The following is a 56,792-nucleotide window of genomic DNA, read 5'->3' on the forward strand; positions in this document are numbered from 1 at the left end:
ACCAGGCCGGCGGCGGTCGCGATGCGCCACAAGCCGTGGGGCGCGGCATGTGGCGCGAGTCCGACGGCGTCGCAGCCGAAGCGGCTCAGCGCGAGCCGGTAACGCGTGCAGAGCGCCGCATCGCCGATCAACGTGGGGGCCAGTCCGGCCAGTGCCGTTGCCGGCACCCTGCCGGGGCGGGCCGCGGCCAGGCCGAGATGGGCGACATCGTTCGCGTCGTTGGCGCGCAGTACCGCCGCCAGGCCGGCCAGTTCATGGCCGATCAGCAGTCCTGACAGATAGTCGGGTTGCTGGTCGGCGCGCAATTCGCCGGTGAGGCCGAGCGTGCGGGAGGTGAATATCGTCGACAGCATGCCGGCGTCGGACTGCTCGCGCGCGACGTCGACGCCGCGCAGGAAGGCCGTGGTATCGGGCACGGCGGGCGTCGTCATCGTGCGGCCGAGAATCGTGTGGGTCGACAGCGCATGAAACACCTCGCCGGTCATGAAGGTCGCGAAATCGTCGATTCGCGCCGCGCGGACCAGCGCCCATTTCGCATGCGTGCCGGGCAGACCGATCAGCCGCACCGTGGCGTCGTCCGGGTGCAGCGCGCCGATGACCTGGGTTTCCTCGCCGCGCATCACATTGGGCAGGGCGCCGCGCCGGATCACGCCCGGCACGATATGCAGGGGTGTGCCCCGGGCCGTCGTCACCCGGCCCAGGCCGGCGGCAAGCTGCGCGGCGCCGGCGGGCCGCTCGACGTAGGGCACTTCGCGCCAGCCCTGCGCGCTGCCGACCATGCCGCAGGCCAGCATCGGCAGCGTGGGCGCCGCATCGCGCCAGTCGCCGCAGGCGAGATCGAGCGCCCGGTCGAAGGCGGTCTTGTCGGCGTCGGTCCTGCTGGCGTCGGTCCTGTCGGCGACGGCGGGTGCACCGCCGTCCGCATCGTCGGCGGTCTGCGCGGTGGACGGCGGCAGGCGCATGATCCCGTAGCCCAGCGCGCGTTCGGCGAGCGTGCGGCCGTGCCGGTCGAAAAGATAGGCGCGCAGCGACGAGGTGCCCCAGTCCAGGCCGATCAGCGCCGCTTCGCCGGCGATGGCGGACGACGCGGAAGGGTTCCCGGCGGGCGTCGAAGGACGCGGCGTGTCGACGCGGCCGCTCATCGCCGGATCGTCCGGTTGCCGGCCGGCGCGCGCCAGCCAAGTTCCTCGGAAATCGCCCGGCCGTGCTGCTGGACGACCGGGATCAGCTGCTCCATGCGTTCCGGCGTCATGTAATGCGCGGTGCTCGCGACGCTGATCGCCGCGACGATCCGGTCCGTGGCGTCCCGCACCGGCGCGGCCACGCAGCAGATCGACGGCTCGTTGTCCTCGATGTCGAGCGCGCAGCCGCGCGCGGCGTACTGGCTCATGCGATGCGCGTAGATACCCGCATCGTGCCGCGCTGCGTCATCTGCGGCGTCCGTGGCGTCCGTTCGGCGGACACGTCCGGCAGCATCGCCCGCAACCCGTTCCGTATCTTCGCCCGCACCCTGGCCGGCATCGGCGATCCCCTGCAGGCGAGCCCATTCCTCCGGCGACAGGTCGAGCATCAGCGCGCGGCCGATGCCGGTGGTCGCCAGCGGCATCCGGTGGCCGATGCGCGAGCGCATCTCCAGGCCGCGCGTGCCGGCGATCTTGTGGATATAGAGCACGTCGTTGCCGTCGCGCACGCCCAGATGCACGGTATCGTGCGTGGCCGCGGCCAGGGACTGCAGATGCGGCAGCGCCACGGTGGTCAGCGGCATCTGCTCGAGCGCGACGGCGCCCAGTTCGATCAGACGGGGCCCGAGGGCGATGCCGTCCGGGCCAAGCCGCAGGTAGCGCGCGTGCACCAGGCTGGAGACCAGCCGGTGCGTGGTGCTGCGCGTGGTGCCAAGCAGCGCGCCGAGGGTCTTGAGATCGTGGGCGCCAGCGGCGCTGGCTTCGAGAATGGCGAGGCCGCGCAGGAGTGTCTGCGTGCCTGACTGCAGGCGAGCGGTGTCGAGCACTGCCGGCGCGCCCGTCGGCATCACGGCATGACCCGGGGAAGAGGACGCCTCGGCGGGGGAGGCGAGCGTGCTTGGCATCGTCAGGAATGTCTCCGATCAGTGTGGCTGCGATTTTAGACACAGCTGCTCGGCATTGACAATATGTGAAAACCCCTCCCATATATTGGGCAGGCGACCGGCGTCTTCTAGGACGGCTGCGGCGGCACCGCGGCAGGTCCAGGCGTTGCCGTCGGCAGGGACCGCGCGTCGGCGGTGCCCGCCAGCACTTCATGCGCCGCCGCCAGCACCGCCTCGGGTGTCGGACATTGCCCGCGGTCGCCGAGCGATATCGCCGAGCCGGGTGCGTCGATGCCAAAGTGGTTGCGCGAGGTTGCCAGAAAGATCATGACCGATGGCCGACGAAACGCATGGGCGAGGTGCGTCAGGCCGGTATCGACACCGATCACCAACGCCGCGCTGGCGATCACGCGCGCGCACTCCGACAGCGTCAGACGCGGCAAAACCGTCGCCTGGGGAATTTCCGCGGCGATCGCCAGCGCGCGCGTATGCTCGGCATCCGAATTCCAGAGCAAGGCAACCGCGATGCCCTGGCGGGCCAGTGCCTGGCCGGTGGCCACCCAGTGCGCGATCGGCCAGTTCTTTTCATCCTTCGACGCGCCATGCAGGAACAACGCGGTCCGCGGCGGCAAGGGCGGCACGGTGTCCGCGGCGGTTGCGGCCGGTACCACGAGGCCGAAGTCGGGGGTGGGTTCGAGGGTGTAGCCCAGTGTGTTCGCGACGCTGGCGCGCATGCCTTCCACCGCACCGATGCCGCTCGGCCGGTGCATCCGGTGACTGTAGGCGAAGCCCGCGCCGCGTTCGCCCAGCGCCTTGCTTTCATAGCCGTAGCGCCGCCTGGCCCGGGCCAGGAAGGCCACGATCGCGCTCTTGTACGCGCCGTGGATGTCGAGCACCGCATCGTAACGGTGCGTGCGCAGCGCTTGCACCGATTGCAGTATCGCCATCGCGCCCGCGCGGTTGCGCAGCCGCTTGAACTGGCGCAGCGGCGCGCGATGCACGCGCGAGACGCCGGGATTCCAGCCGGGGATCTCGGCGAACGCCGCATCGGTCGCCCAGTCGATCACCACGCCAGGGTAGGCCCGGCGCAGATCCGCCACGACGGGCTGAGCGAGAACCACGTCGCCCAGCGAGGTGATCTTGACTATCAATATGCGCTTCATCGGTGCCTGAGTTCGTGGTACGGCCGCGTCGCGGATGCGTCGAAACGCTTCCGGCTACACACTGTAGCGGACGCAACATTTGCGGTCGCAAGCTTAACACCGACTTTATGCGCTGGCACGATCGCAGTAGCACGACTCCCCGGGAATGCACTACCATGGCGGCTCTGTCGCCCCGAGCGCCGGCGTGAGCGCCGGCGACGGCGCTGCCCATGACCGGTTGCCGCGCGGCGGCTTTGCGACGTTTCCGCCAGCGCGCCGCCGGCTTCCCTTTCCACCTGTCTGCAGGACCTGTCGCCCCATGAGGACGCATAGCCCGATTCCGACAGCGAGCACCGGCCCGATCGGGTTACGGAACGTGTCGTTCAGTCATCCCTCCGGCATTCGCGTGGTGGTGTACCCGCCCGCGCGTTCGGCATTCGCGCCGTATTCCGTGCCGTACCCCGCGGCGTGGACCGCGGCGTGGTGGCTGCTGGCGGCGCTGTGCGTACTGGCGCTGCTGGGCGGCTGCACCACCACGCTTTCGCCGGGAAGCGCCACGATCGTCGATGCCGTGGTCATACCGGCGATTCCGCCGCCCGCGCCGCCGCCCGCGGCCTGTCTGCCCGTACCCGACATGCCCCCGCCGCCGGTGGCCCGGCTCTCGGGCGGCATCGTCGCGCGCAAACCGGCGCCGCGGCCCGTGCACCGGGCACGTCCGGCGCGGCGTGTCGAAGACGCCAAGCCGGCGCCCGAAGAGGCGCCCGCGCCGCCCCCGGCGCCGGCGCCCCTGGTGGTCGTGCACGATCTGCCGCACGGGCAGTTCCGCGGTCTGCTCGACGCCGAGGTGCAGCGCGGCACCGGTACCGTCGGCCGGGCGGTCGATGCCGTCGCCGATGCGCGCGGCCGGCCCCGCCAGGTCGTCATCAACCTGGCGGGATTCATGGGGGTGGGCGACCGCAAGGTGAGCCTGCCGTGGGATGCCTTCCGTTTCGATACCACCATCGGGAAGCCGTTGCTGATACTCAAGTCGGCGGCCATCGATCCGGTGGCGAGCGCGCCGGCCTCCGGCGGCAGCCCGGTACCGCCGGCAGGCGGGGTGAATCTGATGGACAGCGCGGTGAACATGCGCGACGGCACCGCCGCGGGCCGGGTGGTCGACGTCCTGGTGGACGCGGAGGGACGCGCGCGCGCCGTGGTACTGGATGTCAGCAACTCGCTGATCCACGAGAAGCTACTGATCGCGGCCGACTGGTCGACGTTGCACGTGGTTGCCAAGGGCGCGACGGCGCACCTCGAAACGGATCTCGATGCGCGTCAGCTCGAAGCCTCGCCACGCTATGAGCCGGGCCAGGCCGCGCATGTCGTGATGCCCGCGAGCGGCGCGGCCGCGCCCGCCGTTCCGGCGTCGGCCGCGCCGGGGCCCGCGCCAGCCGCCGTACCGGCATCGGCGCCAGCGGTTCCCGCCGCGCGCGCTCCGAAATAGCGACCGCATTCATGGCCACTATTCGTAGTATTCGTGCGCTGGACTGGCTCAACTTCTTCATGGCCAATGTCCAGACCGGTTTCGGACCCTTCATCGCGTCCTACCTTGCCTCCGAGAAATGGACGCAGGGCGAGATCGGCATCGCCCTGAGCGTGGGTACCGTCACCGCCATGGTCAGTCAGCTGCCGGCGGGCGCCGTGGTGGATGCGCTGCGCAGCAAGCGCGGCGCAGCCGTCGCGGCGATCGGCGCGGTGACGGTGAGCGCGATCCTGTTCGCCATCAGCACCGCATGGGTCTCGGTGATCTTCGCGGAAATTCTGCATGGTTTCGCCAGCTGCATGCTGGTGCCGGCGATCGCAGCGATCTCGCTCGCGCTCGTGGGACGCAAGAACCTGGGGGACCGGCTCGGGCGCAATGCCCGCTGGGCATCGATCGGGAGCGCCTGCGCGGCATTGATCATGGGGCTGTTCGGCCAATACGTGTCGGTACGGGGCATTTTCTGGTTGACCGCGGCGCTGACGGTGCCCTCCATCATCGCGCTCGGCATGATCGAGCAGGGCGGGGCGCAGCGCGGCCGCGGCGTCCCGGGGCAGGGCGCGGCAGGTGCGGGTGCGGGTGCGGCAGGTGCGGGTGCGGGTGCGGGTGCGGCGGCGGGTGCGGCGGCGGGTGACGCGCATGACGTCCTCGCCGCGCCGCCGCGCGAGTCCCTTGTCACGCTGCTGCGGGACCGGCGCCTGCTGATCTTCGCCGCCTGCATCATTCTGTTCCATCTGTCGAATGCGGCGATGCTGAACCTGGCCGCCGGCGAGGTGACCCTGCGCATGGGAGACCACGTGCAGCTGGTGATCGCCGCCTGCATCATCGTGCCGCAGATCATCGTGGCGGCGATGTCGCCCTGGGTGGGACGTTCCTCGCAGCGCTGGGGCCGGCGGCCGATCCTGATCCTGGGGTTTTCCGCCCTGCCGGTGCGCGCACTGTTGTTCGCGCTCGTCAGCAACGCCAGCAACCCTTACCTGCTGGTGCCGGTGCAGGTATTCGACGGCCTGAGCGCCGCCGTCTTCGGCGTGATGCTGCCGCTGATCGCCGCGGACGTCGCGGGCGGCAAGGGGCGCTACAACCTGTGCATCGGCTTTTTCGGGCTGGCCGCGGGCGTCGGGGCGACCCTCAGCACGTCGGTCGCGGGTTTCGCCGCCGACCGGTTCGGCAGTTCGGCGGCCTTCTTCGGCCTGGCGGCGATGGGCGCGCTGGCGGTGCTGCTCGTCTGGAAAGCGATGCCGGAGACACGCGAGATCGAAGAGGCCACGTCCGGCGCCGCGCCGGATAGGGGTGGCGTGGCGAAGCGCGCCGGCGAAACGCGCTGAGCGGCATGCCCGGGACGGGCGCCGCCATGATGCGTTTTATATTCCGCGCGCCATCTATTTCGTGAAGGTCTGCGGTAAAGTCTGGGTAACCAACCCCACGCGAGCATTGCGATGAGTCTGTCCGAGCGCTGCAAAAGCACCTTGTTTCGCCTGATCTGCGAAGCCCCCCTGCCCGAGACGGTGATCTTCATCCAGGCGGGGGCGCGCGGCGCGGCGGTGCGCAAGGCGGCGCAGGTGCTGGCGACCTTGCGTCAGGTGCCTACCACCGAGGTGGCCATCCGCAGCGTCGAGTCGCATGCGGAACTGATGCTGCAGGGCACTTCGGACGACGAGGATCTGCGCATCTTCGAAACCGGCTGGCGGGAGGCCGACATCGGCCCCTGGGTACGGGATCCGCTGTTTCTCTCGAACGACGAGTCGCTGCTCGCGACGTGGGCCGAACTGATGGCCGAACTTGCATATCGCGAGGCCGAACGCGCGATGAAGAAAGCGCGCTAGACATTTCCCGGGGGGCGCGTCGGCCGTACGGCTTCGCCATACGGCCGTGACTGCCGCGCTACGATACCGCCTTCAGCCAGGCCTCCACCGCCGCGAAGTGCGCTTGCGCCGGCAGATAGCGATCCACCCAGCCAAAACGCCAGCCGGTGATGGCCACGACGGCGACGACGATCGCAACCGCGACCGCGTAGCGGCCCCGGTTGCTTTTCGCGTAAGGGTCGTTCAGCGCCAGGGCGTTCAGCGGAATGCGCGCCGTTTTGGACAGCAGGCCGCCCAGTCGCACATTCACCTTCATCCGGCCATTGATCGCCCAGCCGCTGGCGTCCAGGATCGGCCCGAGGCTGCGCTCGCGCAGCTTCAGCCAGGCCACCACCATGCTCGGGCCGGAGATGGCCATCATGATGCCGAGCAGGGCGACCGGAATCCACCAGCCGAGTTCGATGAATTTGCCGAACAAGCCGACCAGCACCGCGCTGATGCTGCCCAGCGCCACGCCAAGCGCGGCCACCGTGCCCACGTCGATGCGGCGCGGACCGGGAGCCTGGACGGGTGCGGGCGCCGCTGCCGCGGCGTTCGCGGTGCCGGTGGCGGCGATGCCGCTGGCGAGCGAACCCAACCCGTTCTGAACCGTCGTGTCGCTGGCGGCCGCGCGTTTGGCCACCTGTTCCTCGATCGCGCGAATGAATTTCTTGTACGGCGAAAGAAAGGCCTGGCCGACGTTGGTCGGGTTGTCGATCATCTTGATGATCGTCGCATCCCAATCGTCGCCCGAGCGGTCGTAGAAAATGCCGTTGCGGCCGACGAACAGGAAGTCCGTGTCGCCGGCGGTAAACGCCGCAACGATCGTCATCTTCTTGCCCTGACGCCGGCATTCGCAGTAGGCGAGGCAAGCCTTCGCCAGACCGGCGAGCGCGGCATGCTTGGCCATGTCGGACACCTGGATCGTCAGGTCGCAGCTGCGCCCGTCCAGAAACAGCGTGCCGGCCTCGAAGATCGCCCCCTCGCGCCGGTAGAACTCCTTGAACGACACGAAATTGTGCACCAGCCGCAGCAGGTCGCGTTTGAAGCGCAATAGCTTTTCGAGTTCGACGATACGCGCGTTGTGCGGCTCGATCTCCTTGTCTTCATCGATCAGCGCGTTGACGACGTCCCGGGCGTCGCCCTCGGCGATCGCCACGATATCCTCCAGCGCGATCGTATCCAGGCTGGTGGCCGGTCGCGTCGCCAGCCACTGGCGGTACGGTTGCAGCAGCGTCTGCAGCGCGGTCCACTGCGCCTCGCCGAGCATCGCCACGTCCGCGCCGAACAGCGGTGCCGCGCATTTTTGCTGGAAGACGCGCACGGCCTGCGCCCAGGCGGGGTTGACGGACTCGCTGAGCAGCGGCAGGCAGACGTCGGCCGCGACCGGGGCGAGGGGCAGTTCGCTGATCGCCGGCGCGGCGAGCGAGAGCGTCAGCGCGGCGATGTCGCGGTAGCGCTCCGGCGACGGGTTCATCTCGGCCGTCGCGCGCGCGTCGTAGGCGGCCAGACGGCAGCGCGCGAAGAAATCGTCGACCTTCCCGCGCACCGCCTCGAGCGCGGTGACTGCCGCGCCGGTGGCTTCGCCGAACGGCAGCACGGCCGCGTCGCCGCGGATCTTGTGCTGCCAGTCGCGCAGCGCGGCGGCGTGCGTGAAAAAAACGTCGGCGCGGTCCCGGTCGATGCCCATTTCGCCGCCCAGGTCGCGAACGCCGCCCTGCGTGTCGATGATGTGCTGGATGACGGTCTGGATCGCGGCGTCGTCCGACGTCTTCACGGTGACGATGCCGTCGCCGTTGAAGCGCATCGCCGCGATCAGGCGCGACCGGTCGCTGACATCTTCGAGCGTCAGGGTCGTGTCGTCCTTTCTGCCAAGCAGTTCGAGAATGCGGGCCGCTTCCACGCCGAGCGCCGTGCCGGTTTCGGTGGCATCGGCGAACGATGCGAGCGGCAGGGAATCCCCGCCCGCGATCAGATCGTCGGCATCGCGCAGTTGCGCGCACGCCCAGCGGCATGCGGCGATCAGTTCGGGGGGGCGGATCCGGCCGTCCTGATCGGTGTCGATCAGGTCGAGGGTGCGGGCATCGATCTCGACGCCCCGGGTGGGGCAGGCCAGCGCGACCCACAGTTTCTGGTCGAGTTCGTCCAGGTGGGCAAGGTCGGCGCCGTTACGAATTGCCACCTGGTCGACGCCGCCGGCCCGAAAGAATTGCCAGGTATGTTCCATGTATCGTTCTGTTCAGCCCTGGCCCGCCGGGAAGTCCGCGCCCAACGTGGTGCTTTCCCACGTGTCGAAATCGGTCCGCAGGCGTTCGAGTTTCTGGTGCGCCAGATCGAGCGCGGCCTTGCCGAGCACCAGGCGCAACGGCGGCGTGTCGGACAGGGACGCGTCGATGATCGCCTGCGCGGCGCGGACCGGGTCGCCGGGCTGTTTGCCGCTGCGCTCGTTGGTCTGACGGCGGCGCTCGCCCGCGGTCGCGTCGTAGTCGCCGATGCGCACCGCCGACTGCTTGATCGACGGGCCCGCCCAGTTGGTGCGGAACGGGCCGGGTTCGACCAGCATGACGTCGATGCCCAGTGGCTTGACCTCCAGCGCGAGCGACTCTGAAATGCCTTCGACCGCGTATTTGGTGCCGTGGTAATAGCCCGTGGCCGCGAAACTCGTCAGGCCGCCGATCGACGACACGTTCACCACCAGGCCGCTGCGTTGCGCGCGCATGACCGGCAGCACGGCCTTGGTCATGTCGACGAGTCCGAACACATTCGTCTCGAACATCGCCCGCACCGCGTCGTCCTCGCCTTCCTCGATGGCCGCGAGATAGCCGTAACCGGCATTGTTGACCAGCGCGTCGATCTGCCCGAAGCGTTTGGTCGACGCTTCCACCACCTGCGCGATCTGCTTGCGGTCGGTGACGTCGAGTTGCAGCGCCAGCGCGGTTTCGGGGTGCGCGGCGACGAGTTCCTGCAACGTCGACGGGTCGCGCGCGGTGACGACGGCGCGCCAGCCGCGCGCCAGCACCAGTTTAGCCAGCTCGCGGCCGAAGCCCGTCGAACAGCCGGTGATCAACCATACGGGATTGTTGCGATTCATCATGAAAGGCTCCTGTGCAGGGGAAGGGAAGCAGCGCATGCGGCGGACCGGAAAGACGGGCGCGCGCGGCCGATTCCGTGGTCGGTTCGGCGCTCGGGTGCGCGGCGCATGCCGCGGCGCGCACCTGGGTCGACTTTCATACTAGCCGATTCCCGGCGATGATTCCGGCGGGGGGCTTGTCGCAGGCGGAATGAAAAATGCCGGCCCCAGAGGCTGGCCGGCATTCCGGCACGCCCCGATGTCAGGCGTGCGGCATCGTGAAGCGCTCAGGCGGCCGCGTCGATGACCCCGTTCAATGTGGCGCTGGGCCGCATCGCCTGCTTGATCAACGCGTCGTCCGAGCGGTAATAGCCGCCGATATCGACCGGCTTGCCCTGCGCGGCCGCCAGCTCGGCGACGATCTTTTCCTCGTTCTCGCCCAGGGTCTTGGCGACGCCGGCGAATTCCTTCTGCAGCGCCGCGTCCTCGGTCTGCTCGGCGAGCGCCTGCGCCCAGTACAGTGCCAGATAGAAGTGGCTGCCGCGGTTGTCCAGGCCACCGACCTTGCGGGACGGCGACTTGTTCAAATCGAGGAATTTGCCGGTGGCCTGATCGAGCGCCTTCGCCAGCACGTTCGCCTTCGGATTGCCGTATGCATTGCCGAGATGCTCCAGCGAAGCGGCCAGCGCCAGGAATTCGCCCAGCGAATCCCAGCGCAGGAAGCCTTCTTCGAGGAACTGCTGCACATGCTTCGGCGCCGAACCGCCCGCGCCGGTTTCGAACAGGCCGCCGCCGCTCATCAGCGGTACGATCGACAGCATTTTGGCGCTGGTTCCCAGTTCCATGATCGGAAACAGGTCGGTCAGGTAGTCGCGCAGCACATTGCCCGTCACCGAGATCGTGTCCTGGCCCGCGCGGATGCGGTCGAGCGAGAACTGCGTGGCCTCGACGGGCGACATGATGCGGATGTCCAGTCCCGCGGTGTCGTGGTCCTTCAGGTAGGTTTCGACCTTCTTGATCACCTGGGCGTCGTGCGCACGGGCCGGATCGAGCCAGAACACCGCCGGCGTGCCGGTGGCACGGGCGCGGTTGACGGCGAGCTTGACCCAGTCCTGGATCGGCGCGTCCTTGACCTGACACATGCGCCAGATGTCGCCCGTCTCCACGGTCTGTTCGAGCAGGACCTTGCCGGCGTCGTCGGTGACGCGCACCACGCCGTCGGCGGGGATCTGGAAGGTCTTGTCGTGCGAACCGTATTCCTCGGCCTTCTGTGCCATCAGTCCGACATTGGGCACGCTTCCCATCGTCACCGGGTCGAAGGCGCCGTGTTTCTTGCAGTCGGCGATGACGGTCTGGTAGACGCCCGCGTAGCAGCGGTCGGGGATCACGGCTTTCGTGTCGTGCAACTGGCCGTCGGTGCCCCACATCTTGCCGGAATCGCGAATCATCGCGGGCATCGATGCGTCGACGATCACGTCGCTGGGCACGTGCAGGTTCGTGATGCCCTTGTCGGAATTGACCATCGCCAGCTGCGGGCGCCGCGCGTACTCGGCCTGGATGTCCGCTTCGATCTCGGCGCGCTTCTCGGCCGGCAGGTCCTTCAGGTGCGCGTACAGGTCGCCGATGCCGTTGTTGACGTCGACACCGGCCTGTTTCAGGACGTCGGCATGCTTCTCGAGCACGTCCTTGTAGTATTCCGAGACGATCTGGCCGAAGATGATCGGGTCCGAGACCTTCATCATCGTCGCCTTCAGATGCACGGAAAGCAGCACGCCCTTGGCCTTCGCGTCGGCGATTTCCGCGGCGATGAAGCTGCGCAGCGCCTTCTTGCCCAGCACGGACGCATCGATGATCTCGCCCGCCTTGACGCTGGTCTTCGCCTTCAGCACGGTCACCGCGCCGTCCTTGGCGCTCAGTTCGATCTTGACGTTGCCCGCGGTCTCGATCAGCACCGAACGCTCGCTGCCGTAGAAATCCCCTTCCGACATATGCGCGACATGCGAGGCCGAGTCCGCGCTCCAGGCGCCCATCTTGTGCGGGTGCTTGCGCGCGTAGTTCTTCACGGAGAGCGGCGCGCGGCGGTCCGAATTGCCCTCGCGCAGCACCGGGTTCACCGCGCTGCCCTTGACCTTGTCGTAGCGCGCCTTGACGTCTTTTTCCGCATCGGTCCGCGCGTCGTCGGGGTAATCCGGCAGCTTGTAGCCCTGCGCCTGCAATTCCTTGATGGCGGCCTTCAACTGCGGCACCGAGGCGCTGATGTTCGGCAGCTTGATGATGTTCGCCTCGGGCGTGGTCGCCAGCTGACCGAGTTCGCCCAGGTCGTCGGCGATGCGCTGATTGCTTTCGAGGTGTTCGGGAAACAGCGAAATGATGCGACCGGCAAGCGAGATGTCGCGCGTCTCGACCGCGATGCCCGACGACTGCGTGAAGGCCTTGACGATGGGCAGCAGCGAGTAGGTCGCCAGCGCGGGCGCTTCATCGGTGAGGGTGTAAATGATCTTCGACGTTGTGGACATGTTTCTCGTTAACCTCGCTCTATCACGGAAATGGCGGAAATCTCGGGCGGCGCAGTACGGGCGGATCCGGGGGGAAACCGACCACCGGGCGACCACGGGGCATGGGGGGCGGAAAGGATTCGAAAGCCTTGGGAAAGGGGTTCGGAGTGCTTTCCGGTCGCGCTGCGCGTCGCGCCGGCGGGGCGTCCCGTGCGAGGGGGCGCGATGCGGCGGGGCGATCGCATGCCATGGGCCCGGTGTCGGTTCGGGACGCCAACAGCGCCGACGGGCGCCTTCGAGTATAGCAAGAAAATGGGGTCGTCTTCGCGCTAATCCCCGTTGGCGGCGTGCGTGGACGTCGCGCGCCGCCGTTGGCCCGAGGCGCCGGGGGGAGGAGCATCGGGCCTGCCGGATGGCGCGGCAACATGTCGCGAGGCGCGCCGTCCGCCTCCCTCAACCCAGCAGATGCAGGAAATTCGCGACCGTCGCCTCGGCGCCGCCGACGCGGGTGGCGACGGCAAGCCTGGCGCGGGGCGCGTCGCCGATGATATCGAGATAGCGGACGCCGTCGACCTGAACCTTGGCGATCGCCGCCGGGACGATCGAGACGCCGAGGGCCGCCGCCACCAGATTGATGACCGAGGAGATTTGCGGCGCCTCCTGCCCGAGCCGGGGCGTGAAGCCGGCGGCGATGCAGGCCTCCAGCACGGTTTCGCGGATCGACAGGCCGATCTCGCGCGGGAACAGCACGAAGGGTTCGTGTGTCAGTTCGACCAGCGCCGCGCCGGTGCGCCCGGCGAGCGGGTGATCGGACGCGACGACGATCTTCATCGCTTCGTCGGGAAAGCGGTGGAGATCCAGGCCGGCGGTCAGGGCCGCGCCGGGGCGGATGAAAGCGGCGTCGAGACGGTTTTCCTGCAGACTTTGCAGCAGATGGGAGGTCGTGGCTTCCTCCAGCGTCAATTCCACCTTCGGAAAGGCCGTACGAAAACGCCGGATCGAATCGGGCACGACCGCATTGAACGCGGCCGAACCGGTGAAGCCGACGCGCAGGATGCCGGTCTCGCCGCGCCCCGCGCGCTGCGCCGCGCGCATGGCACGCTGCGTGTCGTCGAGCACCCGCTGCGCCTCGGGCTCGAACGCGCGGCCGGCGTCGCTCAGCACTACGCCGTGGGAGGTGCGGCGAAACAGGCGCACGCCGAGTTCCTGTTCGAGCTGCTTGATCTGTTGGCTCAACGGCGGCTGACCCAGCCCGAGACGGGCCGCCGCGCGGGTGAAGCTCGCTTCCTGCGCTACGGCCAGGAAATAGCGCAGATGCCGAAGTTCCATGATAGTGCTTCCAGATATCGCGTTACGCAATACTATATATTGGACAGCAGATCTCGACGGCGGGAAAATACCGCATCGTCCATGAGATTCCCCATGACCTCCCGTTTCAAGCCCGCCGCTCCGGAACCGCTCGCTCCCGTGCCGCCGTTCGCCCCCGCGCCGCCCGTCGCCGGTGCGCCTCCGATCGCCGGTTCGCCACCGGCGGTCATTCAAGGCGATGCCCCGGCCCCGGTCCCGGCGCCCGCTCCCGCAGCGCTCGCCTGGGTGACGCGCGGCTCGCCGGCGTACCGGCGCATCAGCCTTGCGCTGTTTCTATCGGGCTTCGCCACGTTTTCGCTGCTGTACTGCGTGCAGCCCCTGTTGCCGGCGCTGACCGTGGAGTTCGGCATCGGCGCGGCGCAGAGTTCGCTGGCCCTGTCGCTTTCCACCGGTTTTCTCGCGTTCTCGATACTGTGCGCGGGGGCGGTATCCGAACGCGTCGGCCGCCGCGGCCTGATGTTCACGTCGATGGCGCTGGCGGCGGCCTTCAACGTCCTGGCGGCCATCGCGCCCAGCTGGCACCTGATCCTGCTGGCGCGTGCGCTCGAGGGGTTCGTGCTGGGAGGCGTGCCGGCCGTCGCGATGGCCTATCTGGCCGAGGAAATCGACCCGCGCGGCCTGGGACTGTCGATGGGGCTGTATGTCGGCGGTACCGCCTTCGGCGGCATGATGGGGCGCGTGGGCATGAGTTTTCTGACCGATGCGTTTTCCTGGCGTCATGCGATGATGACGCTGGGCGTGATCGATCTGCTGGCAGCCGCGGCCTTCGTCTGGCTGCTGCCCGTTTCCCGGAACTTCACGCCGCGCACCGGGCTGGGGCCGGCGCATCACCTGGCCTTGTGGCGCCGCCATCTGGCGCATCCGCAACTGCCCGCGCTGTTCGGCGTCGGCTGTCTGGTGATGGGGGCGTTCGTGACCGTCTACAACTACGCGGGCTTTCGCTTGCTGGGCGCGCCGTTCAATCTGAGCGCCAGCGAGACCGGGCTGATCTTCAGCGCCTACCTGTTCGGCATGGTCGCGTCGTCGGCGGCGGGCGCGCTGGCGGACCGCTTCGGCCGCGGTCCCGTGATGATCAGCGGCATCGCCGTGGCGGTGCTTGGGCTGTTGCTGACCTTGCCGGCGTCGTTGCCCGCGACGATCGTCGGTCTGGTCGCGATCACCATCGGCTTTTTCATCACCCACGCGGTGGCGAGCGGGTGGGTGGGAGCGCTCGCCAATGGCGCGAAGGGACACGCGGCATCGCTCTATCTGCTCGCGTATTATCTGGGATCGAGCGTGCTCGGCTCTGCGGGCGGCTGGTTCTGGGAGGCGCATCGCTGGGGCGGCGTGGTCTGTTTCGCCTTCGCCCTGCTGGCGGCGTGCCTGGCCCTCGGCCTGCGCGTGTGGCGTGGCCCGGCCCGCCGCGGCGCGGCCTGACGCGGCCCGGCGCGGCCCGGCCTGGCATGGTGCCGTGACGGCGCGGCCCGGCGTGACGATCCCTGTTTTGTCGCGAGGCCGGAGCGGCGGCAAGGTACACTGCGGGCTTTGTCCGGAACCACCCTTCGAAGCGCCGCGTGTCATGGGCGCTCCGAACAACCTGCACGCCCCTTTGCGGCGCCCTGCCATGTCCAAGAAAGCGATGTTTACCTGCCGAAACCAACCCTGCCGCAGCGAGTGGGAGCTGTCCGACGTGGATATCCACGACGAAGGTCAAGGCCTGCTGTTCCGGTGCCCGGTCTGCGGCGCCCGCAACAAGGTCGAGCAAATCGCCGCCGCCGACGGCACCACGCGCTACGAGCAGAGCGGCTCGCCGTCGCCGACGTCGCCCCCGCCGCGTCGCAACTGACCGGCCCGCGCGGGCCGGCGCGGCCCGCCTGCGTGCCCGACGACGCCCGTCTCGCCCCTCCCGAGGCCGGTGCGGCGGGCGAAACGCGGGCGTTTTTGACGAAGGAAAACGGCCAGGCAGGCCGTCATAAATGAGAAACTGCCGGCTTTTGTTGGCTGGCACACCGTCACCCGTGCCGATCGCCCCTATCCTTTGCAACGTTCCCTGTACTGCCGATGGCGCGTCAGTACCTCGCACAACGGCATGCACCGTGTTCAGGCCGAGCGCTCCCGCGAAGGGGACGCGCCGGTCGCACAACGGGAGCGCTCACAAATGGATGGATAGATGACGGCTCAGACTCAACGTAGTACAGCGACTGACCCGGCGCCGGGCATGGTGGCGCTGGTTGACGTGAATTTCCGTTATCTCTATGTTTCTGCCGGTTCGCTCGACCTGTTCGGCCAAGCGCCGCTCGAGCTGCATGGACGCGACGCTTTCGAGTCCGTGCACTGGGACGACCGGTTCGCCCTGGCGCAATTCATCGAATCCGAGGATCTGGTGCTGGGCGGACGCAACGGCGTTGTCTACCGGATGGTGCGCGAGGACGGTTCCTGCATGTGGGTCAAGACGGTGGCCCGCGCGCTCGACGAAGAGGATCCGCGATACGTGGGAGAGCACGTGCTCGTGCACCGGGTCATCAGCGAACAGGACGTGATGCGCGAACAGCGCAAGAGCACGTTCCATCGCGGCCCATGGCAGCCCGGGCAGCCGCGCCGCGTGGCGGCCCGCGGTCTGGGACACTACGGTCCCGGGCATCCCGGCCTGGGACATCGCCTGACCGCGCGTCTGGCGGACGTGGACCCGTTCGATCCGCTGCTGGATCGCGATTGGGCCCGCGTGCTGATCAACGATTCGCCGATGTCGGTGCTGTTGCCGGATATCGACCATTTCGCGCTGCTGCTGGCCCAGGATCAGCCGATCCTGGAGCCGGAGGAGGCCAGCCGGCGTCAGGTGGAACAGGAGGCCGAGCGCGCCGCCTATGATGCCGAGCGTGCCGCGGCCCGCAAGGCGACCCAGGATGCGTTGTGGGCGGTCGAACGCGAGGCGGTGCGGCGTGCGCGGGAGGAAGCGCAACGGGAGGAAGCGCAACGGGAGGAAGCGCAACGGGAGGAAGCGCAGCGGGAGGCGCAGCAAAAAGCGCAGTCGCACCCGCCGGACGACCAGCTGCCTTCCTCGCCGGAACACCCGGGGCGGGAGCAGGAGGGACGCCGCGACCCGGACGATGTCTCGGACGATACCGATGATGCCGATGATGCGAACGAAGGCGACGACCGGCCCGCCGGCCGGTCCGGCGACGGATCGGGTCCAGGGTCCAGGCCGGGATACGGTCCCCTGTCGCCGGCGATGTCGTTGCGGGCCCAGGCCTCGTTCTTCTCGTTCGGGGCGAGCCGCTGGCACTCGCTCGGCAAGCCCGCCGACAAATAGGCTGCCGGAAAGCCGATGGCCGAACGTCAGCGATCGAGAAGCGCGTCGGCCGGCGTGCCCGCCGGTGCATTTTCGCGCTGCCGGCGCGTCGCCAGGAAATACAGATAGCCCAGCGCGAGGAACACCGCGAAGACGCCCGCCATCAGCGCATTGAAATAGATCATCGTGCCCAGGCAGAGCAGCGCCGCGGCGAGCGCGAACCCCGGGAAGAAGGGGAAGCACGGCGCCCTGTAGGGGCGCGGCATGTCGGACGCGGTGCGCCGCAGTTTGAAAAGCGCGAGCATGCTGATCAGATACATGACGATCGCCCCGAAGACCGACAGCGTGACGATGTTCGCGGTGAGGGTCTGACCGCCGAACTGGATCAGATTGTCGCTGAAGATGGCGGCGATGCCGACGACGCCGCCCGCGAGGATCGCGCGATGGGGCGTGCGAAAGCGGGGGTGGACCTGGGCCAGCCACGCCGGCAGATAGCCGGCGCGGGCCAGCGCGAAGATCTGCCGGGAGTAGCCGAGGATGATGCCGTGGAAGGAGGCGACGAGACCGAACAGGCCCAGCCAGACCAGCATGTGCAGCCAGCCGCTATGTTCGCCGACGATGAATTTCATCGCTTGCGGCAGCGGGTCGTTGATGTTGGACAGTTTGGTCCAGTCGCCGGCCGCGCCCGCGAATACCATCACGCCCATCGCCAGCAGGACCAGCGTGAGGATGCCGCAGACATAGGCGATCGGAATCGAGCGGCGCGGATTCTTCGCTTCCTCGGCCGCCATCGCGACCCCTTCGATGGCGAGAAAGAACCAGATCGCGAAGGGAATCGCCGCGAACATGCCGCTGAAGGAACCGAGCGAAAAATGCGAGGCGCCCGACCAGCCGCCCTTCGTGAAATTCGACCAGGCGAAACCGGGCGACACGACCCCCATGAACACCAGCAATTCCAGGATCGCCAGCACGGTGACGCAGAGTTCGAACGTCGCGGCGATCTGCACGCCGACGATGTTCAGCGCCATGAAGACGAGATAGGCGCCCACCGCCGCGGTCTTCGGTTCGAGCCCGGGAAACTGGACATGCAGATAGGCGCCGATCGCCAGCGCGATCGCCGGCGGCGCGAACACGAATTCCACCAGGGTCGCGGCGCCCGCGATATAGCCGCCCACCGGCCCGAAGGCCTGGCGCGCGTAGGCGAAGGGGCCGCCGGCATCGGGAATCGAGGTGGTCAGTTCGGTGAAACTGAAAATGAAGGCGGCGTACATGGCAGCCACGAAGATCGCGGTCGCGACGAAGCCGAGGGTGCCGGCGCTGGCCCAGCCATAACTCCAGCCGAAATATTCGCCGGAGATGACCAGGCCGACGGCGATGCCCCAGAGTTGCCAGGTGCCCAGCGTCTGCTTGAGTTCCGGATGCGTGACGGTGCCTGCGGGTCTATGGTTCATATCGATGCCCCTGGGTCGCGATGTGGGTGGACTTGCCCGGCCCACTGTAACCAGTCAAAATTCCGACCGGTCTAACCGACCCTTTCACGAGACCCGATACGCCCGCTTTCCGGCAGCCCCGTTTGATCGGGCTCCTGACCACTCATGCGCGGGACGACGGCGATCACGCGGCGCCTAAAAAACCACGGCCATGCCGAACATCGCCATGAACTGGTTCGCCGTGGAAGACGGCGTCAGATTTTGCGCGTCGCCGATGACCGGTCCCGCGGCGATCACGTCGCCCGCGCCCGCGGTGCCCAATGTGTCGCCCCGCGCGTGCGCGTAGGTCTGCAACGCATAGAGCGAGGTACGCGGCGACAGGTGGAACACCTCGCGCAGCGAAGCCTGTTCGTAGCGCGCCGCGTTCTCGATGCCGTTCGCCCGGGTCGCCCGTGCATAGGAGAGGCCGCCGGTGACGTCGAGCGCCTTGGAGAAGGCGTAGCGGGCGACAGCGCTATAGATATTGAAGCTTGCGGTATCGGTGAAAACGGATTTCGCACCCGGCAGAAACGCCACATGCGAATAGTCCACGCCCGCGAGCCAGGGCCCGATGGCGTAGGTCGCGGCGACCGAAAACTGCTGCACCGCCCGCGCGGAAACATAACCCTGGTTCGCCACCGACGTGTTGAACGACGCGGTGGACGATGCGTCCCAACCGGTGGTGGTCGATGCATTGTCGAGCCGTACATAGCCGGCGGCGAAGGCGAACGGGCCGCCCGTGTAGCGCAGCGCCGCGCTGATCGCATCGCCGTTGACGACGCTGCCCGCGCCGCCGCCCGGCGCGAACATCGCGCTCGCGGCGAAGCCGTCGATCACCGGGGTTGCATAGCTGATCGAACTATTGACGCGGGTCGTCGTGTCGAGTCCATCGAGATCGCCCGGATGCGCGCCGTTCGCGCCGGTGAGCAGCGAGCTGCCCGTGAGCGGTCCCACGAAGAGATAGTAGGGCGTGTACTGTCGCCCCAGCGTGAGCGTGCCGTAGCGGGTATCGTCCAGACCGACGAAGGCTTCGCGATTGAATTCCAGCCCGGAGGCGGCCGCGGAGCCGGAATTCGTATCGAAGCCGGCCTGCAGGTCGTACAGCGCCCGCGTGGTGGAGCTCAGTTGCTCGGTGCCGCGGAGTCCGAACTTGCTCGCGTACAGATTGCCGCCGCGCAGATAGACGTTGGCGTGGCCGTTCTGATTGTTGACATACGTCACCGCGTCGTCGACCATGCCGTAGAGCACGACGCTGCTCTCTTGCGCGATCGCGCGGCCTGGCGTAAGCGTGGCAAGCAAGGCGAAGGTGGTGCAACCGGCCGCGAGCGCGGGCCGGAAAAAAGGCGTGAGGCGCCGGGTCATGTTGTTATCCGTGCTGAAAGGCAGAAGCCCTGCTGTACTGACGACCGTGACATGCACGGCCTGGAGAAAGGGGGGCAGTATAGCCAAGTCGTCCGGCGACGGCCAGCCGCCTGGCCTGAAAAGACGGTTGCAGGAGTACGGGCAGTGGCCGCTATCGGAAAAAACGGTAATTTCGGGAGAACGGGATCATGCGGGAGGACGGGCGGCAAGTCGCCGGAGAGGCTGGCGCATTGGGCGGGCGGTTGCACGCACTGCGACTGGAGCCTGCCGGCGTGACGCTGGACGTGCGGGCCGGCGAGTCCGTGCTCGAGGCCGCGGCCCGTGCGGCCTGGCACATGCCCAGTTCCTGCCGCAACGGCACGTGCCGGGCCTGCCTGTGCCGGTTATTGACCGGAGAGCTGGTGTATCGGGTCGAGTGGCCGGGGCTGTCCGTGCAGGAGAAGCAGGACGGCTGGATGCTGGCCTGCGTGGCGTTGCCGGTGTCGGACGTGGTCGTCGAACAGGTGGCGGCGAGTCCCGCGCCGGCGAGCGCGGTACGCCGTCCGGCACGGGGTTTTTGAGCGAACCGTACGGTTCGACCGGCACGCGTTACGGCTTGAGCACGACCTTGATACAGCCGTCCTTCTTGTCGCGGAACGTTTCGTACATCCCCGCGCCTTCGGACAGCGGCACCGTGTGCGTGATCACGAAGGATGGATCGATCTGGCCTTCCTGGATGCGATGCAGCAGGTCGTCGGTCCAGCGTTTGACGTGCGTCTGCGCCATGCGCCAGGTGAGTCCCTTGTTCATCGACGCACCGAACGGCAGCTTGTCGATCAAGCCGCCATACACGCCCGCCACGGAGAGAATACCGGCCGGCCGGCAAACGTAGATCATTTCCCGCAGCACGTGGGGACGATCGCTCTCGAGCATCACCGCCTGCTTGGCACGGTCCACGATCGAGTCGATCGAACGCGTGGCGTGCGCCTCCATGCCCACGGCGTCGATGCACTTGTCCGGGCCCTTGCCCTGGGTCAGTTCCTGCAGGCGCTCGACCACGCCTTCGTTATCGAAATTGATCGTGATCGCGCCGCCCGCCGCCGCCATCGCGAGGCGCTCCGGCACATTGTCGATCACCACCACCTGCTTGGCGCCGAGAATGACGGCGCTGCGGATCGCCATTTGTCCCACCGGACCGGCGCCCCAGATCGCCACGGTGTCGGTGGGCTCGATCTCGCATTGCATCGCCGCCTGCCAGCCGGTCGGGAAAATGTCGCCGAGGAACAGCACCTGCTCGTCGCTCAGGCCGTCGGGAATCTTGACATGCGTCTGATCCGCGAACGGCACGCGAACGAATTCCGCCTGTCCGCCGGCATAGCCGCCCGTCAGGTGGCTGTAGCCGAAGAGTCCCGCGGTGCTGTGACCGAAGACCTTGTCCGCGGCTTCCTTGTTGCGGTTGCTGCGCTCGCAGACCGAGAAATTGCCGCGCTTGCACTGGTAGCATTCGCCACAGGTGATCGTGAACGGCACGACGACGCGGTCGCCTACCTTCAACGCCTTGTTCTCGCTGCCGACCTCGACCACCTCGCCCATGAATTCGTGACCGAGCACGTCGCCGGATTCCATGCCCGGCATGAAGCCGTCGAACAGGTGCAGGTCCGAGCCGCAGATGGCGCAGGCGGTCATCTTGATGATGGCGTCGCGCGGGTGCTCGATGATCGGGTCCGGTACCGTATCGTAGCGAACGTCCTTTTTGCCGTGCCAGCACAATGCTTTCATGAGGTTCTCCAGTGGGCGGCGGGCGGCTGCCCGCTACGGGACGCACGCGCTGCGTGGGTCGTTGCCCACTGCCCAGCAATCTGCGTTCCTCGCTCGTGGGCCTTTGCCCGGGTGGAGTGATCCTGTACCCTAGCTGGATGACGCGGCATCGTCTGGATGCCGTGACGACTTCGTCGTTCCACGACGATCGATCTTTTCAAGAGAGAAACACCATGAGCATATTCGATTCCCTGGCCTCTTCGTTCGGACAAACGCCTTCCGGCAATGGCACTGGTACCGACGCCGGTGCGGCTTCGGGCGGAATGATTGGCGAAGCGATGAATTTCATCAACAACCAGCCGGGCGGCGTTAGCGGCCTGATCGACCGCTTTCACCAGCATGGCGCGGGCGACATCGTCGAGTCGTGGATCGGTAACGGCGAGAACAAGTCGATCGAGCCGGAATTGCTGACCAAGGTACTGGGTTCGGAAACGGTCACGAACTTTGCGCAGAAGTTCGGCATGTCCAGCGAGCAATTGAGCGGCATGCTGGCGATGGTGCTGCCGAATATGGTGGACCGCGCCACGCCGGACGGACAGGTTCCGGCGGACGGCAAGCTGGACACGAACTCGGTGCTGGGTTCGCTGGGCGGCCTCGCCGGGCTGTTCGGCAAAAGCGAAAACAAAGACGACCAGAACGGCTGAGCGTCGCGTCCTGCCCGTGCGGTGCCCTCCGTACCGCACGGGTACGATTACAAATCTTTCATGTATCAGGGTATTTTTCTAGATATCGGATGCCATCCGTACGGGACGCAGGACAAGTTCCGATAGTACACTAGCGCCCCTTGCGGGCCAGGCGCGAGGCGGCCCCCCTGCGAGGGTGCGCATGCGATGTCGTCATCGTCATTTCCGCGGCGTCACCGCGCATCCTCGACGCCGCCTTCCGCTTTTTACCATCCCTTTCCGACGCAGACCGTTTCCGTCCCGGCGTTTCTCCGTGCGGAGCCGCGGCGTGTCGACAGGCCGACGTCTCGAAAACCGGGCCTTTTTCCGTTCTGGAAAATCATCAGGAGCATGCATGCAACAAGGAAGTACGAAAAACCGTCACCAAGGCAGCCAGCGCAGTATCGGCCCCTTTGCGTTGATGCTGACGGGGCTGGGATCGATCATCGGTTCGGGGTGGTTGTTCGGCGCCTGGAAAGCGGCGAAGATCGCCGGACCCGCGGCGCTGGTCGCCTGGATCATCGGCGCCGTCGTGATTCTCGCGATCGCGCTCGCCTATGCCGAACTGGGTGCGATGTTTCCGGAATCCGGTGGCATGGTGCGCTACGCGCGCTATTCGCATGGTTCGCTGGTGGGCTTCATCAGCGGCTGGGCCAACTGGATCGCCATCGTTTCGGTGATTCCGATCGAGGCCGAGGCCTCGATCCAGTACATGAGTTCCTGGCCCTGGCCCTGGGCGCACGCGCTCTATGTCGACGGCTCGTTGACGTCACCCGGCCTGTTGCTGTCGGCGGTGCTGGTGGTGGTGTACTTCCTGCTGAATTACTGGGGAGTGAAGCTGTTCGCGAAGGCGAATACGGCGATCACCATTCTCAAGTTCATCATTCCGGCATTGACGGTGGCGGGCCTGTTCTTCGCGCGTTTCGACAGCGCGAACCTCGGTCATCTGGCGCCAGGCGTCGGCGGCGCCAGCACCTTCGCGCCGTACGGCTGGTCGGCGGTCTTCACCGCGGTGGCCACCAGCGGCATCATCTTCGCGTTCAACGGTTTCCAGAGCCCGGTCAACCTCGCCGGCGAGGCGCGCGACCCCGCGCGCAGCGTGCCGTTCGCGGTAGTGGGCTCGATCCTGCTGGCGCTGGTCATCTACGTGCTGCTGCAGGTCGTGTATATCGGCTCGGTCGACCCGGCGCAGATCGCGCGTGGGTGGAACACGATCGATTTCAGTTCGCCGTTCGCGAACCTGGCGATCGCGCTGGGCCTGAACTGGCTGGCTTTCCTGCTGTATGTCGACGCCTTCATCAGCCCCAGCGGCACGGGCATCACGTACATGGCGACGACCTCGCGCATGATCCAGGCGATGGAACGCAATCGTACGCTGCCCGCTTTCCTGGGCACGATGCACCCGCTGTATGGCGTGCCGCGCGCGGCGATGTGGTTCAACCTGGCGGTGTCCTTCCTGTTTCTGTTCTTCTTCCGCGGCTGGAGTTCGCTCGCGGCGGTGATCTCGGTGGCCACCGTCATTTCCTATCTCACCGGTCCGGTGAGCCTGATGGCGCTGCGCCGGCATGCGCCAGGGCTGCGGCGTCCGCTGACGGTGCCCGGCATGCGCCTGATCGCGCCGCTCGCCTTCGTGTTCGCGTCGCTGATCCTGTTCTGGGCGCGTTGGCCGTTGACGGGCGAGATCATCCTGCTGATGGTCGTCGCGCTGCCGGTGTATTTCTACTACCAGGCGCGTACCGGCTGGACCGGCTGGGGACGGGATCTCGCCTCCGCCTTCTGGCTGATCGCCTATCTGCCGGCGATGGCCGTGCTGTCCTACTGCGGCAGCCGCCCGTTCGGCGGTATCGGCCTGTTGCCGTTCGGCTGGGACATGCTGGCGGTGGCGGTCGTGGCCTTCGGTTTCTATCGTTGGGGCATCGCCAGTGGCTGGCGTACGCCGTATCTCGATGAAGCCGAGGCACTCGACTAGCAGACCACTAGCAGACCTTGTGCATCCAGCCGCGCGGGTCCGGGGCCGCGCCGTGCTGGAGGTCGAGCAGCGCCTTGCGCAGCGCGAGTGCGACCGGTCCGTTCTCGCCGCCATGGATATCGAGTTCGAAGCCGTTCGCCTTGACCTTGCCGACCGGCGTGATCACGGCCGCGGTGCCGCAGGCGAACACTTCGGTGAGCCGCCCGGCGGCAAGGTCGTCCCGCCATTGCCGCACGGTGACCTTGCGCTCCTCGGCGGCGAAGCCGAGGTCGCGCGCCATCTCCAGCAAACTGCGGCGGGTGACGCCGGGGAGCAGCGAGCCGGTCAGCTCCGGCGTCACCAGCGTCACGTGGTCGCCGTCGCGGTAGACGAAGAACAGGTTCATCCCGCCCATCTCTTCCACCGTGTCGCGGCGCGCGGCGTCGAGCCAGACCACCTGGTCGCATCCCTTCTGTTCGGCCTGCGCCTGCGCGGCGAGACTGGCCGCGTAGTTGCCGGCGCATTTCGCCTCGCCCGTGCCGCCGGCGGCGGCGCGCACGAAATCCTCGCTGATCCAGACCGTCACCGGTTTCACGCCCTGCGAAAAATACGCACCGGCGGGCGACGCGAACAGGACGAACAGATACGCCAGCGACGGCCGCACGCCCAGGTACGCGTCGGAGGCGAACATCAGCGGCCGCAGGTACAGGCTTTCACCGACCGCGCCGGGTACCCATTTGCGATCGAGCGTGATCAGCGCATCGGCGGCTTCCATGAACCGCTCGGGCGGCAGCGCGGGCATGGCGAGCCGGGCCGCGCTGCGGTTGAAGCGTGCGGCATTCTCCTCGGGGCGGAACGTCGCGACGCTGCCGTCCGGCTGGGCGAAGGCCTTGAAGCCTTCGAAGATCGCCTGGCCGTAGTGCAGGGCCGAGGTCGCCGGATCGAGCGCCAGCGGACCATAGGCCTTCACCTCGCCAGGTTGCCAGGCGCCGTCCCGATAGGGAATCACGACCATGTGGTCGGTGAAGACGCGGCCAAAGCCCGGACCGGTCATGCGCGCCTGACGCTGTTCGTCGTCGAGGACATGCGGGGAGGGGGTGATCTGCAGGGTGGGGGTCGGAGCGGTCATGGCGTGCCAACGGGCCTAAAAAGCGGAAAAGTTCGATCCTACAGAAAAATCGACGGCTTGAGCGCATCGGCGCGGACGCCGGGGTAAGGGCCGGGGTCCGAGGCACGCGTCCGTCCGTTCGCATGAAAACACCAAACCTGAAATTCGCGATACAGTGGTAGGACGGAAATACCCGTTGATACATTCACCACACTGGAGCGCATGATGGCCGAAGACCAAATCGTTGGAACCGCGAAGAACGCCGTTGGCAAGATCCAGGACGCCGCAGGCGGCTTGCTGGGCGATGCCGGCCTGCAGGCCGAAGGCAAGGGCCGTCAGCTGGCTGGCAAGGTCCAGGCGCAATACGGCGAGACCGTCGATCAGGTCGTCGACGCGACCAAGAGCAACCCGATCGCCGCACTGCTGATCGCCGCCGGCGTGGGCATCCTGCTGGGCAAGCTGCTGTAAGGGGAGGACTGACGCGGCGCCGGCGGCTTTACGGGCCGCCGCGTCGACGCCGGTCCCGGGGTCCCGCGCGTGATGCCGTCTGCACGATGGCATCGCGCGCGGGACCTTTTTCATTGCGCGTCCGAATTGCCGTTCAGGCGGTCATGGACATGCGCCGGTCCGTTCTTCCCTTATTGGGCAAGCTGCACCGCACGCTTGGCGGGCTCGGCGGTTCAGGACGCCCGCGGTCGTCCCGCGAGGTCGAATACGGTGCCGGGCGGGACATCCCCGGCCGCGCCACCGGCGACGAAATGCCGCGCGGGGAACGGCCCGCACAGCCGCACCGTATCGTTCGTTACCTGGAGGCCGTCGCCCTCGGGCAGGCCCAGCACCGTGCGGTCCGGGTTCGCGACCAGGAATTCGGCGATGCGCTGGTCCCGGGTTTCGCCGCGATGGCCCGCCGGCAAGGCGTTCGTGTAATGCGGGTTGATCTGAAAATCGATCAGTCCGAGCGCTGTCAGACCCCGCGGGTCGACGATCGGCATGTCGTTGGTGGTGCTGATCGTCGGGCAGGCGAGATTGGCGCCGGCGCTCCAGCCCAGGTAAGGGGTGCCGCCGCGCACCGCGTGCGCGATGACGTCGAGCAGGCCGCGTTCGCGGCAGATCTTCAGCAATTGAAACGTGTTGCCGCCGCCCACCACGATCAATTCGGCATCGTGCAGCGCCGCGTGCTGGGCGTCGATATCGCCCGCGTCGTCGAGCGAACGGACATCGATGCCCAGCGGCGCCAGCGCTTCGGCGACGGTCTCGGTATAGCTAAGCCAGGACATCGTCACGCCCGCGAAGGGCAGGAACAGCGCGCGTCGCCGCGGCCCCGCCAGCGTCGCGATCGCGGTGAGCGCGTGGGCCAGATAACGGCCGTCGGGGCCGCGCGAGTTACTCAGGAGCAGCAGGTTCATCGCAGGTTCCAGTGGCGCGGCGGCGGCGTCGTGCCGGCCGCCGCGCGGAGGTGAGCGGGGCTGACGCACGTCGATCCGCTCGCGTTGGAGGGCAGGATGGAGGCGGACGACGGACGCGTTGCCATCAGAGCAGTTCCGCCGTGAGACGGGCGATCAGGGCGTTCGAGAGGATCACCGGCAAGCCGCAGGCCGCGCGCGCGATGGCCCGATGCCGTTCGACGAAACCCATGCAATCGAGAATCAGGAGCTCGGCGCCGCGTTCGCGCAGGTCCCGCGCCGCGGCGGCGAGCGCCGCGTCGTCGTCGCCATACGGCGAGGCCGCCGAACACAACGGGGGATGCGCGAGGCCCTGCCATTTCCGGTACTCGCTGGCGATCTGGCTTGGCAGCGGCACGACGGTGCCGGCCTGGCGCGTACCCGCGAGCGCGGCGGCGGCGGGCGGCACGATCCGGTCCGGTTCGACCAGCCAGGCCTGCCGCGTGCGCAGGCCGTCGAATTCGCCCGTGCACAACACCAGCACCACGGTGCAGCCGGCCTGTTCGAGCGCGTCGATCTTCTGCTGCAGCACTTGCCGGACGGCGGCTTTGTCGAGTACCACCGCGCTACCGTCCAGCAGCCGGGTGATCAGCGTCGGCGCGCCCGCGCGAGGCGCGAAGCGGGCCGCGATCACGTCGTGCGCCAGGCCGTCGAGGACGCCTACGTGCAGGCAACCCACGGTAGGAGGAAGATGCATGGCGAGGATTGGCGCGATGTCGCTGCGCGGCGCCTGGCCGATGGTGACGGTTCCCAGCAGTGGCGGGATCATGGCGTCTGCCGCCGTTGCAGGTGGGCGAGCGAGCCGTACAGGGCGAGCAGGCGGGCATAGTCGGCCGTGTCGTAGAACGCGCAGGTGCCCCGGCCGAATTCCTTGGCCACTTCGACCGCGAACTTCGCGGCGGCGGCGATATCCACTTCCTGGCTCGCGCCGGTGCCGCACCCCGGCACGACGCTTTCGGTGGTGATCGCCACGCCGACCACCGGGGCGCGTGTCGCGATCGATGGCTGCATGATGCTGTTGAGATGGTGGACGCCATTGCCGTAGGGCGTGATGTCCTGCGTCGTCACGGGAAAGGTGACGGCTGCGCGGCCGGTCGTCGTTTCCATGATCCGCAGCAGATCCTCGGCGACACGCAGGATATAGCCTTCCTTGACGGTGGGCGAGAGGGCGAAGCCCCGGTGGTTGACGATGCGGTTGCCCTTGGTCGTGTCGATCGACAACACCGCGTCCATCTCGTCCCAGACCTCGTGCGCGTTGATCACCTCGGTGTCGATGGGCGAATCCATGAAATCGACCGGGTCGTGCGGTCGCGTCGGCGCGTCCGGGCAGATGTGGGTCGTCACGAAAACGTCGCCCGGCAACGGGTCGCCCGCGGCGCGCATCGCGGCGAGCTTGAGCGCCGCGGCCACCGCCGCGATCGCGCCGTCGGCGTCCGAGACCATCCCGATGCGCGAGGGCCGCGCGCCGATGCCGCCCAGACGCCCGACGATGCCCAGCGTCGGCGCCCGGCCGCCGCGGCGTTTGCCGGTTTCGCCGGGAATGTGGATCTTGACGAAATCGGTCGATCCCTGCGCGCCGTCCAGGCGCGTGACGTCGACCGTGACGCCTTGATCCTCGTAGGGGGCGAGCAGCGCGCGAACCGTATCGCCCGAGGCGAAACGGCTGTCGAAGGCGTCGAAAACCCGCAAGGTGTGGGAAAGGCTCATGGTTCGTGGCAGTGTGCGGTAAAGGACGACGTGATCGATGGAAGAAGCGAAGCGCACGCGGCGCTCAGCGCGCGCGCGTGCGTACCAGTGAATTGAAGAAGCTGAAGAGCGCATCGCCCGCGATCATGCCCGCGGCGAACACCTCCATCGCGTTTCTTGCCGCGGCGCCGCCGCGTCGTTCGATCGCGACGCGCAGAGCGATGCCGGCCATCACGGCCCAGCCCGCGGCCGGGTTCGCGATCAGCAGGCCGGTGGCGAACAGCACGCCCAGTTGCCGTTTCGGGCCACCCAGCCATTGCAGGATGGCGCCGGCGAAGGCCCACACCAGCAGCGCGTGGAGCACGCCGGGCGCGACGCCCGCCTGGATCGTCGACGCATAGACTTTCGCGACCGGCGGAATCTGGCCGTTGGCGAAGAACCCGGTATGCGCGATATAGACCACGGGAATCGCGATCACGAAAGCCAGCATGGCGGCGAGCAACTGCTGACGGCGTCCGGCGAGTTCGAAGGCCGGATCCGCGCCATGGCCGCGCAGGATGAAACCGGCTTTCAGGTCATAGCCCATGTCGGCGAACGCCGGTCCGGTGGCCGCCGAGAAACCGCACAGCACCACCAGCGCGGTGGGGGGGAAGCCGATCACCATGCCGATCAGCAAGGTGATGAGTGCCACCGCGAAAGCGGGAAACCAGCCTGAGTGCATCGCCGCAATGCCGACGATCAGTTCGTGCACGAACGCCGCGAACGCCGCATAGGCAATGAATGCGAGCAACATGCCAACCGACATGCCGGCGTAGAGGCCGCTGCCGAGCGACACGGCGGCGGCCAGTGCCACATAGGCGAGACTGCCGAAGCGCAGCGAGTCGCGCATGTCCGGCGCACGGGCGCGGCGGTCGCCGGTGCCGGTGCCGGTGCCCATACTATTGCCGGCGGCGCGCGCCGCGGCAGCCGTGCCGGCCGGCGCCTTGTCGCGAAAGATTCGCCAACCCACCTGCAGCAGGGCAACCAGGCCCGCGCCGATCATCATGCCGTGCGGAATGTATGCCTTGTCGATGGCGAGGCCGAACAGCGGCATCGAATAGCCACGCAGCAGGAAGCCGAGACCGAGCATCCCCAGCGCCCAGATATTGCCGATGAAGGCCGTGCCGAACGCCGACATCGGGATGCCCAGCCAGGCGCCCGCCACACCGATCCCCAGACCGATGCCCAGCACGCGCGCCTGCCGGCCGCCCCGGTCGCCGGCCTTGATCGCCTCGGCGGCGGCGACGCCTTGCGGCCAGGTGCCGGTCTCCGGGAAGATCGTCGTGCCGAACATCCTGTAGAGCATATAGCCGTCGAGCAGCATGGCCAGCGATACGCCGGCGAACATCGGCATGATCAGGTCGGGACGGCCCATCAGGAAGGGAATGCCGATCGGCAACAGCAGGCTGTTCGCCGCGCCGAACGTGGCCGCCGAGATCGCGCTTTGCGCGAGATTCTGCACATGTACCGAACGATAGTTCGCGAAGCACCGCAAAGGGATGCGGGCGCAGATCATCGCCGCCAGCGCGCCGATGATCGATGTGTTCGGCGTGACGCCGAGTTTCACCAGCAACTCGATGCCGATGATCGCGCCGAACACGCTCAGTACCGCGAGCAGCAGCAGATTGGCCGGGGCCAGCGCGGACGGGTGCGGCCCGGATGCGCGTGGCGCCGGGGTACCGGGCGGGGGGGTTCCAGCGGGAAGGATGGGGGAGGGCATGGTGTCGGACGAGGGCGCGTGGGGAAAAAGGGCGCGCCGTGCGGCGCGAAAGCGTGGCGGGCGCCGGCTAGCGCCCTGCGGTCCAGAAGGGATCGCCGACCGCGCGGCCGATGCGTTCCGCCTGGGCGCGCACGCGGGTGGCCAGCGCTTCTTTCGCGTCATGGCTCAGCATGCCGCTGGGAAAGGTCAGGCAGAATGCGAGGCATTCGCCGCTCGCCGGATCCGCGACCGCGCTGCCGATCGAGCAGATGCCGGCGAAGGCTTCGTTTTCCGCGATCGCGAAACGCTCGCGGCGCACGGCATCGAGCGCAGCATGGAGTTCGTCGAGCGTGGCCGGTCCGCCGGGCGGCCGGTGGGCCAGCGGGGACGACAGGCCGGCGGCGAACCGGACGGCGATGGCCGCGCCGCTCTCGCGTGCCAGCAGCGCCCGGCCGGTGGAGGTGGCCCAGGAGGGCGACCGGTGCCCGGGGTTCGTCCGGGCGCGCAGCGGCTGCGAGCCGGGACGCACGCGCAGGGTCATGACGTCGTTGCCTTCCAGCACCGATACGTAACCGGTATGGCCGCTCTCCTCGCCCAAGGCGTCGAGCGCCCGGGCGCACATGTCGATCAATGGCGTGGACGAGCGCACCAGGTGCGCGAGTTCCAGCAGCAGGGGAGCGGGCCGGTAGGCCAGCGTGACGGCGTCGCGCGTGAGCAGGCGTTGCTCGCCCATCTGCCGCAGCACGCGCGACGCGGTGCTTTTGGGCATCTGTAGCGCCTCGACGAGTTCGCTGACGGTCAGCGGCGCCTGGCGGGCGGCCATCAATTGCAGGACGGCGCTGGCGGTTTCGAGAATGCTCATGGAGCAGGTTCCATAAAATGGAACCGGGTTCCATTATCAAAATGGAATTCTATCGAGCGCGCGGCCCTGTCAAAATAAATTTCGGGAAAAGCGGGGAATGGATGGTGCGGCGGTGCGGGGGTGCCGCTGTCCGCGTCGGCCGCATCCGGACGATGCGGCCGGTACGCCGAGAGCCGGTACGTCGAGAATCAGGGTTTCGGTTCCGTCGGGGCCGATGGCGCGTGCGGGGCCTTCAGGGCGCGGCCGATCTTGTGCATGCGGTTGCGGATCGGGTGACGCTTCACATGGTGACGCGGCGGCGTGACTTCCGTCGTGGTCGCGGCGGGGGAGGCCATCTGCGCCTCGGCGGCGAAAGACGCCGTGGCCGATGCCAGGGCCACCAAGGTGGCGACGACAAATTGCTTTTTCATGTTGAACAACCTTTGTTTGATGGAAAGGATGCCGCGAACCCCGTGGCTGCTTCCATCTTAACGCGATTGCGCTATCGCGGGGGTTCCTCGATAGGGGGAGCCACCGAGGGTACCCATCGAGGTTTCCATCCAGGTTCGCGCATATCGTGCCGCCGTTCGAGCGCCATGACGGACAAAGGCGCGACGTCCAGCCGCGCGGCCGCGTCGGGCGTCATCCCGGTACCGCGTAGCGCGCTCGCCCGGATCACGGCGGGATGGGTCACGACGAGAACCGATGCATCTGCGAGGTCTTCGACGTGGCCCGGCGCCGCCGGTGTCTCCGCCAGGGCATGGGCCAGTTGCGCGTCCAGCCAGGCGTCGACCCGTGCGACCACCTGCATGAAGCTCTCGCCCGCGGGGGGCGCCACCGCGACGTCCGTCAGCCAGGCGCGCAAGTGCTCGGGTGCCTCGCGCGCGACGTCCTTGAGCGCACGACCACGCCATTGCCCGTAATCGGTATCCCGCAGCGCGGCCACCACGCGTGGCGTGAGGCCCAGCGCGGCGGCGGTCTGCAATGCCGCCGCCGCCGGGCTGCTGAATACCGCGCCATGTGCCGGATGCGCCAGATGCGCCAGATGCGGCCCGGCGGCGTGCGCGGCGGCGCGGCCGCGCGCGTCGAGATCGTCGTATGCGCCGTGCGCGGGAAAGCGTCCCTGGCGCAAACCGGATGTGGCGCACGCGCAGAGCAGCAGGATCCGGTTCGCCATTGTTCTCCTTTGCATCGACGCCGGCAGTCCGGGGCCGGAAAGCCCCGCAGCGCCGCGGACCGCCACAAAAACAGGCCGCGCGGCGGTTCCGACGTAGAATACCGCACGATGCGCGGAAAGCCGGTGCAAGCCCGGCACGGTCGCGCCACTGTAACCGCTTCGTCCGCGAACCGGAAGTCAGACTCCACGCATCGTTCCTTCGCCACACTTGTCGGGGCGCGTAACCCCTTGGAGATATTCGTATGAATGACGCTGTTTTCGATCCGGCCGTGCAACCCGTGGCATTGCCACTGCGCGAGATCCTGCCCTGGGCGGCGTTCGCCGGCCTGCTGTTGCTGCTGGCGTTGTATTTCGTCGGCGCGGAGCAGGGCGCGACGTCCCTGATCCAGGGCATGGCCGTCCACGAGTTCGTTCACGACGGACGCCATCTGCTCGGCTTTCCGTGTCATTGAACGGGGACGCAGATGGTAGGCAGATTGCTGTTGCGCGGAATGCTGGTCGGCATCCTCGCGGGTCTGATCACGTTCGGTGTCGCGCGGGTTGCCGGTGAACCGCTGGTGGACCGCGCGATCGCGTTCGAACAGACGGAACACGCCGCCGCGCACGAGGCCGAAGAGCCGGAGCTCGTCAGCCGGCACACCCAGGCGAGTTATGGTCTGCTGACGGGCGTCGTGGTCTACGGCGCCGCGCTCGGCGGCCTGTTCGCGCTGACTTTCGCCTATGCGTACGGCCGCAGCGGCCGGTTGACGGCGAAACCGCTGGCGGCATGGCTCGCAGCCGGGGCCTTCGTCGTCCTGGTCGTCGTGCCGGCGCTGAAATATCCGGCGAATCCGCCAGCGGTCGGGGATCCGGGAACGATCGGGCAGCGTACCGGCCTGTATTTCGGGATGCTGGCGGTCTCAATCGCCGCGGCGGTTTTCGCCCTCGGTGTGCGGCGGCGTGCGCTTGTCCGCCTGGGCGCGTGGAATGCCACGGTGCTGGCGGCCCTGGTGTTCGGTGCGGTGATCGCCGCGGTGCAGATCGGGCTGCCGACGATCGACGAAGTGCCCGCCGATTTTCCGGCATCGGTGCTCTGGCGTTTCCGCCTTGCCGCGCTCGGCATGCAGGCGGTTCTGTGGACCACGATCGGCCTGCTGTTCGGCTGGTGGGTGGAAGCGGGACAGCGGCAGGGCCATCTGCGCTTCGGCGCGCACTGATCACCCACCCGAACGCCGCGCGATCGTCATCCCGAATGCAGGGGCGGCGATCGGCGGCTCGATGCCCCGACGAGAGCGGACTTCAACGCGATACGCACGCGGGGAACTCCGCTCTCCTCGCATCAAATTCCGTAATTCTTACCGGCATCGAAATAAAGCTGAAAAAAGTGCTAAAGACCCGCATGGTCCTGCCGTTAGTACGTGGGTAATGTTGGTGCTACGACACTCTATCTTAAAAATAAGAGGGGAAAATCATGCTGCGTGTCTTCCTCATCATTGTCTTGTGCAATGTACTTTTCGTGGTTTGGCGTCTATGGGTCGCTCGCGTCCATCCGCGCGATCCCGAGCCGGCGCAAATCGAGGGAGCGGTCCCTGCCTACCTGGAAAACGCGAAACGCACGACCGGGCAATAAAACCCGCCGCGCCGGGCCGGCTCATCGGCGCGGCGCGGTCGTCGTGGCCGCTATCCGTATTCGTATTTCGCCCGGCCCGTCCGGTGCCGCATTCACGGCGCCGGACGGGCCGCTTCGTTTCAGAAGGCCGTCCACTCGTCGGTGGCCGCCGCGCGGCTGATAGCCGGGATGGCAGCCGGGATGGCCTTCGCGGGCGAGCCCTTGACCGCTACCACGCTCCGTCCCGTCGCCCGCGCCGCCGTGCCAGGGCGTACGACGCCGCGTACGGGCGCGCGCGCCGCGGGTCGCGGCGCATGCGCGAGGGCGCGCGGCGCGTGCGGGGCGGGCGAGAGCCGGGCCGCGGCAGGCGATAGCCGGACGGGTGCGGCGTCGCCGCCGTCCCGGATGTCTCCCACCTGGAAGCGCGCGACTTCGTCGATCAGGCGCGTGGCCTGGTCGTGCAGCGATTGCGCCGCGGCGCTGGCTTCCTCGACCAGGGCGGCATTCTGCTGCGTGACTTCGTCCATTTGCGAGACTGCCTGCGACACCTGGCCGATGCCTTCCGACTGTTCGTTCGAGGCGGCGGCGATCTCCTGCATGATGTCGTTGACGCGCTGGACCGAGGCGGTGACCTCGGACATGCTGCGGCCCGCCTCGTCCGCAAGACCACTGCCCAGCGCGACCCGCCCGCTGGAGGTATCGATCAATCCCTTGATGTCCTTCGCCGCGGCGGCCGAGCGCTGCGCGAGCGTACGGACTTCGGAGGCGACCACCGCGAAGCCCCGGCCCTGTTCTCCTGCCCGCGCGGCTTCCACCGCGGCATTGAGGGCGAGGATGTTCGTCTGGAACGCGATGCTTTCGATGAGCCCGGTGATGGCGGCCATCTCGCCCGAACTCGCGCCGATTTCCCTCATCGTGTCGATGACCCGGCCAACCACTTCGCGGCCCTGTTCTGCGGTATCGCGCGCGCCGCCCGCCAGCGAACTTGCCTGGCGCGCGTTCTCGGTATTGCGGCGGACCGTGTCGGTGAGTTCGGACATGCTGGAGGCGGTTTCCTGGAGCGCGGACGCCTGCTCCTCGGTGCGGTGCGACAGATCCGCGTTGCCCGAGGCGATCTGATGCGCGGCGGCGGAGATGGACTCGCTGCCCTGGCGCACCGCGCCCACGGTCTGACGCAACCCGGCCTGCATCGCCGCCAGGCCGTTCAGGATGTCGCCCATTTCGTCTTCCCGATGCGCGCGGATCGGCCGCGTCAGGTTTCCGGCGGCGATTGCCGAAAAATGCTCGAGCGTTGACGCGATCGGCCCGAGGATGGCCCTGCGCAGCGACACGTAACAGGCCAGCGCGGCAAACAGACCCACCACCAGCAAGGCGATCGACGCGTTGCGCATCAGCGCGTAGTGATCCTGCGACTGCGCATACAGGGCCGCGGCCGACGTTTCCTGGAATTTCTTCAGCTTCTCCGCGCTGTTCGACATCTTTTCATAGATGAGCGTGAGGTCGCGCATCGCGGTCAGCGTGCCTTCGCGGTCATTGGCCTGGATCGCCGCCACGGTCTTGTCGACCTGGGACTCGACCGCGGTCATCGACTGGGAGAAATCCTGCGCCAGCGCGGTTTCCTCGCCATCGCGCGGCAGCGACAGATAGCGTTGCAGGGCCGCCAGCGTGGGCGCACGCCGTGCCTGCGCGCGGTTCAGGCGTTCGAGCGCTTCGGGCGTGCCCATCGTGATCGCCGCGCGATCGATGCTCAGCCGCTGACGGGCGACGCCGATTTCCGCCTCGGCGATCGCCGCGCTGCTGGGCAGCTCGTCGCTGAAGACCGACAGCGTCGTCTGATTGGCCGTACGCGTCGCGAGCAATCCCAGCATGCTGATCGCGAACGACAGCGCGGCGAGCAAACCTAGCGCGTACGCAACACGTGCGCGGATGGTAAGGCGAAGAAAGGGCATAGGGTGCCACGCAGGAAGAGGAAGTTGTGTACAGGTGGTCGCGACCACAATCGCTGCGCCACCCGGCAGGGCATGTGACCGCATGACACGCCTCCCTCAGGTTAGCGGCCTGATTTCGCGAGAACTTGAGCCGGTCTCTGCCGCAATAACCTTCCCGGCGCCGCATGACCGTCCTGTTTCCCCTTCTTCCGGTCCCCGGATGAAACTTACGATTCTCATCAAGTCTGGGCCGCCCACGCCGTTATAGGGAAAGGAACCACGGGTGCCGGCACGATCCCGCCCCGGTGCGTGTTCCACACGGTTTCTCGAAATCTCGTCCCGCCACGGCGGCGGCGGGTATCAGGGATGAACGGAGGCCCGGCGCGAGAGCGCGGGATCTTTTCTTGGTGGCAGGAAAATGGGTCAGAACGTAAGAAAAAGAGTGCGCATCCTGGGTCTGGCAGCCATGTCGATACTGACAGGCGGCGCGACGTCGCACGCCTGCGCCGAGGGCCTGGCCGACATTTTTTCCGTCAGCGGCTTCGGCACGCTGGGCGTCACGCATTCCTCGCTGGATACCGCCGACTTCGCCAGCACCGCGTTCGAACCGAACGGCGCCGGCCACAGCCGTCGCTACGATGTCACCGGCGACAGCACGCTGGGCGTTCAGGTCAATGCCCAGTTCACCGACAAACTCTCCGCTGTGGTGCAGGTCGTTTCCGTGCATCGCTACGACAATACGTTCCAGCCCGAGGTCGAATGGGCGAACGTCAAATATGCATTCACGCCGGATTTCAGCGTGCGGGTGGGACGTATCGAGCTGCCCACCTTCCTGACCTCCGACTACCGCGACGTCGGTTATGCCAACCCGTGGGTGCGGGTGCCGGCGGAGGTTTACAACAATGAGCCGATCACGCACAGCGACGGTGCCGATCTGTCCTACCGCATGCACCTGGGCAGCGTATCGAACACCGTGCGGATACTGTACGGCTACTCCACCTTCCATATCAATCCGGGCGCCTATCGCACGACCGGGCAGGGCATCGTGGGCCTGTTCGATACGGTCGAATACGGTGCCGTGACGGCCCGGATCGGCTACATGCACGGCACCGTGACGCTCGGCGCGCTGGGCTACAAAACGACGTCGTCGGTGTATAGCGCCGCGCTGGCGTACGACCCGGGCAGTTGGTTCCTGCAAGCCGAGGTCGCGCGGGTGACCACGCAGGGTTTGACCCCCGGCTATCTGAGCGGCTATCTGACCGCGGGCTACCGCGTCGGCCACTTCACGCCCTATGTCACGTATGCGCAGGCCCATTCGCTTGGAAATCCGACGCTCGGCTACAACACGAATACCGGTCAGCGGGATCTGTCGGCCGGCGTGCGATGGGACGTATACAAGAACGTCGATCTGAAATTGCAGTTCGATCATGTGTGGCTGCCTTCGAATTCGACCGGCTCGTTCGTCAACGTTCAGCCGCAGTACCGTCTTGGCACCGGCACCAATGTCATGGCGCTCGTCCTGGACTTTGTCTTCTGATGCGCACGCTCATGGAAACCGTACAAAGCCGTTTGCGGATTTATGCCGTCCTGCTCCTGTTGTCCGGCGCCGTTCTGCCGGCGGCGCGCGCGGAACTCGTCGTCGTCGTCTCGGAAAAGAATCCGCTGGCCACCCTGACCGAGGATCAGGTCGCCGACATCTTCCTGGGGCGCACCGGCTATTTCCCGGGGGGCGGCCCCGCCACGCCGATCGACCAGTCCGACGATTCGCCCAGCCGCGCCGAGTTCTACCGGACGACCACCGGCAAGTCGCCGGCGCAATTGAAGGTCTACTGGTCCAAACTGATCTTCACGGGCCGTGGTCAGCCGCCACGCGAAGTGGGCGACGCCGCGGCCGTGAAGAAGCTGCTGATCGCGCGGCCCGATACGATCGGCTATATCGACAGCGGCGAACAGGATCCCCGGCTGAAAGTCATACGGATAGTGCCGTGACGACGCCAGGGCATGCAGACTCCCCCATGCGGGCGACCCGGCATCGCTCGGGCGGACCGTCGGACAATCGAATCGCATGAGCAGCCCCATCGAAATGAACGGCGCGACCGTCGCATCCTTTCGCCGTCGCCGGCTGCGCCGCATATTGGTGCCCGCCTTGCGTCGCGTGCTCGAGGCGCATGTCCTGTTTCCGCTGTTTTCCCTGCTGCTGTTGATCGTCGGCTGGACGGCCGTGGTCCATCTGATCGATGTCGAGCGGGGTGCGGCGATCCGCGCGACGGCCGAACTGAGCCGGGAACTGGCCGACACCTACGAAGCGCAGATGGTGCGCAATCTCGCCGCCATCGACCAGACCCTGAAAACCGTCAAGTACGCGTACGAGCTGAAGGGCGCGCCGGCGCTTCGCGAATTGCAGGACAAGGGGCTGCTGCCCTCGCCGATCGTCTTCGAAGTCGCCGTTGCCTCCGAGAACGGCGCGTTGATGGTCGCCTCGCGCCCCCAGTACCGGGGCAGCATCGCCGGTTCGCGCGTGTTCCGCAACGAGCGGGAGCGGGAGGCCGAAGATGCCGAGGCGACGCCGATGGTGTCACGGGTGGAACGGAACGACGTCACCGGCCAGGTCGAGATCACGTTCAGCCGCCGCTTGCGCGGCGCGCGCGGCGGCTTTGGCGGGATCGTCATGGTGTCGGTCGACCCGGCGTATTTCACCAGCGGCTACGATACCGCGCGCATGGGCACGACCGGCCTGCTGGCGCTGCTCGGCAGCGATGGCATCGTGCGCGCCCGGCAGGTCGGCGAAGAGATTTCGTGGGGCGAGTCCCTGTCCGCCGAAACGATGCGCACCGCACTCGTCGCCACCAGCGATCAGGCGCAGGTACGCGAGTGGGACGATGGCGTGCAGCGGTATACCAATGTGCATGTATTGCACGGCTTCCCGCTGCTCGCGGTGGTCGGCCTGGGCGCGGACGAGCAGTGCGCGCAATTCCGGCATCACCGCGCCACCTATCTGATCGAGGCGGTCATCGCCAGCATGCTGCTGATGTCGCTGGCGTTCATCCTCAGCCGTACCAGCTGGCAACTGAGCGTGAGCCGCAAACGCGCACGGCAGGCCGAGCAAACTTTCTACGCCGCATCGGAAAACAGTCTGGATGCGTTTTTCTTCCTGCATAGCGAAAAGGATGCGCACGGCCGGATCGACGACTTCGTGCTGCGCGAGACGAATCGCCGCGGTATCGAACTCTCGGGTCTCGCGCGCGAGCACCTGCTCGGGAGAACGCTCGACGTCGCATTTCCCGGCTTTCGTCAGAACGGCATGTTCGAGGCCCTGATCGGGGTCGTCGAGACCGGTGTGGTCGAGGAGCATGAGTGGCTGCATGCGCGCGGCGACGCGTCGTTCGTCTGGTTGCACCGGCAGGTCGTGCGCGTGGAGGACGGCGTGGTCGCGATCGTGCGCGACATCAGCGCGCGTAAGGGCGCGGAGTCCCGCCGGATCGAACAGAACCGGGTGCTGGAGATGATCGCGACGAGCACGCCGCTCAAGGACGTGTTGGGCCACCTGATGCTGCTGGTCGAAGCCCAGATCCCCAATGCGCGCTGCGCGGCGCTGTTGCCCGACGAAGACGGCGAGCACCTCGCGGTCTGGGCGGCGCCCGGACTGCCGGACCGGTACGCGAAGCGCGTGCACGGCGCGCCGATCGGCGCGCATGCCGGCCCGGGAGGGCGGGCGATCTACAGCCGTCGTCCGGTGATCGCCGTCGACCTTGCGCAGGATCCGGACACCGTCGACCATATCACGGTGTCCGGACTGCACGGCATCGCAGGGTGCTGGGGCTATCCGGTCCTGTCGCCGGAAGGTGTCGCGCTCGGCGCGCTGACGTTTTATCTGCGCGTCGCCCACGCGCCGGACGCGGATGAACTGCAGGTGATCGCCATGGCCACCCGGATCGCCGGCATCGCGATCGAACGCAGCCAGGCGGAAGCGCGCATTCATCACATGGCCACGCACGATGCCCTGACCGGCCTGCCGAACCGCGCCCTGCTTGCCGACCGGCTGGATCAGGTACTGCTGCAAGCGCAGCGCTACGAACGCGGCGTCACGGTCGTGTTCATCGATCTCGACAACTTCAAGCTCATCAACGACAGCCTGGGACACCACGCCGGCGACGATCTCCTGAAACAGCTGGCGAGCCGGATGGTGAACTGCCTGCGCCGCACGGATACGGTCGTCCGGCTCGGCGGAGACGAATTCGTCATCGTCCTGTTCAACCAGGAGCAGGGCGACGAAAACATCCTGCCATCGATCGAGAAGATCCGGGAGGCCCTGCTCGACCCGGTCGATCTGGCCGGTCAGACCTATCGCGTGACGTGCAGCATGGGGCTCGCGACCTATCCGGCGGACGGCGCGGATGCGGAGACCCTGCTGATGAATGCCGACGCGGCCATGTACCGCGCCAAGGAACTGGGACGCAACAACTATCAGTTCTATACCCGCAACATGAACGAGCGGATCCACGAGAAGCTGGACCTGCAAAGCGCGTTGCGCCAGGCGATCGCCAACGACGAATTCACGTTGCTGTATCAGCCGCAGGTCGATCTGAAATCCGAGCGCATCTTCGGCGTGGAGGCATTGCTGCGGTGGGAGCATCCCGAGAAAGGCACGATCATGCCCGGCGATTTCATCCCGATCGCCGAGGAAACCGGCTTGATCGTGGCGATCGACGAGTGGGTACTGCGCGCGGCCTGCGCGCAAAACAAGGCCTGGCAGGACGCGGGAATGCCCATGCTCACGATGTCCGTCAACGTCTCCGGAAAACAGTTCCTGCAGTCGGACTGGAGCACGCGCGTCTCGAACGTTCTCCGCGAGACGGGACTGGCGGCCTGTTATCTGGAGCTGGAAGTGAGCGAGGCCGCCATCATGCAGGACATCGGTGCGGCGATCGCGACGATGCGCGCGCTTCAGGCCGAAGGCATCCGTCTGGCCATCGACGATTTCGGCGCAGGCTATTCCAGCCTGACCGCGCTGGCGCACTATCCCGTCGTCCGCCTGAAGCTCGATCAAGCGTTCGTGCAGGCGCTGCCGGGAAGCGCCGACGACAGCGCGATCGCCCGCGAGGTCATCCGCCTGGGACAGCAGTTCGATCTCTCGGTCATTGCCGAGGGCGTGGAGAACGCGGCGCAGTCGCAGTTCCTGCGCGAGAACGACTGTCACGAAATGCAGGGCTATCACTACAGCCGGCCGATGCCGGCCGCCGCCCTGGAAGTACTGTTGCGCGAACCTTTCCGCTGGAGTGCCACGTGACGACGCGATCACGCACCCGCCGGGCGGTTCACGCCGTTATCGACATGATCATCGCTGGAGAGCAGGGAATGCATTTGGAACGACTGGTCCACATACGAATAAGAGTGCTGACGCTGCTCGCCGTCACCTTGCTGACGATGTTCGGTTTGTCGGTCTTCTGGGAATTCTCCGGCGAAGCGGCCATCACGCGCGTCATGGGGTGGTCCTACGAAGCCACCTTCGAAAACGCCGAGCGCTGGCGGTTCATCCTGACGACGACGGCGTTCTCGGCGTTATCGCTGCTCGCACCCCTGCTGGTGCTCTACCGCCTGATGCGCAAACAACGCCTGGCCTTCAATGCGATGACGCGCGCGCGGGCGGACGCCGAGCGGCTCGCCCGGCTCGACCCGCTGACCGGGCTGCCGAACCGCCGCGTGTTCCTCGCTTGCCTCGACGAGGCCGTGAAGACCCATGCCGCGACGCTGGCGGTGCTGTTGATCGATCTGGATCATTTCAAATCGATCAACGACGAGGCCGGGCATCTGGTCGGCGATCACGTGCTGTGCGCGAGCGCGCGCCGCATCGCCGCCGCCCTGCCGCTGGACAATGCGATGGTGGCGCGTCTGGGCGGCGACGAGTTTGCGATCGCCATCTGGGGCAACCGCGGCAGCCAGGCCATCGTCCAGCTGGGCGAGCATCTGGGCAGCCTGCTGTCCGTGCCGATCATCGCGGATCCGACGACGCTGCCGGTATCGATCACGGCGACGGTGGGCGCCAGCATGGCGCAAAGCGCGGATCAGTCGGCGATCGAACTCATGCGCCGGGCGGACCGCGCGATGTATCGCGGCAAGCGCGCCGGGCGCGGCTCCTTCAATCTCTACGACGACCGGCTCGAACAGCATGCCGCGGACTATGCGAACGCCCGCCAGCGGGAAACGCATCGGCGCTACGACCGGCTCGTGCAGGCGCTGGACCGGGGCCTGGTGGTCCCGCATTTCCAGCCGCTGGTCTGTCTGACCAGCCGCATGTTGATCGGTTTCGAGGTGCTGGCGCGCTGGCACGACGCGGAGCGCGGGCCGATCGGCCCCGACGAATTCATCGCGACGGCCGAGCAGCACGATCTGATCGGCCGGCTGACCTCGCAGATCATCCGCCAGGCATGCGAGGCCGCGGTGCAGTGGCCGGGCGGTTTCACGCTCGCCTTCAATGCCAGCGGCATTCAGTTCCGCGACGGCAGCCTGCCGGAGATCCTGCGCGCGGCGGCGGTGCCGAGCGGTTTCCCGCTCGACCGCATCCAGGTCGAGATCACGGAAGGCGTGGTGATCGAGGACGTGGCAACCACGCTCGACGCCGTGCACGAACTCGAGGCAATGGGCGTGAGCATCGTCCTGGACGATTTCGGCACCGGGTTTTCGAGCCTGTCGCGGCTGCACACGCTGCCGTTCAAGAAGATCAAGGTCGACCGCAGTTTCGTTCACGTCATGCTGACCGACCACGGCAGCCGCAAGATCGTCGACGCGGTGGTGGGCCTGGGCCATAGCCTGGGACTGACGACGATCGGCGAGGGCGTGGAAACCGAGGAACAGGCCACGATGCTGACGCGGCTCGGCTGCGACATCGGCCAGGGCTGGCTGTTCGGCCGGCCGATGGCGGCGTCCGATGTGCCGACCTATCTCGGTTCGATCGGCCAGACCAGCGCGCCGGGCGGTGTCGGTGCCGCGGTAGCGGCCGCTGCCACCGCGGTGGCAGCCACCGCCATCGCGGCCACCGCGGCCACGGCCGCCGCGATGGCGCACGTCGCCACGCTGGACCCGACGCTCGACGCCGTGCCGGACTGGCGGGCGCCGGATGTCGTGGCAGGCGTGAAGCTCATCGCCCGCTCCTGACCGCCAGCTGGGTCAGGCGGCAAGCAGGGCGGCGGACCCGCCGCCGGCATCGACGCTCACGCGTCGACGGTACGCTGCCGTTGTTCGCCCAGGCCGTCGATTCCCAGGCGCATCGTCTGGCCGGCGCGCAGGAACACCGGTTCGGGCTTGTGCCCCATGCCGACACCGGGCGGGGTCCCCGTCGCGATCACGTCCCCGGGTTGCAGGCTCATGAACTGACTCAGATAGGACACGAGGTGTGCCACGCCGAAGATCATCGTGCTCGTGTTGCCGTTCTGATGACGGGTCCCGTCGACCTCCAGCCAGAGCGCCAGCCGCTGCGGGTCGGCGACCTCGTCGGCGGTCACCAGCCAGGGCCCGATCGGCCCGAACGTGTCGCAGCCCTTGCCCTTGTCCCAGGTGCCGCCGCGCTCGATCTGGTACGACCGCTCGGAAACGTCGTTGACGATACAGTAGCCGGCCACGTGCGCGAGCGCATCGGCCTCCTCGATGTAGGCGCCACCCTTGCCGATGACCACGCCCAGTTCGACTTCCCAGTCCGTCTTGCGCGAGCCGCGCGGAATCTTCACATCGTCGTTCGGGCCGACCACGGCCGATAGCCACTTGTTGAAGACGATGGGTTCGCCGGGCAGCGGCATCCCGGCTTCGGCGGCATGGTCGGCATAGTTCAGGCCGATACAGACGAACTTGCCGATGCGTCCGACACAGGGGCCGATGCGTGTATCGGCCGGCACCGCCGGCAGACTTGTCAGATCGACGTCGCGCAGTCGGGCGAGCGCTTCCGGCAGTAGCGCGTCGCCGGCGAGGTCGTCGATCACCGACGACAGGTCACGCACGATGTGTCGATCGTCGAGCGCGCCGGGCTTTTCCTGTCCCGGGGCGCCGAATCGCAGCAGTTTCATGATGGTTCCTCCAACGTTCAGCATGCCGGCATCGAACGCCCGGCAAAAGGGCCGCGTGGTACGCGAACGGATAGGAACAGGGTAACCCGTATGGCGAATACCCGTCATGAGGCCGCGGTCGGCGCTGCGCCGTCCGGCGACGGCGCTTGCGGCAAGGTGATGCTGTTCCGGCTGGCTTAGAATGGTGAGGCGGACATATCGCCCGCCTCACCATTCACGGTAAAAAGGGGATTGCATGACGCTGACCCGATGGTTTCAACGCGCGGCCGTTTCCGGCGGTCTCGCGGCGGTGAGTTCGGCCGCCACGGCCGCGCAGTGCGCGCGCGTCGCGGGCGCGACGGGCTGTGCGCCGCTCAATGCGGTCACCCATTGCCTGTGGCCGGACACGGCATTCGCCCAGTTCCGTCCCAGCCTGCGGTACACGGCGACCGGAGCGGCGATCCATGCCGGCAGCGGCGTCTTCTGGGGCCTGCTGTTCGAGGCGTTGTGTGGCGACGCGCCTTCGGTGTCCCAGGCGGCGGGCGCCGCCGCGGCCACCGCCGCCGTGGCCTATGTGGTCGATTACCATGTCGTCCCCGAGCGGGTCACGCCGGGGTTCGAGGCGCATCTGCCGCGCCGCTCGTTCGCCTGGGTGTATGGGGCGCTGGGTCTCGGACTGTTCGGCGCCGCCTGCCTGCGCCGATAGAAGGCGCATCCCGGGGCATTGCCGTGATCGTTGCCATTGCAGCCGGCGGTGCGCGCCGGCTCAGGAAGTCGCCGATTCCCGGTAACCGGCGAACTTGGCGGTCTTGCCGATCCCGGGATTGAAACAGTTGCACGGGTCGAGTTCCTGGTAGAACGCCTGCAGCGCAGGCTTCGCCTGGTACAGGTGGCCGACGTTGTGCTCGGCCGGATACTCCGCGCCGCGCGCGTCGAGCAACGCCCACAGCCGGTGTTCGAGCGCCAGGCAGTCCTGGCCCTTGCGCACGATGTAATCCTGGTGGAAGACATGGCACAGGAAGTGACCGTAATAGAGCTTGCGTGAAATCGCCTGATCGATTTCGGGCGGCAACGTTTCCTGCCACTCCGGGTCATTGCGCCGCAGCGCGATGTCGAGCGCGACGATATCCTCGACATCCGCGCTGTGGACGGCGCGGTAGCGGACCGCGGCGCTGGCCGCCGCAAACCGGTGCAGAAAGGCTTTCCTGCCCTCCTGGTCCGAGCATTCGAAGAAATCGGCCGCGGTGCCGGACAGCGTCGTCCGCAAATAATCGTGTGCCTCGTCGGCGCCTTGCGCGCTGACCTTCAGCATCAGGTGATGCGCGAAGCGCTCGCGATACGCCTTCATGCGCGGCGGCAGATGGCTCGGAAACAGGCGGCTCGCGGCTTGCAGCAGCCTGTCGCTCAGATGCGCGGGCAGGCCGAGGCGATCGAACAGCGCGTCGCAACGCGCCTTCAGCGCGAACATCCCCGGCAGGCGCCGCGTGCCGAGATGGTCGATCATCAGGAAAAGATCCTTGCCGTACTGCTCCGCGATGTCGAACGCGTCGCGGTGCAGGTATTCGCCGGCGATCGGCAGATGCACGAAGTCCCGCAGGATGTCGCGACGCATCCGGGTCAGGTCCTCTGCCGCGTTCGTGCCGATATAGAACACCCGCGCGCCGGCGTCGCTTGCGAACGTGTCCAGACGCACGCCGAACACCATCAGTTTTCCCGCGGAACCGGCGGCCTCGTGCAGGCGGCGCGGATCGGCGTTGTAACGGGCCGGCGTCGCGGAATCGATCTGCCGCACATGCGTCGCGTACTCGTGGTCGGATGCCGCGGCGGTGCCATGATGGATGTCGCTCTCCGGAAAATGGCCGCGCTCCAGGCGTTCCAGGATCCGTTCGGGCGTGTCGCCAAGGTCGATGCCGATATGGTTGACGAGCCGCAGATGCCCGGCCGCGTCGACCCGCGCATACACCGCCAGTTCCGTGTAGGCCGGCCCCCGGTGCACGAGTGCGCCTCCCGAGTTGTTGCACACGCCGCCGAAAACCGATGCGCCGATGCACGACGAGCCGATCACCGAGTGCGGTTCGCGCCCGAAGGGCTTGAGCGCGTGTTCGAGCTGATCCAGCGTCGCGCCGGGCAGGCAGACGACCTGCTTCGCATCGGAAATCACGTGCAGGGTGCGCAGGCGCGTCGTGCTGACGATCACGACCGGGCGGTCGTAGCCGTCGCCATCCGGCGTCGAACCGCCCGTCAGGCCCGTGTTCGCTGCCTGCGTGATGACGATGACGTTGGCGCGCAGACAGGCTTCGAGCGTCCGCCATTGCTCCACCAGCGAGCCGGGCCGCACGACCGCGAGCGCCGCGCCGGCGCCGAAGCGGTAACCGGTGCGATAACGCTGCGTGGCGCGGGGGGCGGTCAGCACGTGATCGTTGCCGACGATCGATTGCAACGTGCCGACGAGATCGTGCGTGGCGTCCGGCATCCTGTCCTCCGAAGTGGCATGGACGTCGACGCGGCGCCTGCCGCGGCCGGTCGACGCGTGCGGTCCACCGATTGTAGCGCCGAATGCGCGGGCACCGGTGCCGGTGCGTGGCGCCGGTGCACGTGGGCGGCTATCGCGGGAGCATGCCACAATGACCTACCGGGTCGGCAAGAGCCGGCTCCCGCTTTTCTTCTACCCAGGGCAGACCATGAGCAAGCAGATCGCATCCGCGGACGAGATTCAAAAAGACATCAACGGCCAGCTTCAGGCCGCCGGGCTGGGTGACGGCTACCGCGTCGGCAAGCCCGTGCGGCTCGTGCCGCCGACGCCGGACGGGCACAACTGGCATTTTCTGGATCTGCTGACGGGGGATGTCGAGCAGATGGCGGTGGTGACGCGCGTGCTGTCGGACGCGCGGGGGAAGTATGTGTTGGCGGAGGGGTAGGGGGCGGCGTTTTCCCCGCCACCCCTGCGCTACCGCTCGCGTCACGTTGGGGTTTCTACGTTTTTCGCGTCATTGCGTCAGACGCAGGATCCCCAGGCTGCCCGCGATCTGCTGGAAGATCGTGTCCAGCGCCGCGCTATCGGGAGCGTGGTAATAGTTTCCCGAACTCGCGCAACTTTGCATGGTGCTGGCCCCCGTGGTCGACACGGCGCCGAAGGTGATCGCGTAGATCGTGATCCCGCTCTGTTTGATCGCGGCGCACACGCCGAGTTGAAAATCGTTGATGTCGTTCGAATAGCCTTGGCCATCGCTGGGCAGCGGCATCGTTTCGGTATAGTCCATCGTGGCATTCGCCAGGGTCGTTCCGTCGCTGCGGGCAACGGTGGGCGCGGGAATCTTATTGGTGCCTACTCCGGATAGACCGTTGAAATAAAGATCGTTGGGCAGGTGATACTGTTTGCCCATCTGGTTTTCGCCATCGGTGAGGACGATCATCACGCGTTGCAGACCCGGCGTCGTCTCCGGTTTGGGAAAGCTGGTGTCGCTGGAGATCCAGCCGTTACCACTTCCCGCGTTGTCACCCGACCAGGACGAAGAGAGCATCCGCCAGCCCCATAGAATGCCCACCGGGATGATGGTCGAACCGTTGGGCGACATCGCGTTGATGCCGTTTTTCAACGTCGTTGCGTTGTTGGTGAGAAAGGTGACCGGATGCGCGATACAGTCGGTATTCTGCGTTACGGCAGTCGTGGCGGAATTGCTTTTGGTCACGGGTGCCTGGTCGAAATAGACGCCGATGCCGTTGCCGATCTGGTTGCCGGTGAACCCGCAGACATTGGCTTCGCCGCTCGTAAGAAGATTGAGTGGCACGCTCGTGGCGATGGTGGTGGCTTGCGGCGTGGCGTTGCACGTCGGGAAATTCGAATAGGTGCGCACTGCCAGGCCCGCGGGCGGGACGTTGTAATAGTAGGGCGTGAACTTCATCGAATCGTTCGGGCTGTACGGTTTTGGATACAGATACCCGTTGCCGTCGCGTGGCTCGGCCGTACAGCCGCCCCAGGATGCCATATTGACGTTTTTGCTGTTGTAGCTGAACGTGGGTGACAACCAGCTGCCGCCCGCGGGCAGCGCGTTCAGGACGTTGACGGTGGTGGCGAACGGCACCAAGCCGATGTAGCTATCGGCGCTGCTGGCCGTCAGCAGATCGGTCACCAGGGTATTCGCCGCCGCGTGCAGCCCGTCCATCTTCGTTACGCCGTTGATCGATTGGATCATGGAGCCGGTATTGTCGAGCACCATGACCAACTCAAGCGTGCTCTTGGGCAACGCGAGCGCGGAATTGGTGACGGAAACGGTCGTGGTCGCCACGGACAGGGCGCCGGTGGTCGCTGCGCTGGCCGTTGCCGCGTTGTTGCCCACGCTCACTGTCAAACCGGACTGGCCAAGGGTGAACGGCGCGATCAACGATAGGCTGCCGGTGGCCGACAGGGCGATTGTTCTACCCGTGGTGGCGTCTCCGACGACCGTCGCCGTGAAATTCTTGTCCGGCATGGTGACGTTGGCATAGCCGGCGGACATGTTGGCGTTGTAATAGGCGCGCGCGTCTGCCTGCCACTGTGCGAGGTTGCTGCCCGTGGCCGTCGCGAAACGCCGGGCCTCGCCCCCCGCAGACAGGGTGGCGACATCGAGCGCCGACTGCATCCGCGACAGCGTCATGCTTTGATCGATGGTATCCAGTGCCAGGCAGAGCGTTGCGATCATCATCCCGCCGCACACGGCGAACAGTATGGTGACGGCGCCGTGGTCGCCGCTGCACAGCGCGGCGATGCGGCGATGAACGCCTGCAAGGCGGCGCGCGGACTGGCGAAATCGCTTCCGGAATCGGCTGCTCACGATGCGGCCACCAGCGGTAGCGCGTTGCCGGCGCGTTGTCGCACATAGACGCGACGATAAATCGTCTGCGTGCCGGGCGCAGCGGACCATAGACCCCGGGTCATGGAAAAGGGATCATACGAATAGAACACCTCGACCACGATCGCCGAGTCCCCGCTGCGAAACGGCCAGGTGGATGGCAGGAGATTTTTGGCCGTTTCCTGCGTGACCATGCCTTTGGCGGTCCAGGGCGCCTGCGCCTGCCAGTACAGCTGCGGCGTGCCCATTGCCGTCAGCGACTGCCACTGCGCCGCGGCCGTGCCGCACGGCGTCGTAGTGGCGTCGCAGATCGATGTCACCACGACGCCTCCGCCCGCGCGTAGCGGCGATGGCGCGGCGACCAGCGCTGCGGCGTTCCATATCGCCCCGAGATTGCTCGAGTTACTTGTGGTTTGGTCGTTGATGACCTGCGACATCTGGCTGATCGAATCCGCGATCGTGAATGCCGTGTGTTCCACGCTGCTCACGGCGCGCATGTAAAGATACATCTCGCTGAAGCCGAGCATGATCAGCAGGACGAGCGGCGTGACGATCGCCAGTTCCACGCTCACGCTGCCGCGGTCCGAGCGCAACGGACGGCGTATCAGTCGCGGCAGCAGGCGGCGCAGGATGGCATCGGGCCGCGCCGGGCCGCGCGTGACACAACCCTCGGGAAGCGCGCTGGATCCGAAAGAGCAGGAGTGTCGCCGATCCGGCCGCGTCGCGGGTTGCCGTTCGCCTGGCTTTGTCATTTTTCGTTCTGTACGATGTAGTTGCGCTGAAAGGTCATCGTCGACATTCCGAGAAGCTGGGGAATGCCGGAAACGCCGGGCGTGGTCAGACTCACCGTGTAGGACACGACATCGCCCAACCCGCCCAGCCCCGTTGTGCTGTTCGTCGATCCCACGTCACCGTAGGATGAATAGGCGGTCTCGACGATATTGACGCTGGTGTGCGGCAAATTGGTCCAGGACCCCAGTATCTTCATCACGATGAGCTTCGCTGCGTCCGCGCGCGTGCCCGTGGTCGGCGCGACGGTAGTCAGCCCGTAACGCGAAGCCGACTGCGCCGCATATTCCACGCGTGCGTCCATGATCATGTCGATGCCGAGTTCGATCGTTCCCAGGATCATGAACAGCAGGAAAGGAGCGGCGACCGCGAATTCGATCGCCGTGACGCCACGGCTGTCGTGCAATACCGCCGACCATGCCGTCAGACGTTGACGCCATCTGCCTTTCATCGCACGGCGCCCGCTTGCACCGTGTCTACCGACGAGACCTGCTGCTGGGCCATGCGTTTACGCTGGATCTCGTAAAAGCGCAGGTTGTCCTGGACCGACGCCTGCGGCAGGTCCTGACCGAGGATTTCCGCAGCAGCCTGGCCATTTCCCATCAGTCCATAAGCGAGCGCCAGATTCTGGCGCGCCTGCGCGGGGGCGTTCGGGTAGCGGGTCACGTCGAGGAGAACGTTGGCGCCTTGCCGGGGATCGCCCCCGAGCACCAGCGACAGTCCCAGATTGACGCTGAGCAGCGGGTCGCCGGGATGCGTGGCCAGACCGCGTCGCAGGACCGCCTGGGCGGTGGCGTGCTCGCCTTTCATGTCCAGCGATACGCCAAGCGCCGACACCGCCAACGGATCGTCCGGTGTTTTCGAAAGGATCTTGCGGGATGCGGCGATCGCATCGTCGAAGCGACGCTGCCGGATCGCGACCCGGGCGATGCCGAGCAGGGGCAGGGACGCATCCGGATCGACGCGACTGGCCTGTTCGAAATAAACGCCCGCGCGCGTGAAGTCGCCCACGCTGTACAGGGTATTGCCCAAGCCCGTGAGGCCGGGAACGGAATCCGGATTGGCCTTCACCACGCGTTCGAAAATGGTTCGCGCCATTTCGATATTGCCCGCGTCGAGCGCCACCTCGGCAATGCGCAGTTCGCTCATCGTGCTGGGCGAGTGGTTCAGCGTGCTGGATTGGGTTGGCGTGACGTGGGTCGTGGTGGTGCAACCGGCCGCCGCCGCGAGGACGACCGCGCCCAGCACGGCGCATGACGCGTGCCGTGCGGGGCGTGTCGACGTGACGATGCGCGACGGCCGCGAGGCGTCGTCGAGTGTCATGGAGCGTTCTGCGGGCCTGCGGCGAAGGAATGTGAAAGCGTTCATTTTCTGTTCATGAATTCGAGAAGCTGGATGACCGCCGGCCCGGCGGATATGGCCACCACGGGAGGCAGGATGAAAAGCAGCATCGGCACCACCATTTTCGGCGCAAGCTTGGCCGCTTTTTCCTCGAGTGCCACCACATGCGTGAGCCGCTCGGTGCGCGACAGGGTGCGCAGCGCCTGCGTGATAGGCGTGCCGTACCGCATGGATTGCGTCAGCGTCGTGATCAACGCCCGGATCGAGGGCAGGTCGATGCGCTCCGCGAGGCCGTGCAGCGCGCGGTTGGTGTCCCCCGACAAATGCAGTTCATCCGCGGTCAGCGAGAACTCGTCCGAAAGCGGCGGGCAAATCGTCGCCAGTTCGTCGGCGACGCGCCGGATGCTGACGGGAAAGCTATTGCCGGCGTTCGTGCAGATGATGAGGAGATCGAGTGCGTCGGGCAGGCAGGCGGCCATCAGCGCGCGTCGGCGCCGCGCACGCCACGTCATCATGTATTCGGGAACGATCATGCCGACGATGAAGGCGCCCATCATGGCGATGCCCCGCGCCACTGGATAGGGCCCCACCACCGGCAGACTGGAACCCAGCATGATGGTGGTGGCTGCGCAAGCCAGACCGAAGCAGAGTTTGACGGCAAGAAGAAGCGATACGGCGGTATTGCCGCGATAACCGCTGCGCACCATCTCGCGTTGCAGTTTGATCCGGTAGGCGGCATCGAACAGGGGAATGTTTTCACCCAGTCGCGCCATGTAAGCGAGCAGGCGCTGCCGCGGGCCGGGCGTGGCAGTCGCGGATCCGGACGCGGTGCCCTCGACGCGCATGTCGACAGTCGCTTCTTGCAGACGCATGGCGATACGTCTGCTTCGGCTGCCATGTTTCGTCATCCACCATATCGCCAGCCCAGCGAACAGGGCCAGCAGCATGATGAGATTCAACAGCCTATCGACATTCGGTCCACTCATCGCGATGTGTCCAGTTTCGACATCCGGCCGATGAGGATCGTGCCCAGCACCACGGAAATCGCGGCGAACGTCAACAGTTTATGGCCGGCTTCCCGGTTGAACAGGATCATCAGGTAATCCCGGTTCAATGCGTACATGCTGAGCAGGATGATGACCGGTATCGCGGCCAGGATCTTGGTCGTAATGCGGGCTTCCGCCGTCAGGGCTTTGGCTTTCTGCCGGATCTCCTTGCGGCTCCGCACGATGCCCGACAGGTTCTCCAACGTTTCCCCGAGTTGCCCCCCGGTCTCGCGCTGCAGCAGCAGGCAGACGCAGAAGAACGAGAAATCGGCGATATCGATGCGTTTCGTCGCGGTGGCCAGCACGTCGTCGAGCTCGCGACCCAGTTCGAGCGAATCCGACATCAGGTCGAATTCGTGCTTCAGCGGATCGGACGCGTCCTGTCCTGCCGTCGCGAAAACCTGGGTGACCGGAACGCCTGCGCGCACCGCCCGTATGATGGTGTCGATGATGTCGGGAAAACCGTCCAGGAAGCGGCGACGGAAACGCTCTATCAGGAAGCGGTACGTCCACGTCATCGCGATCAGCGGCACGCCGACCAGCAGCACCGGTTTCGACCACTGCGGCAAGGGCATCCATTGCGTCATGGCGAAGGCAATAGCGATTGCGCTGACCACCGCGACGCCCACGGTGCGTACCCCTTTCTTCCCGGCGACGGTGTCGAGACGAAGTAGTTTCGGCGTGAGCCAGCGACCCATGCGTCCCGATTGTTTTTGCAGCGTAAACATCGCGGCGTCATGGTCGCCATCGCGTTCCGGCACGGAGAGATCGCCGAATATCTCGAGCATGCGCGTATGGATGCGTCCTTCCGGCCGCTTGTTGCGCAGGTCCTGGAGGATGAAGAACATCCCGCCGCAGATCAACGCCCCGAAAAACGCGCACAACGTGACCAGATTGACCATGCTCATGGCTTCATCGCATCCAGTAGGGCCTGCTCGAGTCCGTAATACGCCGCGCGCGGCGCGAAGGCGGGCCGGACGGGCGTGCATTCGAAAACACCCTTGACCTCCTCGCTATAGGCCGTGGCGTCGTAACGGAACGTGAACAGGTCCTGCGTGATGATGACGTCGCCTTCCATGCCCGCCAGTTCGGTGACGCGGGTGATGCGGCGCATGCCGTCGCGCATGCGTTCGATCTGCACGATCAGGTGGACCGCGCTCGCGATCTGCCGGCGAATCGACATCAAGGGCAGATTGCCGTTGGCCATCATGACCATGCTTTCCAGTCGCGTCAGCCCGTCACGCGGCGTGTTGGCGTGGATTGTCGTCATCGAGCCGTCATGGCCGGTGTTCATCGCCTGCAACACGTCGAATGCCTCGGCGCCGCGCGTCTCGCCGAGGATGATGCGGTCCGGGCGCATTCGCAGCGCGTTGCGCACGAGATCGCGTTGCGCCACCGCGCCAAATCCCTCGGCGTTTTCCGGACGCGTTTCCAGGCTGACCACGTGCGGCTGCACGAGGCGCAACTCGGCCGCGTCCTCGATCGTGATAGTGCGTTCGTCCAGGCCGATGAAATGGGAGAGCGCGTTGAGCAGCGTCGTCTTGCCGGAACCCGTACCGCCGGAGACGATGATGTTGAGCCGGCACGTACTTGCCAGCTTGAGCACCGTGGCCATCGCTTCGGACAGATTGCCCTGCTGGGCCATGCGTTGCAGCGTGATGTTACGTTTGGAGAACTTCCGGATCGAGATGCTGGCGCCGTGGATCGCGAGCGGCGGCAGCACGACGTTCACGCGGCTGCCGTCGGCGAGCCGCGCATCGACCATCGGACTGCTCTCGTCGACGCGGCGCCCGACGCCGGCGGCGATGCGTTGCGCGACGCTCGTGACGTGAGCGTTGTCGCGGAACTTGTAAGGGGTCAGTTGCAACCGCCCGTGACGCTCCACGTAGACCTGGTCGGGACCGTTCACCAGCACGTCGGTGACGCTCTCGTCGGCAAGCAGGGGCTCGATCGGACCGAGGCCGAACATGTCGTTGAGCAATTCGACGACGATCTGCCGTTGCTCGGAAATCGTGATGTTGAATTGTTCGCGCTCGGCGATGCCGACGACGAGTTGCTCGACGCTCGGTTTCATCTGCTCCCGGGTCCGGCCGATGGCCGCCGAGGCGTTCATCGCATCGAAGACGCCGTTGCGGATGACGCGGAACAGTTCCGAGCGCACCAGCGCTTCGTTGCCGTCGCTGCCGGTTATCGAGGGCGACGGGCTTGCCGGATTGCGTGCGGGTGCGGCGGCTCCCGACCCGTCGGCCCGCGAAAGCTCACCGCCGGACGGCGACGCCGTCACCCCGGCGCTCGCGGCGGGGATGCCACCGGGCGTGGCTGCCGGCGTCTCCCGTTCCAAAATGGGTTTTTGTCCGAACTTCATTTTCCACGCAGCCGCAATTTTTGCATGAGGGACAGCGACGGTTCCTGGCGTTGGCCCGTCAAGTCGTTCGCGATCTGCTTGATGGCATGACGAAAGCCATGCTGCGTCCTGTCGCGCAGCGATTCGCCGAGGTTCTCGGAAATCGATAGCGATTTGGGCTCGAACCGTATCTCGTGCAGGATCGGCCGACCTACGCCAGCGACGATGTCCTGCGTTCCGACTTTGCCTGCGGCGATCGCATTCGGATGGTTCAGCACGAGCGATGTGGGCGGATTGTTGTCGCGATTCTCGATGTAGCGCAGCAGCCGCGTGGTCTGCCGCGCGGCGTGTACCGTCGCATCGGTGACGATGTAGGCGCGCGACGCATGATCGAACGCTTCCTGGCCCAGCAGCGCCGCCGGGTCGTGGATATCGAGCAGCACGTAATGGAAGCTATCGCTCAGGATTTCGAGAATGCGGGCGAGCGCGCCGGGCGCGACCGTTATGCGCTCGCGCAGATCCATTTCGGCGCTCAGGACGAACAGGCGGCTGCTTTTTTCGACCATCGTGCGCTCGACATATTGCGGATCCAGCCGGTGCACGTTCTGCAACACATCGATCAAGCCATTGTTGCTCTTCAATGCGAGCAAAGTATTCGCCGCGCCGCCGTGCAGGTTCAAATCGATATACGCGACGCGGCGGTGCGTTTCCTCGGCAAGATAGCGTGCCAGGTTGACCGTCAGCGTGGTAACGCCGACGCCACCCCGCGCCCCCGCGAAGCCGATGACTTTGCCCACCCGTGCCGCGACGACGCTTGTAACGCGCCCGTGCGACAGATCGACGGTCCGGCTGAGCAGTTCGACCGTCAACGGCTTGACCAGGTAATCGCGGATGCCGATTTTCAGCAGGCTGCGGAACAGGCCGACATCGTTGCGCTCGCCCAGCGCCACCACCTGGACCGATGGCTCGCACACCTGCGAGAGCCGCCCAAGGTCCGATAGCGGCATCGCCGAGCGATGCAGGTCGACCATCAGGAAAAGCGGCGAGCGTTCGGCTTTTTCCAGGTAGGCGATCGCCTCGTCGATGCCGCCCAACGCGATGTGCACGTGCGGCATCGCCTGCTCGAGCACGAAACGTTGCAGGACCTGTTCGGCCTCGCGATCCGCGACGAAGGCGATGAAATCCGTGACCTTGGGCGTGACGCGCGATTTGAGAAGACTGCTGTCCGCGGCGATCATGACGGGCTCCCGCCGAGAGAAATAGGCATCATTTCGCGTCCCGCGTGGTGGTGGTGTCGATTTTCATTACATGGCCGGTCTGGTAACGGCGCACGGCGCTCGCCGCCACCGCCGCGTCGGCGGGGCCAACGGGTTCGGGCGCGACCACGTCCTTGGGGTTGGCGATCTGCGCGGCCAGATTGGTATAGGTCGCACAGCCCCACTGCATGCCGGGCCGATGCAGTCCGCCGTCGGTCAAGAGCGAAGCGCGCGACAGGGCCGCGCAATCGGGAGGTGTCGTGCGCGTGCCGTCGTAGCCGATGACCGACGCGTCGGGCATGCCCATGGGCGGCTTGAAGCATCCGCTCGTGCTGACTGCGATGCCGCACAGCAGGAGGAGGGCCAGCGTGCGCGCCCGGGCGCGGGTGGAAGGATGGAGAATCATCGTTTGCGACTCAGTAGACATAACCGGCGGCGCCGACCAGGCGTGGATCGCTGGGCTGGGGCGCCTGCGTGCTCTGCCGCCCTAGGCTGTATTCGACATCGCTGCTCGCGGAGGTCAACGCTTCGAGCGGCGTGCGCAGCTTGGCCGGATCGGTCGGGTTGACCAGGTAAGGCGTCACCGTGATCACGAGTTCCGTTTTATTGTTCGTGTATTTCGACGAAGAGAACAGTTTTCCGAGGATGGGTATCGACCCAAGTCCGGGTATCTGCGAGACGGTATCGGACGTGGTGCTTTGCAACAAGCCGGCGATCGCGAAGCTTTGCCCGCTGCCCAGTTCGACCGTGGTGTCCGCGCGCCGCACGCTCAAGCCGGGAACCGTGATGCCGCCGGTGGTCACGCTGACGGTGGAGTCGATCTGGCTGACTTCGGGCCGCACTTTCAGACTGATGCGATGGTCGTTCAATACCGTCGGCGTGAAATCGAGCTTGACGCCGAATTGCTTGAATTCCACCGAGACCGCGCCGTTCGTCTGCGATACCGGAATGGGAAATTCGCCGCCCGCGAGGAAGCTGGCGGTTTCGCCCGACAGTGCGACCAGGTTCGGCTCGGCGAGCACGGTGATCAAGCCTTCCTGATTCAGCGCATCGATGAGCGCCTGGATATCGGTGCTGCCGGTCGAGAAGCCCGCGAAGATCGAATAGGCGTTGTTGGTGGCGAGGTTGACCGGATAAACCGTCGAACCGGTCGCGCTGGTGAGCGGTTGCGCGTAGTTGTAGATGGCGCGGCCGCTATAGACGCCGCCGACAAAATTCCCGACCGCCTTACCCATCGATTGCCAGTTGATGCCCAGTTCCTGGGTGACGTTGCGATCGACCTCGGTGATCCGCACGCGCAACTGAATCTGCAATGGCTTGGCGATCGTCATCTGGTTGACGAGGATTTCCTTTTCGGCGAGGAAGGGCGTCAGCGTCTGGACGATCGCGTCGGCGTTGGCGGCGCCGCTTGCCTGTCCCGAGATACGCAGCGAACCATTGCCGACGTCGAGCTGCAGGTTCGTGCCGGGAAAGCGCGTTTTCAGCATGCCGCGCAATTCCTCCATGTCCCGCGCGACGGTGACCGTGCGCTGCACGAGGGTCTGGTTGTGGCCGCCCATCACGTAAAGCGTCGTGGTGCCGGGTTTTTTGCCCAGGACGAAAACGCTTTTCGGCGACGGCACATGGACGTCCGCGATCGT

At 66.6% G+C, this 56,792-nt stretch carries 49 protein-coding genes (2 of these 49 only partly in view); 18 read left to right on the plus strand and 31 right to left on the minus strand.

Translation table 11 applies throughout. The annotated features are described in order from the left end of the window. From OVY01_RS20050 to waaC, 3 genes are all read right to left on the minus strand, one after another. On the minus strand, nucleotides 1–1,142 hold the 5' portion of the coding sequence (locus OVY01_RS20050; RefSeq protein ID WP_267849342.1) for a 2-dehydro-3-deoxygalactonokinase. It extends 43 nt beyond the left edge of the window; the window shows 1,142 of its 1,185 coding nt (coding positions 1–1,142); its start codon is at nucleotides 1,140–1,142; its stop codon lies beyond the left edge, outside the window. Further along, nucleotides 1,139–2,086 (minus strand): IclR family transcriptional regulator, encoded by a 948-nt coding sequence (locus OVY01_RS20055; protein WP_432422283.1) that lies wholly within the window; start codon nucleotides 2,084–2,086, stop codon nucleotides 1,139–1,141. Before OVY01_RS20055 ends, OVY01_RS20050 begins: the two co-directional genes overlap by 4 nt. Before the next feature lie 107 nt (nucleotides 2,087–2,193). Continuing rightward, nucleotides 2,194–3,228, minus strand: coding sequence for a lipopolysaccharide heptosyltransferase I (gene waaC, locus OVY01_RS20060; protein WP_267849343.1), 1,035 nt, complete (start codon nucleotides 3,226–3,228; stop codon nucleotides 2,194–2,196). A 298-nt stretch (nucleotides 3,229–3,526) separates the two neighbouring features. Here waaC and OVY01_RS20065 point away from each other — a divergent pair, with 298 nt between their 5' ends. The 3 genes from OVY01_RS20065 (at nucleotide 3,527) to OVY01_RS20075 (ending at nucleotide 6,549) form a co-directional block, all read left to right on the plus strand. Further along, nucleotides 3,527–4,690, plus strand: a complete 1,164-nt coding sequence (locus OVY01_RS20065; protein WP_267849344.1) for a PRC-barrel domain-containing protein — start codon at nucleotides 3,527–3,529, stop codon at nucleotides 4,688–4,690. Between the two features lie 11 nt (nucleotides 4,691–4,701). Further along, on the plus strand, nucleotides 4,702–6,051 hold the full coding sequence (locus tag OVY01_RS20070) for an MFS transporter (RefSeq protein WP_267849345.1): 1,350 nt from the start codon (nucleotides 4,702–4,704) through the stop codon (nucleotides 6,049–6,051). Nucleotides 6,052–6,162: 111 nt separating this feature from the next. Beyond that, nucleotides 6,163–6,549: a hypothetical protein gene (locus tag OVY01_RS20075; protein WP_267849346.1), complete on the plus strand. Its 387-nt coding sequence runs from the start codon at nucleotides 6,163–6,165 to the stop codon at nucleotides 6,547–6,549. Between the two features lie 58 nt (nucleotides 6,550–6,607). Here OVY01_RS20075 and OVY01_RS20080 read toward each other — a convergent pair whose 3' ends face one another. From OVY01_RS20080 to OVY01_RS20095, 4 genes are all read right to left on the minus strand, one after another. Further along, on the minus strand, nucleotides 6,608–8,794 hold the full coding sequence (locus tag OVY01_RS20080) for a hypothetical protein (RefSeq protein ID WP_267849347.1): 2,187 nt from the start codon (nucleotides 8,792–8,794) through the stop codon (nucleotides 6,608–6,610). Nucleotides 8,795–8,806: 12 nt separating this feature from the next. Continuing rightward, complete coding sequence (locus OVY01_RS20085; RefSeq protein WP_267849348.1) at nucleotides 8,807–9,661, minus strand: oxidoreductase; 855 nt, start codon at nucleotides 9,659–9,661, stop codon at nucleotides 8,807–8,809. 263 nt (nucleotides 9,662–9,924) lie between these two features. Continuing rightward, on the minus strand, nucleotides 9,925–12,153 hold the full coding sequence (locus tag OVY01_RS20090; RefSeq protein ID WP_267849349.1) for an NADP-dependent isocitrate dehydrogenase: 2,229 nt from the start codon (nucleotides 12,151–12,153) through the stop codon (nucleotides 9,925–9,927). Nucleotides 12,154–12,585: 432 nt separating this feature from the next. After that, on the minus strand, nucleotides 12,586–13,461 hold the full coding sequence (locus tag OVY01_RS20095; RefSeq protein WP_267849350.1) for a LysR family transcriptional regulator: 876 nt from the start codon (nucleotides 13,459–13,461) through the stop codon (nucleotides 12,586–12,588). A gap of 93 nt (nucleotides 13,462–13,554) precedes the next feature. Between OVY01_RS20095 and OVY01_RS20100 the strand changes: the two genes are divergently transcribed. The 3 genes from OVY01_RS20100 (at nucleotide 13,555) to OVY01_RS20110 (ending at nucleotide 16,789) form a co-directional block, all read left to right on the plus strand. Further along, nucleotides 13,555–14,916, plus strand: a complete 1,362-nt coding sequence (locus tag OVY01_RS20100; RefSeq protein ID WP_267849351.1) for an MFS transporter — start codon at nucleotides 13,555–13,557, stop codon at nucleotides 14,914–14,916. A 202-nt stretch (nucleotides 14,917–15,118) separates the two neighbouring features. Beyond that, entirely contained in the window at nucleotides 15,119–15,325 is a 207-nt protein-coding gene (locus OVY01_RS20105) for a hypothetical protein (RefSeq protein WP_267849548.1), read from the plus strand. A gap of 324 nt (nucleotides 15,326–15,649) precedes the next feature. After that, a complete protein-coding gene (locus tag OVY01_RS20110; RefSeq protein ID WP_267849352.1) occupies nucleotides 15,650–16,789 on the plus strand; it encodes a PAS domain-containing protein in 1,140 nt (379 codons plus the stop codon). A gap of 26 nt (nucleotides 16,790–16,815) precedes the next feature. Here the strand turns inward: OVY01_RS20110 and eat are convergent, their stop codons facing one another. Continuing rightward, nucleotides 16,816–18,219: an ethanolamine permease gene (gene eat, locus OVY01_RS20115; protein WP_267849353.1), complete on the minus strand. Its 1,404-nt coding sequence runs from the start codon at nucleotides 18,217–18,219 to the stop codon at nucleotides 16,816–16,818. Nucleotides 18,220–18,393: 174 nt separating this feature from the next. Further along, the gene (locus OVY01_RS20120) at nucleotides 18,394–19,599 is read right to left on the minus strand and encodes a porin (protein ID WP_267849354.1); all 1,206 of its coding nucleotides are present in this window, start codon (nucleotides 19,597–19,599) and stop codon (nucleotides 18,394–18,396) included. Nucleotides 19,600–19,787: 188 nt separating this feature from the next. On the opposite strand from OVY01_RS20120, the gene OVY01_RS20125 reads away from it, so the two are divergent. Further along, on the plus strand, nucleotides 19,788–20,159 hold the full coding sequence (locus OVY01_RS20125) for a 2Fe-2S iron-sulfur cluster-binding protein (RefSeq protein WP_267849355.1): 372 nt from the start codon (nucleotides 19,788–19,790) through the stop codon (nucleotides 20,157–20,159). A gap of 28 nt (nucleotides 20,160–20,187) precedes the next feature. Here OVY01_RS20125 and OVY01_RS20130 read toward each other — a convergent pair whose 3' ends face one another. Beyond that, a complete protein-coding gene (locus OVY01_RS20130) occupies nucleotides 20,188–21,357 on the minus strand; it encodes a zinc-dependent alcohol dehydrogenase (protein WP_267849356.1) in 1,170 nt (389 codons plus the stop codon). A 212-nt stretch (nucleotides 21,358–21,569) separates the two neighbouring features. Between OVY01_RS20130 and OVY01_RS20135 the strand changes: the two genes are divergently transcribed. Beyond that, nucleotides 21,570–22,040 carry a YidB family protein gene (locus OVY01_RS20135; protein ID WP_267849357.1) on the plus strand — a complete coding sequence of 157 codons (471 nt, stop codon included), beginning with the start codon at nucleotides 21,570–21,572 and terminating at the stop codon, nucleotides 22,038–22,040. A gap of 373 nt (nucleotides 22,041–22,413) precedes the next feature. Then, nucleotides 22,414–24,027, plus strand: a complete 1,614-nt coding sequence (locus OVY01_RS20140) for an APC family permease (protein WP_267849358.1) — start codon at nucleotides 22,414–22,416, stop codon at nucleotides 24,025–24,027. Between the two features lie 7 nt (nucleotides 24,028–24,034). Here OVY01_RS20140 and OVY01_RS20145 read toward each other — a convergent pair whose 3' ends face one another. Continuing rightward, the gene (locus tag OVY01_RS20145; protein ID WP_267849359.1) at nucleotides 24,035–25,135 is read right to left on the minus strand and encodes a branched-chain amino acid aminotransferase; all 1,101 of its coding nucleotides are present in this window, start codon (nucleotides 25,133–25,135) and stop codon (nucleotides 24,035–24,037) included. 204 nt (nucleotides 25,136–25,339) lie between these two features. Between OVY01_RS20145 and OVY01_RS20150 the strand changes: the two genes are divergently transcribed. Continuing rightward, nucleotides 25,340–25,582 carry a CsbD family protein gene (locus tag OVY01_RS20150; RefSeq protein WP_267849360.1) on the plus strand — a complete coding sequence of 81 codons (243 nt, stop codon included), beginning with the start codon at nucleotides 25,340–25,342 and terminating at the stop codon, nucleotides 25,580–25,582. 212 nt (nucleotides 25,583–25,794) lie between these two features. On the opposite strand, the gene pepE is transcribed toward OVY01_RS20150, so the two are convergent. The 7 genes from pepE to OVY01_RS20185 all read right to left on the minus strand — a co-directional run bounded on the left by pepE (nucleotide 25,795) and on the right by OVY01_RS20185 (nucleotide 31,998). Further along, nucleotides 25,795–26,520 (minus strand): dipeptidase PepE, encoded by a 726-nt coding sequence (pepE, locus tag OVY01_RS20155; protein ID WP_267849361.1) that lies wholly within the window; start codon nucleotides 26,518–26,520, stop codon nucleotides 25,795–25,797. A gap of 124 nt (nucleotides 26,521–26,644) precedes the next feature. Beyond that, the gene (locus OVY01_RS20160; RefSeq protein ID WP_267849362.1) at nucleotides 26,645–27,325 is read right to left on the minus strand and encodes an AroM family protein; all 681 of its coding nucleotides are present in this window, start codon (nucleotides 27,323–27,325) and stop codon (nucleotides 26,645–26,647) included. Continuing rightward, nucleotides 27,322–28,263, minus strand: a complete 942-nt coding sequence (locus OVY01_RS20165; RefSeq protein WP_267849363.1) for a DUF1177 domain-containing protein — start codon at nucleotides 28,261–28,263, stop codon at nucleotides 27,322–27,324. The genes OVY01_RS20160 and OVY01_RS20165 overlap by 4 nt, the downstream gene beginning before the upstream one ends. A gap of 64 nt (nucleotides 28,264–28,327) precedes the next feature. Continuing rightward, complete coding sequence (locus OVY01_RS20170; protein WP_267849364.1) at nucleotides 28,328–30,001, minus strand: OPT/YSL family transporter; 1,674 nt, start codon at nucleotides 29,999–30,001, stop codon at nucleotides 28,328–28,330. A gap of 67 nt (nucleotides 30,002–30,068) precedes the next feature. Then, nucleotides 30,069–30,842 (minus strand): IclR family transcriptional regulator, encoded by a 774-nt coding sequence (locus OVY01_RS20175; RefSeq protein WP_267849365.1) that lies wholly within the window; start codon nucleotides 30,840–30,842, stop codon nucleotides 30,069–30,071. A gap of 188 nt (nucleotides 30,843–31,030) precedes the next feature. Continuing rightward, nucleotides 31,031–31,252 (minus strand): hypothetical protein, encoded by a 222-nt coding sequence (locus OVY01_RS20180; RefSeq protein WP_267849366.1) that lies wholly within the window; start codon nucleotides 31,250–31,252, stop codon nucleotides 31,031–31,033. Between the two features lie 71 nt (nucleotides 31,253–31,323). Then, the gene (locus tag OVY01_RS20185; RefSeq protein WP_267849367.1) at nucleotides 31,324–31,998 is read right to left on the minus strand and encodes a histidine phosphatase family protein; all 675 of its coding nucleotides are present in this window, start codon (nucleotides 31,996–31,998) and stop codon (nucleotides 31,324–31,326) included. A 242-nt stretch (nucleotides 31,999–32,240) separates the two neighbouring features. Here OVY01_RS20185 and OVY01_RS20190 point away from each other — a divergent pair, with 242 nt between their 5' ends. Together OVY01_RS20190 and OVY01_RS20195 are read left to right on the plus strand one after the other, a co-directional pair. Beyond that, entirely contained in the window at nucleotides 32,241–32,450 is a 210-nt protein-coding gene (locus tag OVY01_RS20190) for a CbtB domain-containing protein (protein ID WP_267849368.1), read from the plus strand. 12 nt (nucleotides 32,451–32,462) lie between these two features. Then, nucleotides 32,463–33,194 (plus strand): CbtA family protein, encoded by a 732-nt coding sequence (locus OVY01_RS20195; protein WP_267849369.1) that lies wholly within the window; start codon nucleotides 32,463–32,465, stop codon nucleotides 33,192–33,194. A gap of 532 nt (nucleotides 33,195–33,726) precedes the next feature. On the opposite strand, the gene OVY01_RS23105 is transcribed toward OVY01_RS20195, so the two are convergent. Continuing rightward, nucleotides 33,727–35,535 carry a methyl-accepting chemotaxis protein gene (locus OVY01_RS23105; RefSeq protein WP_284700936.1) on the minus strand — a complete coding sequence of 603 codons (1,809 nt, stop codon included), beginning with the start codon at nucleotides 35,533–35,535 and terminating at the stop codon, nucleotides 33,727–33,729. A 445-nt stretch (nucleotides 35,536–35,980) separates the two neighbouring features. On the opposite strand from OVY01_RS23105, the gene OVY01_RS20210 reads away from it, so the two are divergent. From OVY01_RS20210 to OVY01_RS20225, 4 genes are all read left to right on the plus strand, one after another. Next, nucleotides 35,981–37,051: a hypothetical protein gene (locus OVY01_RS20210; RefSeq protein ID WP_267849370.1), complete on the plus strand. Its 1,071-nt coding sequence runs from the start codon at nucleotides 35,981–35,983 to the stop codon at nucleotides 37,049–37,051. Between the two features lie 11 nt (nucleotides 37,052–37,062). After that, entirely contained in the window at nucleotides 37,063–37,503 is a 441-nt protein-coding gene (locus OVY01_RS20215; RefSeq protein ID WP_267849371.1) for a type 2 periplasmic-binding domain-containing protein, read from the plus strand. A gap of 76 nt (nucleotides 37,504–37,579) precedes the next feature. After that, nucleotides 37,580–40,801 carry a bifunctional diguanylate cyclase/phosphodiesterase gene (locus tag OVY01_RS20220; RefSeq protein WP_267849372.1) on the plus strand — a complete coding sequence of 1,074 codons (3,222 nt, stop codon included), beginning with the start codon at nucleotides 37,580–37,582 and terminating at the stop codon, nucleotides 40,799–40,801. A 68-nt stretch (nucleotides 40,802–40,869) separates the two neighbouring features. Beyond that, nucleotides 40,870–42,666, plus strand: coding sequence for a putative bifunctional diguanylate cyclase/phosphodiesterase (locus OVY01_RS20225; RefSeq protein ID WP_267849373.1), 1,797 nt, complete (start codon nucleotides 40,870–40,872; stop codon nucleotides 42,664–42,666). A gap of 56 nt (nucleotides 42,667–42,722) precedes the next feature. Here OVY01_RS20225 and OVY01_RS20230 read toward each other — a convergent pair whose 3' ends face one another. Then, nucleotides 42,723–43,568, minus strand: a complete 846-nt coding sequence (locus OVY01_RS20230) for a fumarylacetoacetate hydrolase family protein (RefSeq protein ID WP_267849374.1) — start codon at nucleotides 43,566–43,568, stop codon at nucleotides 42,723–42,725. Nucleotides 43,569–43,803: 235 nt separating this feature from the next. Here OVY01_RS20230 and OVY01_RS20235 point away from each other — a divergent pair, with 235 nt between their 5' ends. After that, nucleotides 43,804–44,253 carry a hypothetical protein gene (locus OVY01_RS20235; RefSeq protein ID WP_267849375.1) on the plus strand — a complete coding sequence of 150 codons (450 nt, stop codon included), beginning with the start codon at nucleotides 43,804–43,806 and terminating at the stop codon, nucleotides 44,251–44,253. Nucleotides 44,254–44,313: 60 nt separating this feature from the next. On the opposite strand, the gene dld is transcribed toward OVY01_RS20235, so the two are convergent. After that, entirely contained in the window at nucleotides 44,314–46,020 is a 1,707-nt protein-coding gene (dld, locus tag OVY01_RS20240; RefSeq protein ID WP_267849376.1) for a D-lactate dehydrogenase, read from the minus strand. 208 nt (nucleotides 46,021–46,228) lie between these two features. On the opposite strand from dld, the gene OVY01_RS20245 reads away from it, so the two are divergent. Beyond that, complete coding sequence (locus OVY01_RS20245; RefSeq protein WP_267849377.1) at nucleotides 46,229–46,465, plus strand: hypothetical protein; 237 nt, start codon at nucleotides 46,229–46,231, stop codon at nucleotides 46,463–46,465. 69 nt (nucleotides 46,466–46,534) lie between these two features. Here the strand turns inward: OVY01_RS20245 and OVY01_RS20250 are convergent, their stop codons facing one another. The 10 genes in view from OVY01_RS20250 to OVY01_RS20295 are tightly spaced (at most 41 nt apart) and all read right to left on the minus strand, a layout consistent with a single transcriptional unit that may run on beyond the window. Continuing rightward, nucleotides 46,535–48,358 carry a vWA domain-containing protein gene (locus OVY01_RS20250; protein ID WP_267849378.1) on the minus strand — a complete coding sequence of 608 codons (1,824 nt, stop codon included), beginning with the start codon at nucleotides 48,356–48,358 and terminating at the stop codon, nucleotides 46,535–46,537. Continuing rightward, nucleotides 48,355–49,128 carry a TadE/TadG family type IV pilus assembly protein gene (locus OVY01_RS20255; protein WP_267849379.1) on the minus strand — a complete coding sequence of 258 codons (774 nt, stop codon included), beginning with the start codon at nucleotides 49,126–49,128 and terminating at the stop codon, nucleotides 48,355–48,357. The genes OVY01_RS20250 and OVY01_RS20255 overlap by 4 nt, the downstream gene beginning before the upstream one ends. Next, nucleotides 49,125–49,616: a TadE/TadG family type IV pilus assembly protein gene (locus OVY01_RS20260; RefSeq protein WP_267849380.1), complete on the minus strand. Its 492-nt coding sequence runs from the start codon at nucleotides 49,614–49,616 to the stop codon at nucleotides 49,125–49,127. Before OVY01_RS20260 ends, OVY01_RS20255 begins: the two co-directional genes overlap by 4 nt. After that, a complete protein-coding gene (locus OVY01_RS20265; RefSeq protein WP_267849381.1) occupies nucleotides 49,613–50,488 on the minus strand; it encodes a tetratricopeptide repeat protein in 876 nt (291 codons plus the stop codon). The genes OVY01_RS20260 and OVY01_RS20265 overlap by 4 nt, the downstream gene beginning before the upstream one ends. Nucleotides 50,489–50,529: 41 nt before the next feature. Next, entirely contained in the window at nucleotides 50,530–51,492 is a 963-nt protein-coding gene (locus OVY01_RS20270; protein ID WP_267849382.1) for a type II secretion system F family protein, read from the minus strand. Next, entirely contained in the window at nucleotides 51,489–52,460 is a 972-nt protein-coding gene (locus OVY01_RS20275) for a type II secretion system F family protein (RefSeq protein WP_267849383.1), read from the minus strand. Before OVY01_RS20275 ends, OVY01_RS20270 begins: the two co-directional genes overlap by 4 nt. Next, the gene (locus OVY01_RS20280; protein ID WP_267849384.1) at nucleotides 52,457–53,917 is read right to left on the minus strand and encodes a TadA family conjugal transfer-associated ATPase; all 1,461 of its coding nucleotides are present in this window, start codon (nucleotides 53,915–53,917) and stop codon (nucleotides 52,457–52,459) included. Before OVY01_RS20280 ends, OVY01_RS20275 begins: the two co-directional genes overlap by 4 nt. Beyond that, nucleotides 53,914–55,134, minus strand: a complete 1,221-nt coding sequence (locus OVY01_RS20285; protein WP_267849385.1) for a CpaE/TadZ family protein — start codon at nucleotides 55,132–55,134, stop codon at nucleotides 53,914–53,916. The genes OVY01_RS20280 and OVY01_RS20285 overlap by 4 nt, the downstream gene beginning before the upstream one ends. Nucleotides 55,135–55,162: 28 nt before the next feature. After that, nucleotides 55,163–55,558, minus strand: coding sequence for a CpaD family pilus assembly lipoprotein (locus tag OVY01_RS20290; RefSeq protein ID WP_267849386.1), 396 nt, complete (start codon nucleotides 55,556–55,558; stop codon nucleotides 55,163–55,165). A 10-nt stretch (nucleotides 55,559–55,568) separates the two neighbouring features. Then, a protein-coding gene (locus OVY01_RS20295) for a type II and III secretion system protein family protein (RefSeq protein ID WP_267849387.1) crosses the window boundary here: on the minus strand, nucleotides 55,569–56,792 show its 3' portion. It continues 324 nt past the right edge of the window; only the last 1,224 of its 1,548 coding nucleotides appear in the window; its start codon lies beyond the right edge, outside the window; the stop codon is at nucleotides 55,569–55,571.

The organism is Robbsia betulipollinis, from assembly GCF_026624755.1.
GTDB lineage: Bacteria > Pseudomonadota > Gammaproteobacteria > Burkholderiales > Burkholderiaceae > Robbsia > Robbsia betulipollinis.

Coding starts and splice junctions, on each gene's coding strand:
- OVY01_RS20165 (WP_267849363.1), bottom strand. CDS start 28,263: ATGAGCCTTTCCCACACCTTGCGGGTTTTCGACGCCTTCGACAGCCGT.
- OVY01_RS20275 (WP_267849383.1), bottom strand. CDS start 52,460: ATGAGCATGGTCAATCTGGTCACGTTGTGCGCGTTTTTCGGGGCGTTG.
- OVY01_RS20195 (WP_267849369.1), top strand. CDS start 32,463: ATGGTAGGCAGATTGCTGTTGCGCGGAATGCTGGTCGGCATCCTCGCG.
- dld (WP_267849376.1), bottom strand. CDS start 46,020: ATGCCGGACGCCACGCACGATCTCGTCGGCACGTTGCAATCGATCGTC.
- OVY01_RS20280 (WP_267849384.1), bottom strand. CDS start 53,917: ATGAAGTTCGGACAAAAACCCATTTTGGAACGGGAGACGCCGGCAGCC.
- OVY01_RS20270 (WP_267849382.1), bottom strand. CDS start 51,492: ATGAGTGGACCGAATGTCGATAGGCTGTTGAATCTCATCATGCTGCTG.
- OVY01_RS23105 (WP_284700936.1), bottom strand. CDS start 35,535: ATGCCCTTTCTTCGCCTTACCATCCGCGCACGTGTTGCGTACGCGCTA.
- OVY01_RS20255 (WP_267849379.1), bottom strand. CDS start 49,128: ATGACAAAGCCAGGCGAACGGCAACCCGCGACGCGGCCGGATCGGCGA.
- OVY01_RS20220 (WP_267849372.1), top strand. CDS start 37,580: ATGAGCAGCCCCATCGAAATGAACGGCGCGACCGTCGCATCCTTTCGC.
- OVY01_RS20090 (WP_267849349.1), bottom strand. CDS start 12,153: ATGTCCACAACGTCGAAGATCATTTACACCCTCACCGATGAAGCGCCC.
- OVY01_RS20245 (WP_267849377.1), top strand. CDS start 46,229: ATGAGCAAGCAGATCGCATCCGCGGACGAGATTCAAAAAGACATCAAC.
- OVY01_RS20105 (WP_267849548.1), top strand. CDS start 15,119: ATGTTTACCTGCCGAAACCAACCCTGCCGCAGCGAGTGGGAGCTGTCC.
- OVY01_RS20265 (WP_267849381.1), bottom strand. CDS start 50,488: ATGACACTCGACGACGCCTCGCGGCCGTCGCGCATCGTCACGTCGACA.
- OVY01_RS20075 (WP_267849346.1), top strand. CDS start 6,163: ATGAGTCTGTCCGAGCGCTGCAAAAGCACCTTGTTTCGCCTGATCTGC.
- OVY01_RS20145 (WP_267849359.1), bottom strand. CDS start 25,135: ATGACCGCTCCGACCCCCACCCTGCAGATCACCCCCTCCCCGCATGTC.
- pepE (WP_267849361.1), bottom strand. CDS start 26,520: ATGAACCTGCTGCTCCTGAGTAACTCGCGCGGCCCCGACGGCCGTTAT.
- OVY01_RS20120 (WP_267849354.1), bottom strand. CDS start 19,599: ATGACCCGGCGCCTCACGCCTTTTTTCCGGCCCGCGCTCGCGGCCGGT.
- OVY01_RS20140 (WP_267849358.1), top strand. CDS start 22,414: ATGCAACAAGGAAGTACGAAAAACCGTCACCAAGGCAGCCAGCGCAGT.
- OVY01_RS20190 (WP_267849368.1), top strand. CDS start 32,241: ATGAATGACGCTGTTTTCGATCCGGCCGTGCAACCCGTGGCATTGCCA.
- OVY01_RS20260 (WP_267849380.1), bottom strand. CDS start 49,616: ATGAAAGGCAGATGGCGTCAACGTCTGACGGCATGGTCGGCGGTATTG.
- eat (WP_267849353.1), bottom strand. CDS start 18,219: ATGAACCATAGACCCGCAGGCACCGTCACGCATCCGGAACTCAAGCAG.
- OVY01_RS20070 (WP_267849345.1), top strand. CDS start 4,702: ATGGCCACTATTCGTAGTATTCGTGCGCTGGACTGGCTCAACTTCTTC.
- OVY01_RS20290 (WP_267849386.1), bottom strand. CDS start 55,558: ATGATTCTCCATCCTTCCACCCGCGCCCGGGCGCGCACGCTGGCCCTC.
- OVY01_RS20225 (WP_267849373.1), top strand. CDS start 40,870: ATGCATTTGGAACGACTGGTCCACATACGAATAAGAGTGCTGACGCTG.
- OVY01_RS20135 (WP_267849357.1), top strand. CDS start 21,570: ATGAGCATATTCGATTCCCTGGCCTCTTCGTTCGGACAAACGCCTTCC.
- OVY01_RS20130 (WP_267849356.1), bottom strand. CDS start 21,357: ATGAAAGCATTGTGCTGGCACGGCAAAAAGGACGTTCGCTACGATACG.
- OVY01_RS20180 (WP_267849366.1), bottom strand. CDS start 31,252: ATGAAAAAGCAATTTGTCGTCGCCACCTTGGTGGCCCTGGCATCGGCC.
- OVY01_RS20100 (WP_267849351.1), top strand. CDS start 13,555: ATGACCTCCCGTTTCAAGCCCGCCGCTCCGGAACCGCTCGCTCCCGTG.
- OVY01_RS20065 (WP_267849344.1), top strand. CDS start 3,527: ATGAGGACGCATAGCCCGATTCCGACAGCGAGCACCGGCCCGATCGGG.
- OVY01_RS20235 (WP_267849375.1), top strand. CDS start 43,804: ATGACGCTGACCCGATGGTTTCAACGCGCGGCCGTTTCCGGCGGTCTC.
- OVY01_RS20175 (WP_267849365.1), bottom strand. CDS start 30,842: ATGAGCATTCTCGAAACCGCCAGCGCCGTCCTGCAATTGATGGCCGCC.
- OVY01_RS20125 (WP_267849355.1), top strand. CDS start 19,788: ATGCGGGAGGACGGGCGGCAAGTCGCCGGAGAGGCTGGCGCATTGGGC.
- OVY01_RS20080 (WP_267849347.1), bottom strand. CDS start 8,794: ATGGAACATACCTGGCAATTCTTTCGGGCCGGCGGCGTCGACCAGGTG.
- OVY01_RS20285 (WP_267849385.1), bottom strand. CDS start 55,134: ATGATCGCCGCGGACAGCAGTCTTCTCAAATCGCGCGTCACGCCCAAG.
- OVY01_RS20170 (WP_267849364.1), bottom strand. CDS start 30,001: ATGCCCTCCCCCATCCTTCCCGCTGGAACCCCCCCGCCCGGTACCCCG.
- OVY01_RS20185 (WP_267849367.1), bottom strand. CDS start 31,998: ATGGCGAACCGGATCCTGCTGCTCTGCGCGTGCGCCACATCCGGTTTG.
- OVY01_RS20085 (WP_267849348.1), bottom strand. CDS start 9,661: ATGATGAATCGCAACAATCCCGTATGGTTGATCACCGGCTGTTCGACG.
- waaC (WP_267849343.1), bottom strand. CDS start 3,228: ATGAAGCGCATATTGATAGTCAAGATCACCTCGCTGGGCGACGTGGTT.
- OVY01_RS20160 (WP_267849362.1), bottom strand. CDS start 27,325: ATGATCCCGCCACTGCTGGGAACCGTCACCATCGGCCAGGCGCCGCGC.
- OVY01_RS20110 (WP_267849352.1), top strand. CDS start 15,650: ATGACGGCTCAGACTCAACGTAGTACAGCGACTGACCCGGCGCCGGGC.
- OVY01_RS20150 (WP_267849360.1), top strand. CDS start 25,340: ATGGCCGAAGACCAAATCGTTGGAACCGCGAAGAACGCCGTTGGCAAG.
- OVY01_RS20210 (WP_267849370.1), top strand. CDS start 35,981: ATGTCGATACTGACAGGCGGCGCGACGTCGCACGCCTGCGCCGAGGGC.
- OVY01_RS20215 (WP_267849371.1), top strand. CDS start 37,063: ATGGAAACCGTACAAAGCCGTTTGCGGATTTATGCCGTCCTGCTCCTG.
- OVY01_RS20055 (WP_432422283.1), bottom strand. CDS start 2,086: ATGCCAAGCACGCTCGCCTCCCCCGCCGAGGCGTCCTCTTCCCCGGGT.
- OVY01_RS20230 (WP_267849374.1), bottom strand. CDS start 43,568: ATGAAACTGCTGCGATTCGGCGCCCCGGGACAGGAAAAGCCCGGCGCG.
- OVY01_RS20095 (WP_267849350.1), bottom strand. CDS start 13,461: ATGGAACTTCGGCATCTGCGCTATTTCCTGGCCGTAGCGCAGGAAGCG.